Source organism: Chryseobacterium soli (assembly GCF_000737705.1).
GTDB lineage: Bacteria > Bacteroidota > Bacteroidia > Flavobacteriales > Weeksellaceae > Chryseobacterium > Chryseobacterium soli.
On record NZ_JPRH01000004.1, the window covers coordinates 519,042 to 576,712 of the forward strand.

59 protein-coding genes and 1 pseudogene (2 of these 60 cut by a window edge) are annotated in these 57,671 nt (G+C 35.8%); 21 read left to right on the forward strand and 39 right to left on the reverse strand.

Going from position 1 to position 57,671, the window contains the following annotated elements; all coding sequences use genetic code 11:
* Window positions 1-404: the 3' portion of a hypothetical protein gene (locus tag IW15_RS12675; protein ID WP_131368554.1), read on the forward strand. 211 nt of this gene lie to the left of the window's left edge; only the last 404 of its 615 coding nucleotides appear in the window; the start codon falls outside the window, past its left edge; the stop codon is at window positions 402-404.
* A gap of 1,165 nt (window positions 405-1,569) precedes the next feature.
* On the opposite strand, the gene gcvP is transcribed toward IW15_RS12675, so the two are convergent.
* From gcvP to IW15_RS12770, 18 genes are all read right to left on the reverse strand, one after another.
* A complete protein-coding gene (gcvP, locus tag IW15_RS12680; RefSeq protein WP_034711696.1) occupies window positions 1,570-4,428 on the reverse strand; it encodes an aminomethyl-transferring glycine dehydrogenase in 2,859 nt (952 codons plus the stop codon).
* Window positions 4,429-5,462: 1,034 nt separating this feature from the next.
* The gene (locus IW15_RS12685; protein ID WP_034711697.1) at window positions 5,463-6,107 is read right to left on the reverse strand and encodes a J domain-containing protein; all 645 of its coding nucleotides are present in this window, start codon (window positions 6,105-6,107) and stop codon (window positions 5,463-5,465) included.
* A 607-nt stretch (window positions 6,108-6,714) separates the two neighbouring features.
* Window positions 6,715-6,972: a hypothetical protein gene (locus IW15_RS12695; RefSeq protein ID WP_034711700.1), complete on the reverse strand. Its 258-nt coding sequence runs from the start codon at window positions 6,970-6,972 to the stop codon at window positions 6,715-6,717.
* A gap of 92 nt (window positions 6,973-7,064) precedes the next feature.
* A complete protein-coding gene (locus tag IW15_RS12700) occupies window positions 7,065-7,412 on the reverse strand; it encodes a hypothetical protein (RefSeq protein ID WP_034711702.1) in 348 nt (115 codons plus the stop codon).
* 13 nt (window positions 7,413-7,425) lie between these two features.
* Window positions 7,426-7,980 (reverse strand): RNA polymerase sigma factor, encoded by a 555-nt coding sequence (locus IW15_RS12705; protein WP_228384362.1) that lies wholly within the window; start codon window positions 7,978-7,980, stop codon window positions 7,426-7,428.
* Between the two features lie 389 nt (window positions 7,981-8,369).
* Window positions 8,370-8,828 carry a DoxX family protein gene (locus IW15_RS12710; protein WP_034711706.1) on the reverse strand — a complete coding sequence of 153 codons (459 nt, stop codon included), beginning with the start codon at window positions 8,826-8,828 and terminating at the stop codon, window positions 8,370-8,372.
* A 104-nt stretch (window positions 8,829-8,932) separates the two neighbouring features.
* A complete protein-coding gene (locus IW15_RS12715; RefSeq protein WP_034711707.1) occupies window positions 8,933-9,379 on the reverse strand; it encodes an SRPBCC family protein in 447 nt (148 codons plus the stop codon).
* A gap of 88 nt (window positions 9,380-9,467) precedes the next feature.
* Window positions 9,468-9,896: an SRPBCC family protein gene (locus IW15_RS12720; protein ID WP_034711709.1), complete on the reverse strand. Its 429-nt coding sequence runs from the start codon at window positions 9,894-9,896 to the stop codon at window positions 9,468-9,470.
* A 269-nt stretch (window positions 9,897-10,165) separates the two neighbouring features.
* Entirely contained in the window at window positions 10,166-10,999 is an 834-nt protein-coding gene (locus IW15_RS12725; protein ID WP_034711710.1) for an SDR family oxidoreductase, read from the reverse strand.
* A gap of 48 nt (window positions 11,000-11,047) precedes the next feature.
* Window positions 11,048-11,905 carry a VOC family protein gene (locus tag IW15_RS12730; protein ID WP_034711712.1) on the reverse strand — a complete coding sequence of 286 codons (858 nt, stop codon included), beginning with the start codon at window positions 11,903-11,905 and terminating at the stop codon, window positions 11,048-11,050.
* A gap of 44 nt (window positions 11,906-11,949) precedes the next feature.
* On the reverse strand, window positions 11,950-12,201 hold the full coding sequence (locus IW15_RS12735; RefSeq protein ID WP_228384363.1) for a helix-hairpin-helix domain-containing protein: 252 nt from the start codon (window positions 12,199-12,201) through the stop codon (window positions 11,950-11,952).
* Between the two features lie 35 nt (window positions 12,202-12,236).
* On the reverse strand, window positions 12,237-12,650 hold the full coding sequence (locus tag IW15_RS12740) for an SRPBCC family protein (protein WP_034711715.1): 414 nt from the start codon (window positions 12,648-12,650) through the stop codon (window positions 12,237-12,239).
* 79 nt (window positions 12,651-12,729) lie between these two features.
* Window positions 12,730-13,161 (reverse strand): VOC family protein, encoded by a 432-nt coding sequence (locus IW15_RS12745; protein WP_034711716.1) that lies wholly within the window; start codon window positions 13,159-13,161, stop codon window positions 12,730-12,732.
* A gap of 102 nt (window positions 13,162-13,263) precedes the next feature.
* Window positions 13,264-14,040 (reverse strand): alpha/beta fold hydrolase, encoded by a 777-nt coding sequence (locus IW15_RS12750; RefSeq protein WP_034711717.1) that lies wholly within the window; start codon window positions 14,038-14,040, stop codon window positions 13,264-13,266.
* Between the two features lie 3 nt (window positions 14,041-14,043).
* Window positions 14,044-14,568 (reverse strand): hypothetical protein, encoded by a 525-nt coding sequence (locus IW15_RS12755; RefSeq protein ID WP_034711718.1) that lies wholly within the window; start codon window positions 14,566-14,568, stop codon window positions 14,044-14,046.
* Window positions 14,569-14,692: 124 nt separating this feature from the next.
* Entirely contained in the window at window positions 14,693-15,154 is a 462-nt protein-coding gene (locus tag IW15_RS12760) for a hypothetical protein (RefSeq protein WP_034711719.1), read from the reverse strand.
* A 4-nt stretch (window positions 15,155-15,158) separates the two neighbouring features.
* Window positions 15,159-15,566, reverse strand: a complete 408-nt coding sequence (locus IW15_RS12765; protein ID WP_034711720.1) for a VOC family protein — start codon at window positions 15,564-15,566, stop codon at window positions 15,159-15,161.
* A gap of 76 nt (window positions 15,567-15,642) precedes the next feature.
* Window positions 15,643-16,233: a Crp/Fnr family transcriptional regulator gene (locus tag IW15_RS12770; protein WP_034711721.1), complete on the reverse strand. Its 591-nt coding sequence runs from the start codon at window positions 16,231-16,233 to the stop codon at window positions 15,643-15,645.
* 397 nt (window positions 16,234-16,630) lie between these two features.
* Here IW15_RS12770 and IW15_RS12775 point away from each other — a divergent pair, with 397 nt between their 5' ends.
* Both IW15_RS12775 and mdlD read left to right on the forward strand, forming a co-directional pair.
* A complete protein-coding gene (locus tag IW15_RS12775) occupies window positions 16,631-17,311 on the forward strand; it encodes a type 1 glutamine amidotransferase domain-containing protein (RefSeq protein WP_034711723.1) in 681 nt (226 codons plus the stop codon).
* Window positions 17,312-17,320: 9 nt separating this feature from the next.
* A complete protein-coding gene (mdlD, locus tag IW15_RS12780; protein WP_034711724.1) occupies window positions 17,321-18,640 on the forward strand; it encodes an NAD(P)-dependent benzaldehyde dehydrogenase MdlD in 1,320 nt (439 codons plus the stop codon).
* Window positions 18,641-18,969: 329 nt separating this feature from the next.
* Here mdlD and IW15_RS12785 read toward each other — a convergent pair whose 3' ends face one another.
* The 4 genes from IW15_RS12785 to tpx (IW15_RS12800) all read right to left on the reverse strand — a co-directional run bounded on the left by IW15_RS12785 (window position 18,970) and on the right by tpx (IW15_RS12800) (window position 21,619).
* Complete coding sequence (locus IW15_RS12785; protein WP_034711726.1) at window positions 18,970-20,181, reverse strand: DUF763 domain-containing protein; 1,212 nt, start codon at window positions 20,179-20,181, stop codon at window positions 18,970-18,972.
* Window positions 20,182-20,273: 92 nt separating this feature from the next.
* Window positions 20,274-20,678 (reverse strand): glyoxalase superfamily protein, encoded by a 405-nt coding sequence (locus IW15_RS12790; protein WP_034711727.1) that lies wholly within the window; start codon window positions 20,676-20,678, stop codon window positions 20,274-20,276.
* 14 nt (window positions 20,679-20,692) lie between these two features.
* Complete coding sequence (locus tag IW15_RS12795; RefSeq protein WP_034711728.1) at window positions 20,693-21,037, reverse strand: VOC family protein; 345 nt, start codon at window positions 21,035-21,037, stop codon at window positions 20,693-20,695.
* An 84-nt stretch (window positions 21,038-21,121) separates the two neighbouring features.
* A complete protein-coding gene (gene tpx, locus IW15_RS12800) occupies window positions 21,122-21,619 on the reverse strand; it encodes a thiol peroxidase (RefSeq protein ID WP_034711730.1) in 498 nt (165 codons plus the stop codon).
* A gap of 382 nt (window positions 21,620-22,001) precedes the next feature.
* Between tpx (IW15_RS12800) and IW15_RS12805 the strand changes: the two genes are divergently transcribed.
* Window positions 22,002-24,221, forward strand: coding sequence for an NADP-dependent isocitrate dehydrogenase (locus IW15_RS12805; protein ID WP_034711731.1), 2,220 nt, complete (start codon window positions 22,002-22,004; stop codon window positions 24,219-24,221).
* A gap of 157 nt (window positions 24,222-24,378) precedes the next feature.
* On the opposite strand, the gene IW15_RS12810 is transcribed toward IW15_RS12805, so the two are convergent.
* The 4 genes from IW15_RS12810 to IW15_RS12825 all read right to left on the reverse strand — a co-directional run bounded on the left by IW15_RS12810 (window position 24,379) and on the right by IW15_RS12825 (window position 28,129).
* Window positions 24,379-25,371 carry an MBL fold metallo-hydrolase gene (locus tag IW15_RS12810; RefSeq protein ID WP_034711733.1) on the reverse strand — a complete coding sequence of 331 codons (993 nt, stop codon included), beginning with the start codon at window positions 25,369-25,371 and terminating at the stop codon, window positions 24,379-24,381.
* Between the two features lie 172 nt (window positions 25,372-25,543).
* On the reverse strand, window positions 25,544-26,545 hold the full coding sequence (locus IW15_RS12815) for an aldo/keto reductase (protein ID WP_034711735.1): 1,002 nt from the start codon (window positions 26,543-26,545) through the stop codon (window positions 25,544-25,546).
* An 88-nt stretch (window positions 26,546-26,633) separates the two neighbouring features.
* Entirely contained in the window at window positions 26,634-27,545 is a 912-nt protein-coding gene (locus tag IW15_RS12820) for a helix-turn-helix domain-containing protein (protein WP_034711738.1), read from the reverse strand.
* Between the two features lie 122 nt (window positions 27,546-27,667).
* Complete coding sequence (locus IW15_RS12825; protein ID WP_051882002.1) at window positions 27,668-28,129, reverse strand: hypothetical protein; 462 nt, start codon at window positions 28,127-28,129, stop codon at window positions 27,668-27,670.
* A 286-nt stretch (window positions 28,130-28,415) separates the two neighbouring features.
* Between IW15_RS12825 and IW15_RS12830 the strand changes: the two genes are divergently transcribed.
* Window positions 28,416-28,703: a GNAT family N-acetyltransferase gene (locus IW15_RS12830; protein ID WP_034711741.1), complete on the forward strand. Its 288-nt coding sequence runs from the start codon at window positions 28,416-28,418 to the stop codon at window positions 28,701-28,703.
* A gap of 1 nt (window position 28,704) precedes the next feature.
* Here the strand turns inward: IW15_RS12830 and IW15_RS12835 are convergent, their stop codons facing one another.
* On the reverse strand, window positions 28,705-29,802 hold the full coding sequence (locus IW15_RS12835) for an MBL fold metallo-hydrolase (RefSeq protein ID WP_034711743.1): 1,098 nt from the start codon (window positions 29,800-29,802) through the stop codon (window positions 28,705-28,707).
* Between the two features lie 171 nt (window positions 29,803-29,973).
* Here IW15_RS12835 and IW15_RS12840 point away from each other — a divergent pair, with 171 nt between their 5' ends.
* Both IW15_RS12840 and IW15_RS12845 read left to right on the forward strand, forming a co-directional pair.
* On the forward strand, window positions 29,974-31,512 hold the full coding sequence (locus IW15_RS12840; protein ID WP_034711745.1) for a S41 family peptidase: 1,539 nt from the start codon (window positions 29,974-29,976) through the stop codon (window positions 31,510-31,512).
* A 14-nt stretch (window positions 31,513-31,526) separates the two neighbouring features.
* Window positions 31,527-32,090 (forward strand): YdcF family protein, encoded by a 564-nt coding sequence (locus IW15_RS12845; RefSeq protein WP_034711747.1) that lies wholly within the window; start codon window positions 31,527-31,529, stop codon window positions 32,088-32,090.
* A 115-nt stretch (window positions 32,091-32,205) separates the two neighbouring features.
* Here the strand turns inward: IW15_RS12845 and IW15_RS12850 are convergent, their stop codons facing one another.
* A complete protein-coding gene (locus tag IW15_RS12850; protein ID WP_034711749.1) occupies window positions 32,206-33,834 on the reverse strand; it encodes an NADP-dependent glyceraldehyde-3-phosphate dehydrogenase in 1,629 nt (542 codons plus the stop codon).
* A 518-nt stretch (window positions 33,835-34,352) separates the two neighbouring features.
* Between IW15_RS12850 and IW15_RS12855 the strand changes: the two genes are divergently transcribed.
* The 3 genes from IW15_RS12855 to IW15_RS12865 all read left to right on the forward strand — a co-directional run bounded on the left by IW15_RS12855 (window position 34,353) and on the right by IW15_RS12865 (window position 36,711).
* The gene (locus IW15_RS12855) at window positions 34,353-35,237 is read left to right on the forward strand and encodes a peroxiredoxin family protein (RefSeq protein WP_051882003.1); all 885 of its coding nucleotides are present in this window, start codon (window positions 34,353-34,355) and stop codon (window positions 35,235-35,237) included.
* Between the two features lie 213 nt (window positions 35,238-35,450).
* The gene (gene tpx, locus IW15_RS12860) at window positions 35,451-36,020 is read left to right on the forward strand and encodes a thiol peroxidase (RefSeq protein WP_084681426.1); all 570 of its coding nucleotides are present in this window, start codon (window positions 35,451-35,453) and stop codon (window positions 36,018-36,020) included.
* 325 nt (window positions 36,021-36,345) lie between these two features.
* Window positions 36,346-36,711 carry a helix-turn-helix domain-containing protein gene (locus tag IW15_RS12865; protein WP_034711751.1) on the forward strand — a complete coding sequence of 122 codons (366 nt, stop codon included), beginning with the start codon at window positions 36,346-36,348 and terminating at the stop codon, window positions 36,709-36,711.
* 687 nt (window positions 36,712-37,398) lie between these two features.
* Here the strand turns inward: IW15_RS12865 and IW15_RS12870 are convergent.
* Window positions 37,399-38,100, reverse strand: a complete 702-nt coding sequence (locus tag IW15_RS12870; RefSeq protein ID WP_034711753.1) for a DUF6261 family protein — start codon at window positions 38,098-38,100, stop codon at window positions 37,399-37,401.
* A gap of 338 nt (window positions 38,101-38,438) precedes the next feature.
* On the opposite strand from IW15_RS12870, the gene IW15_RS12875 reads away from it, so the two are divergent.
* The 4 genes and pseudogenes from IW15_RS12875 (at window position 38,439) to IW15_RS12890 (ending at window position 42,481) form a co-directional block, all read left to right on the forward strand.
* Entirely contained in the window at window positions 38,439-40,232 is a 1,794-nt protein-coding gene (locus IW15_RS12875; protein WP_034711755.1) for a hypothetical protein, read from the forward strand.
* A 177-nt stretch (window positions 40,233-40,409) separates the two neighbouring features.
* A pseudogene (locus IW15_RS23160) lies at window positions 40,410-41,236 on the forward strand (GLPGLI family protein).
* 105 nt (window positions 41,237-41,341) lie between these two features.
* Window positions 41,342-41,650 carry a hypothetical protein gene (locus IW15_RS12885; protein WP_034711757.1) on the forward strand — a complete coding sequence of 103 codons (309 nt, stop codon included), beginning with the start codon at window positions 41,342-41,344 and terminating at the stop codon, window positions 41,648-41,650.
* A 51-nt stretch (window positions 41,651-41,701) separates the two neighbouring features.
* Window positions 41,702-42,481, forward strand: coding sequence for a GLPGLI family protein (locus tag IW15_RS12890; RefSeq protein WP_034711758.1), 780 nt, complete (start codon window positions 41,702-41,704; stop codon window positions 42,479-42,481).
* A 46-nt stretch (window positions 42,482-42,527) separates the two neighbouring features.
* On the opposite strand, the gene IW15_RS22805 is transcribed toward IW15_RS12890, so the two are convergent.
* The 8 genes from IW15_RS22805 to IW15_RS12925 form a co-directional block, all read right to left on the reverse strand.
* The gene (locus IW15_RS22805; protein ID WP_165585193.1) at window positions 42,528-42,689 is read right to left on the reverse strand and encodes a hypothetical protein; all 162 of its coding nucleotides are present in this window, start codon (window positions 42,687-42,689) and stop codon (window positions 42,528-42,530) included.
* A gap of 15 nt (window positions 42,690-42,704) precedes the next feature.
* Window positions 42,705-43,184 (reverse strand): DUF3997 domain-containing protein, encoded by a 480-nt coding sequence (locus IW15_RS12895; RefSeq protein WP_131368555.1) that lies wholly within the window; start codon window positions 43,182-43,184, stop codon window positions 42,705-42,707.
* 11 nt (window positions 43,185-43,195) lie between these two features.
* Window positions 43,196-45,181, reverse strand: coding sequence for a urocanate hydratase (locus tag IW15_RS12900; protein ID WP_034711762.1), 1,986 nt, complete (start codon window positions 45,179-45,181; stop codon window positions 43,196-43,198).
* A 253-nt stretch (window positions 45,182-45,434) separates the two neighbouring features.
* The gene (locus IW15_RS12905) at window positions 45,435-45,851 is read right to left on the reverse strand and encodes an endonuclease domain-containing protein (RefSeq protein ID WP_051882009.1); all 417 of its coding nucleotides are present in this window, start codon (window positions 45,849-45,851) and stop codon (window positions 45,435-45,437) included.
* Window positions 45,852-45,920: 69 nt separating this feature from the next.
* Window positions 45,921-46,358, reverse strand: a complete 438-nt coding sequence (locus tag IW15_RS12910) for an endonuclease domain-containing protein (RefSeq protein WP_051882011.1) — start codon at window positions 46,356-46,358, stop codon at window positions 45,921-45,923.
* Window positions 46,359-46,500: 142 nt separating this feature from the next.
* The gene (locus IW15_RS12915; protein ID WP_034711763.1) at window positions 46,501-46,794 is read right to left on the reverse strand and encodes a hypothetical protein; all 294 of its coding nucleotides are present in this window, start codon (window positions 46,792-46,794) and stop codon (window positions 46,501-46,503) included.
* 87 nt (window positions 46,795-46,881) lie between these two features.
* Window positions 46,882-49,026 carry an outer membrane beta-barrel family protein gene (locus tag IW15_RS12920; RefSeq protein ID WP_034711764.1) on the reverse strand — a complete coding sequence of 715 codons (2,145 nt, stop codon included), beginning with the start codon at window positions 49,024-49,026 and terminating at the stop codon, window positions 46,882-46,884.
* 92 nt (window positions 49,027-49,118) lie between these two features.
* Window positions 49,119-49,451: a DUF6249 domain-containing protein gene (locus IW15_RS12925; protein ID WP_131368556.1), complete on the reverse strand. Its 333-nt coding sequence runs from the start codon at window positions 49,449-49,451 to the stop codon at window positions 49,119-49,121.
* Between the two features lie 107 nt (window positions 49,452-49,558).
* Between IW15_RS12925 and IW15_RS12930 the strand changes: the two genes are divergently transcribed.
* Together IW15_RS12930 and IW15_RS12935 are read left to right on the forward strand one after the other, a co-directional pair.
* Window positions 49,559-50,104, forward strand: a complete 546-nt coding sequence (locus IW15_RS12930) for an RNA polymerase sigma factor (RefSeq protein WP_034711766.1) — start codon at window positions 49,559-49,561, stop codon at window positions 50,102-50,104.
* Window positions 50,091-50,486, forward strand: a complete 396-nt coding sequence (locus IW15_RS12935) for a hypothetical protein (RefSeq protein WP_034711767.1) — start codon at window positions 50,091-50,093, stop codon at window positions 50,484-50,486. Before IW15_RS12930 ends, IW15_RS12935 begins: the two co-directional genes overlap by 14 nt.
* A 47-nt stretch (window positions 50,487-50,533) precedes the next feature.
* Here IW15_RS12935 and IW15_RS12940 read toward each other — a convergent pair whose 3' ends face one another.
* Window positions 50,534-51,508, reverse strand: a complete 975-nt coding sequence (locus IW15_RS12940; protein WP_034711768.1) for a 2-hydroxyacid dehydrogenase — start codon at window positions 51,506-51,508, stop codon at window positions 50,534-50,536.
* A 528-nt stretch (window positions 51,509-52,036) separates the two neighbouring features.
* A complete protein-coding gene (locus IW15_RS12945) occupies window positions 52,037-52,690 on the reverse strand; it encodes a protein-L-isoaspartate(D-aspartate) O-methyltransferase (protein ID WP_034711769.1) in 654 nt (217 codons plus the stop codon).
* Window positions 52,691-52,848: 158 nt separating this feature from the next.
* Here IW15_RS12945 and IW15_RS12950 point away from each other — a divergent pair, with 158 nt between their 5' ends.
* From IW15_RS12950 to IW15_RS12970, 5 genes are all read left to right on the forward strand, one after another.
* A complete protein-coding gene (locus IW15_RS12950) occupies window positions 52,849-53,814 on the forward strand; it encodes a Gfo/Idh/MocA family protein (RefSeq protein WP_034711770.1) in 966 nt (321 codons plus the stop codon).
* Window positions 53,814-54,293, forward strand: a complete 480-nt coding sequence (locus IW15_RS12955; RefSeq protein WP_034711771.1) for a hypothetical protein — start codon at window positions 53,814-53,816, stop codon at window positions 54,291-54,293. Before IW15_RS12950 ends, IW15_RS12955 begins: the two co-directional genes overlap by 1 nt.
* Window positions 54,294-54,744: 451 nt before the next feature.
* A complete protein-coding gene (locus IW15_RS12960; RefSeq protein ID WP_034711772.1) occupies window positions 54,745-56,475 on the forward strand; it encodes a cellulase family glycosylhydrolase in 1,731 nt (576 codons plus the stop codon).
* Between the two features lie 176 nt (window positions 56,476-56,651).
* The gene (gene bla-A / locus IW15_RS12965) at window positions 56,652-57,530 is read left to right on the forward strand and encodes a CGA/CIA family class A beta-lactamase (protein WP_034711972.1); all 879 of its coding nucleotides are present in this window, start codon (window positions 56,652-56,654) and stop codon (window positions 57,528-57,530) included.
* A 101-nt stretch (window positions 57,531-57,631) separates the two neighbouring features.
* On the forward strand, window positions 57,632-57,671 hold the start of the coding sequence (locus tag IW15_RS12970; protein WP_034711974.1) for a hypothetical protein. 371 nt of this gene lie beyond the right edge of the window; 40 of the gene's 411 nt are visible here — the first part of the coding sequence; the start codon lies at window positions 57,632-57,634; its stop codon lies off the right edge, out of view.

Consider the following 57,671-nt stretch of genomic DNA (forward strand, 5'->3'; position numbering starts at 1 on the left):
TATTTTTCCTGACATTTTACAATTTCAACAAAATTCCAAAATTAATAATTGAAAAAATTGACTGGACGATTTCCTATAATAAACGTAAGCAAATAATAAAAGAAGTTTTAACTAAAAAATTGGGATCCAACACGAAAATGAATAATGGTATTTGTAAACTTTCATTTAATTTTCCAATTATTTCAAACGGAGGAAATGACATTTGGATTTATAAAAATAAAACAGAAAATACAAAAACTATTAAGTTTTGGATTTCCCGTGGATTTTTTGAATCACCACAGACTTATTTTATATTCACAAATGACAATGAAATAAAAAAACAATACGAAAAGCAAATAAAACTAGAACCTGAATATAATTGGAAATTAGAAGAAAATTGGTACCGAATAATGGAGAGAGATTAATCAACTGCTAATAAATTAGCCCCTTGATATTGCAGAAAGCACTATAATTGATATAGAAGTTTTGAATTTTGAAAGTATAATTATTGCTCTCCGCCAACAAAATAAATTAATTTCTAAAAATTACATTATTCCAATCATTTCCTATTCATCACATATAGAATTCTCATAAAAATAGACAATTCGGTATATTTTTTGCTCGTAAAACAGTAAAAACCAAACAATTATATTTATGAATAAAAAATTACTTTTGAGCTGTCTGTTTATGGCAGTAGTTTTCTTGTCCTCATGTGATAAACATCGCAATGCATCACAGGTAAAGGACAGTGAAGTATCTATTAAAACTGTTTCTATGGTTACTTTTGTTACTATGGGTATAGCACTTGTCGTAGCTTATAGCTACCGAAGAAGATAGCAGGATAAAAGAATAAAAAAACCTCTGTTTAGAATTTAAACGGAGGTTTTTTTATGATATACATAATGTTAACATTATAAGTATCAATCATTATTTTGTTTAGAGCAAAATCATCTATTTCTTTTTTTAAATTGAGTATAGCCTCCAGCAATAACTATTACAAGGAGTAAAATATAAAAGGGATTGTTATTCATCATTTTTTTATTAATATGTATGTAAAGATAGAGAAACTGAGAGAAACTATTGAAACGGAAGAACAATCCGTAAAGCAGCGACTTCAATTTTTAATGATTTGAAATAACAGAAAAGAATACTAACAGCTTTTCATAATTGAATAAAATGTTCTCAATCATCCCAATACTCTAATAAACCTACATGAATTTATATAGATTCTACGAATTAACTACACATCACCTCCGGCTTCCTATTTCATAATTAATTAAAAATCAACACATCCGGCACTTTTTTTGTTTATCCTCCACCAAACAAACAATACATACTTGATGAAAAAATTATCACTCTGTTACGCATTTGCAGTAACAGTATTTCTGCTTTCATGCAGTCAAAAAACCAATATTTCAACTGAGAGCGACAGTAAATCAACACTATTGACAGTTGTTATGATAACATGCCTGATCATGGCAGGTACATTTCTGTCATCATCTATTTTACGAAGAATAAATAAGAAAAAATAAAATGAAAATCCCCCATTTAGAGATTCTAAACGGGGGATTTTTATGATATAATATTGTATTACATATAAGCTTCAATTGGCTCACAAGTACACACTAAATTTCTGTCTCCATAAGCCTCATCTACTCTTGCAACCGTTGCAAAGAATTTATGGTCTCTTACCCACTCTAGTGGATAAGCAGCCTTCTCTCTGCCGTAAGGTTTATCCCAGTTATCAGAGATGACAAGCTGTTCAGTATGAGGAGCATTTTTCAATACGTTGTTGGTCGCATCTGCTTCGCCATTGGCAATCTCATCGATTTCACTTTTGATAGAGATTAAAGCTTCTGCAAAACGGTCGATCTCAGCCTTACTTTCAGATTCAGTAGGCTCGATCATTAACGTTCCTGCTACCGGGAAAGAAACGGTTGGAGCATGGAATCCATAATCCATCAATCTCTTGGCAACATCAGCTACTTCAATTCCTAATGACTTGAACTGACGGAAGTCTACGATACACTCGTGAGCTACTTTTCCGTTTTTGTTTGAATATAAGATCGGGAAATGCTCTGCTAAGATTTCTTTTAGATAATTAGCATTTAAGATCGCATGTTCAGTTGCTTTTTTCAAGCCTGAAGTTCCCAGCATTTTAATATAAGCGTAAGAAATATTCAAGATCAATCCTGAACCGTAAGGAGCAGCAGAAATCCCGTCAATAGCTTCTTTAGTTCCTACCTGGATATTTGCATTCGTAGGAAGGAATGGTACCAAGTGTTTGGCAACACAGATCGGGCCAACTCCAGGACCTCCACCTCCGTGAGGAATAGCGAAAGTTTTGTGAAGGTTTAAGTGACAAACGTCTGCTCCAATATTTCCAGGACTTGTGTATCCTACCTGAGCATTCATATTCGCTCCATCCATATACACCTGTCCACCGTGCTTGTGGATCAAGTCTGTAATTTCTATAATGTTGGCATCAAAGAATCCGTAAGTAGACGGATACGTGATCATTACACAAGATAAATTCTCTGAATGCTGTTCTGTTTTAGCTTTTAAATCTTCAAAGTCAATTTCTCCGCTTTCAAGATTTTTAACTACCACGATTTTCATACCAGCCATTGCTGCAGAAGCCGGGTTGGTTCCGTGTGCAGACTGTGGAATCAATACGATATTTCTGTGACCTTCTCCTCTTGAGATATGGTATTCTCTGATCACCATTAATCCTGCATATTCTCCCTGAGCTCCGGAGTTCGGTTGAAGAGAAGTTCCTGCAAAACCAGTAATCTCTGCCAAATCTTTCTCCAGTTCTTTAATCATTTCCTGGTATCCTCCAGCCTGGTCAACCGGTACAAATGGGTGAACACTTCCCCAATCAGCCCAAGAAAGCGGCAACATTTGAGTAGCAGCATTCAGCTTCATGGTACAAGAACCTAGAGAAATCATCGAGTGGGTTAATGATAAATCTTTTCTTTCCAAACGTTTGATGTAACGCATCAATTCCGTTTCTGTATGGTATTTGTTGAATACTTCTTCAGTAAGAATTTCGTCTTTTCTTAAATTCTCCTCAGGAATGCTGTATCCTTCTTTTATTTCTAATTTGAATGTTTGCTTGTCTTTAAACTGAGCAAAAGAAGCCATTAGAACATTTAATTTATCTAATGTTGTACTCTCGTTGATAGCAATACTTACCACTCCTTCTGTGAAGTAGTTCAGATTCAATCGGTGATCAAGCATCATTCTTGATAATCTTCCTTTCTCATCTTCGTTCATCAAGATTTTTACCGTATCGAAGATCGGTTCTTCAACAGCTTCATATCCTAATGCTTTAAGACCGTTTTTCAAAGCGTTTGCTTTAAAGTGAATCTGGTCAGCAATATAATTCAATCCTTTAGGACCGTGGTATACAGCATACATTCCAGCCATTACTGCTAAAAGAACCTGAGCCGTACAAATATTTGAAGTTGCTCTTTCTCTTTTAATGTGCTGTTCTCTGGTCTGTAAAGCCATTCTCAATGCACGTTTTCCGTACATATCCTGAGAAACTCCGATAATTCTTCCCGGAATATCTCTTTTATAATCATCCTTACAAGAGAAAAATGCTGCGTGAGGACCTCCATATCCTAATGGAATTCCAAAACGCTGTGAAGTTCCAACCGCACAGTCAGCACCCATAGATGCCGGTGATTTCAATTTCACCAATGCCATTGGGTCACAAGCAACCACTACCTGAAGGTCTAATTTCTTATATCCAACAATATCTTCCGTATAATCCAGAACGATTCCGTTCTTACCTGGATATTGTAATAAAACTCCGTAATAGGTTTCGTCAAGCTGGTGGGTTTTATGGTCACCTACTACAATTTCGATGGCCAGTCCTTCTGCTTTAGTTTTCAGTACAGAAACGGTTTGAGGTAATACAAGATCCGAAACAAAGAATTTGTTCGCATTTGCTTTTTTCTGATCTTTCGTTCTATTGTTGAAGAACATATGCATTGCTTCGGCAGCCGCTGTAGATTCATCCAATAATGAAGCATTTGCCAATGTAAAGCCTGTCAGATCACATACAACAGTCTGAAAATTAAGAAGAGCTTCCAATCTTCCCTGTGCAATTTCCGCCTGATAAGGAGTATACGCTGTATACCAACTCGGATTTTCGAAAATATTTCTCTGAATAGCCGATGGTAAAAGAGTATTATGATATCCAAAACCGATATAGCTTGTATAATCAGTGTTTTTTGATGCCAATTCTTTTGAATGAGTTAGCATTTCATACTCTGAAAGCGGTTCTGAGATTTCAAGATCTTTTTCTAAACGGATAGAAGAAGGAATGGTTTGAGAAATTAACTCTTCGATACTTGAAACGCCCACTCTTTCCAACATGGCCTGTTTATCGGCTTCATTAAGGGAAATGTGACGGCTCACAAACTGTTCTGTATTCATTTTTTATATTAGATTTTGTTTGTAAAAAAGATTTGTAAAATTACAATTTCTCAAAGAATTATGCAATAGCTCAGAATTGACAATAAATTAACAAAAGCTTAATATCAATTCGAAAAACACATGTTTTTAAAACTTTCATCAACAAAAGAATAAATCTTCATTTTATCAGCAGCATTTTTATCGTTTAAAAGTTCATCCTGTTTTGATGTGTTTAATTTCCGGAATTCAGATCTAATTCTTTTTCATCCCAATGCAAACGATTGATCAATCCATACATTTTTTGAATACTCTGATGTTTGAATTTCAATTTATTTAAACCACTGAAATTCAAATTAAAAAGAAATATTTTCTATTGATCTTTTTTTCGCCAAATTAATATTCCGTACAATATATTATCGATCCTAGAAAAACTTACGGAGTAAATACTTTGCTTATTTATCTTTATAAAAACAGATATTTATCCTTAGTCTACCCAACTGTTTAAGTAAAAAACCGTGTAGTTCAGTAAGCTTTTTATAGTGAGTTTAAATAAGCTTGTGAATCTTACGATTGTAATTTCCCAACGATTTTGCCTGTATTTCAAATTGAAGATATTTTAATGAAAAATTCATATTAATCCGAAAAATGTATCGAGTAAAAACCTACCTGATAAAAAAAACCATCACTAATACGTACCTTTATATTTAGGATCCCTCTTAGATATTCATGAAAGTATAAAAACATTCAAAATCCAGTATCTGATATCAATTTTGGAATCACAAAAATGCTAAAATGGGAATTTTCGATTCACTTATACAGCTATAAACCAGCTGATAGAGAAAAAAGTATGATTTATGAAAATTTATTAATTATATTTATTCTAAATTAATATATTTGCAGCATGAATATGATTGTCCCTTTTAAAGTACCGCCTTTAACTCCTGTATATTCTTTTAGTAATGAAGAAATGTACTGCGAAAAAAAATCCTGCTGCAAGAAATTCAAAAAAGGAAAAAGATGTAAAAAATGTCCCGGAAGAAAGAAATTGGCTTAGTTTACAAGCTTTTTATAATAAAATAGATGGCTGCTGCCAGGATGATAACTCCCCAAATGAGTGCCACAATTTTAGGCTGGCCCATTCTGTTCATTCTAGTCCGTGGCTGTGGTTTAAAAAATTCTTCTACACTGCTTTTGAATTTTTCAGTGTCATTTTCAAACACTTCAGTAATGGTGATTCCCTGAACCACTGTTTTGTGCAGTAATGAGTTGGTGACATGAAGCAAAAGCTGAAATTTTCCGTCTTTAAATTCTGTGATTTTAAAGATCCTTTCTCCATAAGCCTTTTCAAGTCCGAAAGGCAGCACTTTCACAACATCAGCATTGCTCGTCTGCCAGTTGATGATAATTTCCTCTCCTTTTTTTGCATGAATTTTATTGGCCGTAAAAGTTTTAATAGCAGGCGGAATATTGTATCTGAAACTTTTCTGATGGCTCTCTAAATTCTGATCATACGTTTTCCTTCTAGCCTTGTCACTCAGCGTTTCATACGCTTCCTGAATTTCACGGAAACGTTCTGCAAAGAAATCATCGTTATCATTTTTGTCCGGATGGTATTTTAAAGAGAGTTTTCTATAGACTTTTTTGATGTCTTCTTCCGAAGCATCGTGAGAAATCCCGAGAAAATAGTAATAATCCTTCATGTATAACGGTACAAAAATAAGAAAATATTTTTCGAAATGCTTTTTATGTGGGGAAAATTGTTGTCGGTTGTGAGTTGTTTGTTGATGGTGTTTAGTGTTCGTTTTGTATTTCTTGATTCTTTGTTAATTATTCTTTTTTTAAACGCAAAGGCGCAAAAATGTTGTCTGCTGGATGTGTTTAGGCGCAAAGGCGCTTCGCTTGATGAAGAATACTGCTCAAGCCATATAAAGCAAACCGTCATTGCGAGGAACGGAGAGACGAAGCAATCTCTTTTTTGTCTTAAACGCAAAAGTCTGAAAGGTTGTGCTTATAGTTGATGAGATGGATTTACCTTTCGTTCGCAATGACGGTAGTAGTAATTACGTTGAGTCTCCTAGCCCCGATAGCAGCGGTTACCCCACAGCAGGCGATGGAAAAAAGGATTGGCGCGAGGAGTATGAGCGGATAGCGGGAGTAAGCTTCTTATAATTTCTCAGATTGTTTTCAGATTGTTTTCAGATTGTTTTCAGATTATTTTTTTTGCATACTTCCGATAAAAAAAATTCAGGCTCGGGAAGCAAAGCTTCCCGAGCCTGAATTAAACAATTTCAATTTAGTTTTTACGAATTATGCTTCGCACGTATTCTCTTTTCTGCAGCATTTTGAAGCAAATTCTTTTTTGAATTTTCCTTTCAGCTCCTGATACTCCTCATCATTCATTTCTCTGATCTTATCTGCAAGTCCGAAAGGAGATCTTTCTTTAATTCCGTATTCGTTAAAAATACCTTTTATAAATCTTTTTCTTTCTGCCATTTTTTTAGCAACCAATGCTACACCTACTACGGCTAATGCTCCAAGAGCACCTTTTAATACTGAATTTTTCATTTTTTTCGAATTTTAAATTTTACTACTTCTTGTTTTTTATATAGACGAATAAGTTTAAATTTTACTTTACTACTTCTTTACAATTTTTAAAATTATTCGTTAGTTCTGTTGTTTCTGTTAAAGAATCCGCCTGAGCATCTGTCTTTCCAGACTTCTTTGAATTTTTCACGCTCTTCGGGAGATAAACTCATCATTTTTTCCCGCATCATTTTTTTCTCTTTAAAATCTCTCATTCCTTTTCCAAAATGGAAGCCTCCAAAAAGAATTTTACTTAAAATCAATATCCCCATGGCCTGCCAATAAGTTATCGATTTCACCCCTAAAATATCGGGAAGCAGACAGTTCCAAAGAGCCATGACGATCCATGTAACTCCCAGTAAGATTAACGGCGGACATAAGAATAAAAAAATCCAGCCTTTTTTGTGTTTATTATGATTCATACCTTTCTTTTTACTAACTATTTAAATCTTCGTATAATTTTCTCAGCCTGTTTCTTAAGTGCTTCACAGCATAGTTTTTTCTGCTGATAATCGTTTTGATATTTTCGCCCTGTTCATCAGCTATTTCCTGAAGCGTCCTGTCATTCAATTCGTTTTCGACGTATACCAGTCTTTGTTTTTCCGGCAATTCATCCAAAGCTTCAAAAAGCTTTTTCCAGATTTCATCCTGAAACATTTTCACTTCTGGGCCTGCACTTTCATCCAGCAAAAGAATATCTTTTATAGAAAAGCTGCCATCTTCGTCCTCATATACAAAATCTTCAAGGTTTTCCGTCTTCTTTTTGCGATACTTGTCCGTAATTTTATTGGCAGTAACTCTATATAACCAGCCGCCAACATTTACAATCTCGGAAAGATTGGTAAGACTGCTGAACTGGTACCACACTTCCTGCAGAATATCTTCCGCATCTTCCGTGTTTTTCACTTTTGGACGAATATAGGACATCAGCTTTCCGCCGTACTTTGAAACGGTTTGCGAGATGATACTTTCTTTCTCCTTCTGTGGCATTGTTATTTTTTCGACAACCTCCATATTGCTATGACGATCGATCTTTTGGTTTTACTTTAATAAATGTAAAGTATTTTTTTACAATAGTCAATTTTTCTTTTGTTTACAGCACATAATAGCACTTTATATTTTTTTAGGAAGCCATTCCTGCTATCCGTTTTTACTCCTCGCGCCAAGCCTTTCCCTTTGCTTGCTGTGGGGTACCGCTTCTATCAGGGCTAGGGAATCGACAGAGTTATAAGAGTCAAGAACTAAGAACTAAGAACTAAAAACCAAACACCAACAACCATACACAATCAACCATAAACCAACACCAGACAACAGACAATAAAAAAAACGGAAAGTAAATACTTCCCGCTCTGTTATTATTGCATTCCGCAATGTATTATTTAGCTTAAATAGATTCCAAAATACCAGGTCCATGCAATTAAAATAATCTGCATCGGAATTCTTTCTTTATAAAGATAGGTCATCCCCGGTCCTGTATAATCTCCTTTGAAAATATTGATGTTTTTCTTTGATGAATTAATATTGGCTACAAAAACCAATATATAAAAAATAATCAGTAGTATAGCGGTTATTTCACGGATTGAAGGAATCATCAACCCAATACCTGCCGCAATTTCTATAAAGCCTGTAGCGTATACCCAAAACATTTTTGCCGGCATAAAATCCGGAATCATCATCGCCATTCCTTTTTGAAATTTAAAATGAGAGAGGCCTGTAAAAATGATGAAGACCGCCATCCCAAGATTTCCGGAAAATAAAAAATTCCAGTTTCCCTGAACAATAGTTGTTCCCAGCAAAGCCAAAAGAAAAGTACCGAACAGAATGGTTAATAATTTCATAGATGTATTATTTTTAGGGTAATTAAATCCTGAGATGATTTGAAGAAAGAGTAAAGTTAATCAAAATCAGACTTCCCGACCCGGAATTTCCAATGGCATCCATACTATCTGGATTCTTCAGCAAGCTTTTTTACCACTTCCAGCCCTTTTGTAAAACCTGTATTCATAAATTCCTGCCAGTTTTTTTCGACCTGTACTTCAGTGTGAAGCTTGGTTTGGCCATCAAAATCAATCAGAATATACTTTTCAAAAGCTCCGCTCCATTGCTTGACTTCCATGCTTTCGGTATCTTCCACTCCATCCTTCACCATTCCTAAGTGTTTAAAAATAATTTGATTCGGTTCATCTATATTATCAATGGTGGAAACCATACCATCTCCTTTTGCATCAACAAAATAGGTTTTCCCATCTACTTTCCAGTCGGATTTCATAACAGTAGATCCCGCCCCGAAAAACTGGGTCCATTCGCTGTATGTTTCCGGTCCCCAAAGAATATCCCATACTTTCTGTGCCGGAGCATTGATTACGATTTCATATGATAATGTTTCCATAATTTTGATTTGATGATTTAATTATTTTTTCAATCACAAAAGCATTCATTTTAAAGTTATGCTTTTATCAAAGAGTTTTCTCTACAATTTAGAGCTGATTTTCTGAAAGATTTTTAATAATTCCCAAGGCTTTTGGAAAGTTTTCCTCGAAAAAATCTTTAAATTCTGCAGGTGTCTGAATTGTACATGTTAAAGTGGTCCCACTTTCGGTTTCCTCTAAAATATAGGTTTCAGTAGCTTCACCCCATTCCTGAGGAGCTTCCACTCCATCATAGATTTCACCAAGATGCAGAAATTTCATTTCTTTTCCCGGTTCGTTTTTCTCAACCCGGCTGTACATTCCGTTGTTTTTGGGGTCAAAAAATTTCACAATACTTCCTTCTTCAAGAGTTCCTTCATAAAAAGAACCTTCCGTAAAAGCGGTTGTCCATTGTCTGTATGTAATATCGCCCCAAAGTACACCCCATATCCTTTCCGGTGCTGCCTCTATTTCAATTTCATAAGATAATGTTTCCATGTTTGTCGTTTATTATTTAAATGAATCCCTTACAGGATAATTATGATGTAAAAATATACTGAACAATAAAGGGCCCAATTAGTGTTTCACCGTTTAATTTTAGGTAATTATATACAATTTTACATTAGCCCTGCCATCTTCTTCTTATTATTATGACTCTGTCATTCTGAATGTAACGTAGTGAAATGAAGAATCTAAGCGATCATGAGATTCTTCCTTCGTCAGAATGACAGTGGTGTAAAATTGTATATGGTCTCCTTATTTTACAATTAACCACCCACAAAATCTCCGCCGTTGATATGAATGATTTCGCCTGTAATGTAAGTGGCATCATCAGAAGCCAGAAAAACATAAGCCGGTGCCACTTCAGAAGGCTGCCCTGCCCGTTTTAACGGAGTGTCTTTTCCAAATGTTGAAAGCGTATCGAACGTTTTCTTTACCAAAGGCGTCCAGATGGGTCCCGGAGCAACTCCATTGACCAGGATTTTCTTTTCTGCAAGGTTAACGGCCAACGACCGAATAAAAGTTGCAATGGCTCCTTTTGTAGCAGAATAATCAAGTAAATGATCACTTCCGCGATAGGCCGTAACAGAAGTCGTACAGATAATTCTTCCGCCTTTATTCATAAGGGCAAGAAAATTCCTTGTAAAAGAAATCATGGAAATGATATTGACATTAAAGGTCTCCTGTATCTGGTGATCCGATATGTTTTCAATATCATTCTTTGGAAACTGAACGCCGGCATTATTAACTAAAATATCCAGGGTTTTCCATTCTTTTTTTATTTTCTGTACACATTTTGTACGGAAAGCAGCTTTTGAAATATCGCCTTTTATCAGAATGCATTTTCCGCCTTCTTTTTCCACGAGCTTCAAGGTTTCTTTAGCATCTTTGTCACTTTCTTTATATACAACAGCAATATCCGCTCCTTCTCTTGCAAAGTGAACGGCTACTGCCTGCCCTATTCCGCTGTCACCTCCGGAAATAAGCGCTTTTTTATTGGCCAGTTTTTGGCTTCCCCGATAGTTTTCACGAATAATCTCGGGAAATAAACCATCTTTGGGTACTTTTGATTTAGATTGTGACTTGTTCTGTGTCTTCATAGGCAAATCTATTTTCTAAACAAACATCAAACAGCAAGCCGAAATGTATTAAGCGTTATAAGCTTCTTCTAAATCTTTAATGATAATTTTCTGCATTTTCATCATTGCCTGAACAACTTGCTGAGATTTTTCCTGATCAGCATCATTCATCAGTTGAATCAGTTTTTTAGGAACAATCTGCCAGCTGAATCCGTATTTATCTTTTAACCAGCCGCACATACTTTCTCTTCCACCGCCAGAAATCAAGGTATTCCATAAATGATCGGTTTCTTCCTGATCATCCGTCATGATCACCATTGAAATTCCTTCATTAAAATCAAAGGCGTGGTCATAGGAATTATCCATACAAAATAAGCTATATCCGTCGATCACAAAATGAGCATGCTGAACATTTTCAAGAACTTCATTAGGTTCACCCCCATCTTTATAATGTAAAATATTTCCTATTTTAGAATTCGGGAAGGTTTGAGTATAAAACTCCATGGCTTCCTTGGCTTTTCCATTATTCTGATGAATAAACATGAGTGTCGGCACTAATTTCTGTTCATCAGCTTTTTCTCCTAAAAACAGCTGCCATGTCGTACCAAACCGGTCTTTTACCCAACCGTATTTTTTGCTCCAAGGATAAGAATCCAGGGCCATTAAAGCCATTCCACCTTCTAATAACTGATCCCAATATTGCTGAACCTCATCTTCTGTATCACAAATGACCATAAAAGAAACGGAAGCATTTTTTTCAAAGTGTGGTCCACCGTTCAAAAGCATCAGTTTTTGGCCAAAAAGATCAATATTCACCACTACCGGTGTGTCGGCAGTAATGGTTCCGCCAAATATTTTACAGTACAATGCAGCAGCTTCGCCTGCATCTCCATCATGCCAGAGACATGGAAAAATATCGTTATTCATAATTTTTAAAATTTAAGGGGTGAATTTTTTTCAAATAACCGGTGTTATTTTATTTTTTCATTCTTTTTAAAGGAAAGATGATTTTCTTTCATGTGGTTTTTCAGCTTTTCCATAGCATTCTTTCCGAAGCCATGAAACTGCATGATTTCTTCTTCAGAATAATCTGATAATTTTTCCAAAGAATCAATTTTTTCTGTTTCTAAAGCCCTTCTTGCAGGAGATGCAATGATTCCTTGCAAAAAATTTCCTCTAACAACATGATCAACAGCATACATGGAGCTTAAACATTTTGCCATTATGATTAAATTTATCATGACTGTTGCAGAGTTTTTTAGTGGTTTTCAACGTATTTATGGAAATTGTTGAGAATAGCATACCAGCCTTCCCGCTGCATTTCCACGGAATTTTGTTTTTCAGGATCGAAAATTTCGGTTACTTTCGTCGTGTTTTCGTCAATGGCGTTAAAAATAACGTCTACTTTTCTCCCGTCTTCAAGATGGTATTGTATTTTCTCGTGGGGAATGACTTCATCATAAATTCCTTCAAAATCAAATCCAAAACTGCCATCTTTCGCCTCCATTCGGGTTTTGAATTTTCCGCCTACCCTCAAATCGTTTTCAGAACTTGGGCACTGCCAGCTTTCATGGGCAAAATTCCATTTAGTGATATGTTTCGGCTCGTTGAAATAATTCCAAACCTTTTCCACAGGGGCTAAAATCGTAATGTCTATTGTAATTGGATCCATCGTTCTTTTATTTTAATTGTTCAGTGAAAGGGTAACCAAAAACAGTTACCCTTCTATAATAATTTAGATAAATATAAGATTATTTTGTATATTCTTCATTATAGTTCACCATCCAATGAACCCCGTATTTATCCTGAAAGCTTCCAAAGTAATCTCCCCAAAACTGGTCTTCAATCGGCATTTCTACGTTTCCGCCTTCAGAAAGTCCTTTAAAAAGCCTGTCTGCTTCTTCTTTGGATTCAGGGAAAATAGATACGTAGTTGTTATTTCCAACGGTTAGGCTTTGCCCGAATTCCGGGACAATGTCAGACGCCATTAATAGGTCTCCGCCGATGGGAAGGGCAATGTGCATTACTCTGTTTTTTGCTTCTTCAGATAAATTTTCGGTACCGGGAGCATTTCCCATTTTATGTATTTCACCATGGAATTCACCGCCGAAAACAGATTTGTAAAAAGTGAATGCTTCTTCTGCTGTACCATCAAAATTGAGGTACGGATTTAATTTAGCCATGCTATTTGTTTTTAAAAGTTTGTATTAATTGTAGTTATAGCGCACAATGCGTAAAGTCTTTGCGACAACTCTTATTATAAGCTGGAAGAATCCAGAGATTTTTTACTTGTTTAAAAATTTCTCTATCTCGGAAACCGTCAGGTCTATTAAATTACTGTCAACATTTCCTTCGAAATCCGCCATCATATAGGAGCCATGGGTAGCCGGCAGAATCATGAGTTGAGCATCGGAAATCAGGCACCACATCTCAACAGTATGTTCAGGTTTCATCACATCTTTATCTCCTGAGATCAATAATGTGGGTACTTCTATCGACGTTAAAATTGTATTATCCCAATCTTCAAAATTCTGCATCCTTTTGCAGTCTTTATCAAAGAGGTTTTCGAGTTTTGAAAAGTCCGGATTTTGGTTTAAAAAATTGATTTTAAGTGGTTCAGGCATTGATTCGAATGTAGCGTTTTGCATACTTTCAAAAAATCCGTCTATCATTCCGTTTTTTTTATAAAATGAAGAAGCTATAATCAGTTTCTCCACCTTCGCGGGATAAAGATGCGCAACCTGCATCACGGTATTCCCACCATTGCTGAATCCCCAAAATGAGGCTTTGTCAATTTCCAGTTCTTTCAAAAGGGCAGCAATATCATGGGCATCCTGTTCAAAAGTCTCCGGGATATCGCGATGTTCTGTCATTCCATGATTCTGGAGATCAATTCCAATGAGCTGAAATTTGTCTTGTAACCGTTCTATGGCTTCTTTAAAATCAAACAGCATCGAAGAACCGCCACCATGAATTAATACCAACGGCCTTCCGGAACCATAGATTTCATAATACATCTGAATACCATTAACCTTTTTGTATCCTTTTTCCAGAGGATTCATGATTTAATAGTTAAGGTTTTTATCAAAATCATATTTCATCCCTTCGTACCCGAGAATTCTACGCATCAGCCCGATTTGTCCGCACAGATAATCTTCACGACCAATACACATTCCAACGAAGTTTAAGATATTTTCTGGGAAAAAATCTATATTCATTCCCATGGGAAAGGCTTTTTCCAGCTCTTCATCGGTAGCAGCAAGCAACTTCTGATAAACAAGAGGTGAAATTTTATGAAATTCATCTTTAAGCTGCTGCAGAGAAGGATATGTAAAACTTTCATCCAGGGCTTTCCCCTGAAAGAAAAAATCTTTATACTCAAATTCTTCGTTCAGCCCAAGTACATTTCCGAGTGCATAGCGCATGTCGAGAAAATTGCCGGCCATCCATATGATATGATTGGTTCTGCCTTCAATTCTTTTGAGTGCATTTTCTTCAGAAATTCCATCGAGGACCAACAGAAAACTTTGGCTGTGTCCTCGAAAAGCAGGAATAATAATGTCTAATTTTTTTGAAGTTGGTGTGTCCATTTTTTTGATTTGGTTGATTAAATTTCTCGCTGATTGTGCAGATTAAGCAGATTTTTTTTGAGCTTAATCCCAATTAATGAATTTACATTTTACAGATTGTACAATCTTTGAAAGTAATTCTCCTTTATTTTATCGCTCCAGATTTCCCGAGAATTCTTCTTAGATAACCGAATTGACCACTGTGGTAAATTTCGTGAAGAGATAATCCTGATACATCATTAATTATTGCAGCATCAATGTTTTCAAGACTGTTCAGTTTTGCTTCAAACTTATCCTGGGATTTTTTCAGATAAGACTTTAAATCTTCGAAACTTATAAACTCATCTTTTCTGTTCAAAGGAATTTCTCCCCTGTTGTAGCATGAAAATTGATCATTATCCCAAACAGATTCTTCACCTAAAACATTCAAAAAAGCATTTCTTATATAAATTAAATGTCCTAAAATCCAATTCATACAATTAGCATCACCATTGGGAAAAATCATTGATTCTTCGTTTGAAATATCATTAATATTCATCGAAATTACTTTGTAATTACTCGATATCAGATATTTTATAATGGTAATATCATTTGATTGTGCTTCCATTTGATTATCCTTGAGGAAGTTGAGAAAGATCTGCAAACGTTACATTCCAGCCATGTCCGTTGATGTCCCAAAAAGAATTTTGATACATCCATCCATAGTCCTGTGGTTCTTCGTGCTGATGAGCTCCGTTTTCAACCGCAGCATGTACCACCTGGTCAACTTCTTCACGGCTGTTGAGTCCTATGGCTACCAAAACCTGAGTGGTATCCCCTTTGGGAACAGGTCTTTCAGAAAAAGTCTGAAAATACTCTTCTGTCAAAAACATGACATAAATATTGTCATTCATCACTACACAAACTGCTTTTTCATCTGAAAATTGTTCGTTGATGGTAAATCCCAGTTTTGTCCAGAATTCTTTTGTTTTCTGAATGTCTTTCACGGGAAGATTCACATAGATTTGATTGATTTTCATTTTGTAATTTTTAATGTTAAACTTTTAACCAAAATTACCAAGTCGTTACGGATATCTACTTGTCATAAGACAAGATTTAATTTTTCTTTGGATGGGAAACCAATTCTTTGCGGATTCTGCTTAAAGAAGTATCTGTAACGCCTAAGTAGGAGGCAATCTGTTTTAAAGGGGCAAACTGTACAACCTGAGCTTTTTGTTCTAAAAGATTGAGATAGCGTTTGGTGGCAGAAAGGGTGAACATTTCTACAGATCGCTGCTTATAGGTAAAAAGTTCTTTGGACATCCATGATCTTCCCCATTCCCGAAGATTGGGAATTTTATGAAATAAGTCCTGAAAAGTATCATAGTCTAACCGATAGCACTCACAATCGGTAATACAAACGATATTTTCCTGAGAGGGGATTCTCTGGAAAAGTGATAAAACCTCAATAATAATTTCATTGTCTGCAAAGAAATGGGTGGTTACTTCATTTCCGTTAAAATCATTGACAAAAGATCTGGCCAGCCCTTTTTCCAGAATGTAATATTCATTGGCCGTTTTTCCTTCTTCAAGAATATACTCTCCTTTTTGAAAGGTTACCTTTTCATGTGCCTGGAATATTTCATCAAGCTCATCATGCATAAAAAACGGAAAATCATAACATATATCTAAGGCTTTACTATTCATCAGGTGAGTATTTTATACGGTTTTAAAATTATCATTTTTATTGGAATTAGTGAGAGAAATCACAAATAAATTCATAAAGCATTGCTGGCATGGGCAGACAGCACAGAGGATGATATTCCCAACACTCTTTTTCACCTTATCATACATTCTGCAATTCCCCAATTTCTTTCATCCATTTTAAAATAAAAAATAATTGTCCCTTTATATCATTGAATAATAGTCTGATGAATCTTAATTTCTGTTATGTTTAGGTACCTGAAAGCATTTTACCTGAGCCTTCTATAATAGTCATAAAACATTTCAATCAAATAACTGACTTATATAAAGAGAAGTGCACTGTATTTGCTTATCCTTAATGTCAAAAAAATATAACCGTTAAACAAACAACATATATACTATGAATATATTATTCGTCATTACTTCCCACGACCAACTGGGAAACACGGGACGTAAAACAGGCTTCTGGGTAGAAGAATTTGCAGCTCCTTATTATACTTTTAAAGATAATGGGTATTCCATTACCATCGCCACACCAAAAGGAGGCCAGGCTCCCATAGACCCAAGTAGTGAAGCAGAATCTGCTCAGACAGAAGCTACTGAACGCTATTATAAAGATCAGGAAACCCAAAATCTTATTGCCCACACTCATCCATTATCAGAAATGAAAGCATCTGATTTTGATGCTGTTTTTTATCCTGGAGGTCATGGCCCGCTTTGGGATCTGGCCAATGATAAAGATTCGGCAAAACTTATTTTGGACTTTTACAACAGCAGGAAACCTGTAGGAGCCGTTTGTCATGCTCCAGGAGTATTTAAGAATGTAACATTTGAAAATGGAGATCCTTTCGTTAAAGGAAAAAATGTAACCGGTTTTTCAAATTCCGAAGAAGAAGCTGTACAGCTTACTGAAGTTGTTCCTTTTCTGGTAGAAGATGAATTACAAAAACTGGGTGGTCATTATACCAAAGGTGCTGACTGGGGAGTACACGTTGTGGAAGACGGCCTGTTGATTACCGGTCAGAATCCAGCCTCTTCAGAAGCAGTAGCAGAAAAAATAATGTCCCTTTTAAAAAAATAAATCCTAAGAATGAATACTGAACAAACCCAACATATTACCAATCTTTTTCAAAGTCAAAAGAAGTTTTTTGTGTCCCGTCAAACACAATCTATTGATTTTAGAATCAAACAGCTGGAACGTTTTAAAAAGGTTTTATCTGAACATACGGATGAAATTTGTGATGCATTATATACTGATCTGGGAAAAAGCAGGCAGGAAGCAGAATACGCTGAGATAAAATTAGTAGTTGATGAATTAGACTACTGTATTGCAAATCTTGAAGCGTGGGCAAAACCTGTTGAAATGCCAACGGTTACCCATTCTTCCGGGAATGAAATGCTGAGCAGAATTATCCATCAGCCGTATGGTGTTGTATACATTGTAGGTCCTTTTAATTATCCGGTACAATTGACATTCAGTCCTTTAGTAGGCGCTTTAATGGCCGGGAATACTGCAATCATTAAACCATCGGAAAATACTCCGCATGTAGCCAGTGTTATTGAAAAGATTGTAAAAGAAGCTTTCACTCCTGAGTATGTCTCCGTAGTTCAGGGTGCCATTGAAGAAAACACATTGCTGCTAAGCCTGGACTTTGACTATATTTTCTTTACGGGAAGTCCTAATGTCGGAAAAATCGTTATGAAAGCAGCTGCTGAAAAGCTCATTCCGCTAACGCTTGAGCTGGGTGGAAAATCACCAACGATTGTTCATAAAGATGCAGATCTTAATAAAACAGTTGAAAGAATTGCCAGAGGTAAATGGATGAACTGCGGGCAGACCTGTGTAGCTCCGGATTATATTTATGTCCATGAATCTATAAAAGATGAGCTTATTCAAAGACTTAAAGCCCATTTAGATAAAACGTATCCGGATACTTCGTTAGGGAAAATCGGTAAAATTGTTTCTCAACAACAGGTTAAAAATCTTGCAGGCTATTTAACCGCAGCGCAGGATAAAGTAGTCTATGGAGGAAATTATGATCTTGAAACCCGTCATTTTGAAGCCATCATCATGGATCATGTAACCTGGGATGATGCTGTAATGCAGCAGGAAATCTTTGGTCCTATCCTACCGTTTTTAACGTATACTGATATTGAAACCGTTTTGGATGAAATTAATTCCAGACCAAAACCATTGGCATTATATGTATTTTCAGAAGACAGCAATTTTGCAGCCGATGTGTTGAACAGAACTACAAGCGGAGATGCTGAGATCAACAGTACCCTTATTCATGTTGGAGTACATTTTCTGCCGTTTGGTGGGGTTGGAACCTCCGGAATGGGGAAATACCATGGGAAGTACAGCTTTGAGACCTTTAGCCATGCACGGTCTGTGTTGGAGTTGAAATAATAATATTAGCCTTGTGAATCTTTATTTGCAAGGCTTTTTATTTGGAACTTATTCTCAAATGGAAAGATTTAACTTAAAAAGTAAAGTGGTTTATATTTTATAACCACAGGTTTCACAAATTTGCACAGATGAGTATGTTAAACTCTCGCGGATTATGCTAATTAATCAGATTTTTTACTTAGGTGAACTTATTATGCGCAATCATTTAAACTTAAAAAACTAAAGTGCTTTAAAACTTTTGTGACTTTTGTAGTTTACATTTTCTATAACCACAGATTTCTCAGATTTACACAGATGATCATGGTAAATTCTTGCAGGTGATATGATATTTAAAACAAAGACAGCTGAATGTCGTTCGGTTTTTTAGGTTTTACGGCATCTCCGAAAACGGTTTTTCCACCAAATTTCCATGAATTCTGTCTTTCTTCTTCTATCACTTGTTGGATATCGAAATCCGGAGTGAAATCTTTTTCTGTTTCAGCAACAATCTGATGGAGTTTGTTCAAAGTTTTCAATTTGTCAGAATTTCCCAATTTCGATTTTTCAATACCTGTTCTGAGAATCTGAATACTTTCATCATATACATTGGTCGGAACCGGAAACGGGTGTCCGTCTTTTCCACCATGGGCAAAAGAAAACCGTGCAGGATCATTAAATCTTGACGGTGCTCCGTGTATCACTTCACTTACCAACGCCAACGACTGCATGGTTCTGGGTCCTACTCCTTCCAATAACAACAGGTCCTCAAAGTTTTGAGGCTGCTGCTCGCGGGTAACATAAAGCAAAGCTCCCAATCTTTTCAGATCAACATCTGAAGCCCGGACATCATGATGCGCCGGCAGAATCAGTCTTGAAAAATCATTCATGATTTCTGCAGAATCGGTGTGAGAAATATCCAGAATACCTTTACGGTTGTCAGAGGCCTGCGCATCGGTAAGATTAAGGATTCGTCCTCTGGAAATCCCGTTGATTCCTGTATGAGGCTCTTCAATAAATGATTTTATATTTCCTGAGTGCCAATGGTAACGTCTTGCCGTACCGTCTGATTCGTGCATTCCCTGCTGAACAACACTCCAGTTCCCGTTATCAGCCAGAATAAAATTATGCAGGTACAATTGATATCCGTCCTGAATGGCTGTATTATCCACTTTTGCTGAAAGTTTACTGGCTTTTACGAGTTCTGTTCCATTTAACCCTGTTTTATCAGCAATCTGAATCAGTTCTGACGGAGTTTCTCTTGAGAATTTGCCCTTTCCACCACAGATATAAATTCCAAGCGATTGTGAATTGGGATTGATTGAGCGTTTCAAGGCGCCCATCACAGAGGTTGTGATTCCAGAGGAATGCCAATCCATCCCCATTACAGCACCGAAACACTGAAACCAAAATGGATCTGCCAACCGCCTTAGAACCTCATCTTTCCCGTAATCCATTAAGATCACTTCGATCATGGAAAGTCCGAGAATAGACATACGTTCGTACAGCCATGGCGGTACTTTGCCATAGTGAAGGGGTAAATCTGCTGTTCCTGATCGTTTCATTATTGACTGTAAATTTAGCTTTAATACGGTAAAGTTTTGATGACCTTACTCAATGAAGTTTGAAATACTAAAGTAACGGGAATACCATTCCTTTATTCCGGAGAATACAATTTCAAATCCTGATGTTTGACGGTATCAAATTTTTCATTGAAAATAACTTTATTTCCGAAGGGATCATGTACGGTAAAGGATATGGCATCATAAAATGTTTTTTCAAGTCCGGGACGGTTGTATTTGTAGTTTTTATCAATCAGTTGCTGATGATAATCCGCTACGCCTTCACCCAATATAAACACACTGCTTCCAGGAGTTGAATCCCCGTGATGTTCGCTTAAATGAAAAATGATATTGCCTTTTTTCACTTCCATATAAACGGGAGTATGGTCTTCGAAACGGTGTTCCCACATGATTTCAAAACCTAACCAATCGATATAGAATTCAATTGTTTTTTGGTAATCAAAAATTCTGAGAACCGGGATAATCTGTTCAGCTTTCATTGGATTTTACATTTTTAATGAGAAAGGATATTTACTATTTTTCCAAATGGGTCACGGACAAAGAATCTCCGGACTCCCCAGTCTTCATCAGTAATGTCATATGTTATTTCAAAACCGGAGGCCTTCATTTGTTCGTACACCTGATTCACTTCATCAACCTCAATGGAAAGATCCGGAACTTCGGTGTCATTACCACCCTGAACCGCAAAGCTGATCTGAACCTTTGCAGTTTCATCATTTCCAAATGTCCTGATCCATCCGTGATCCATCAGGAGTTCAAGTCCAAGTATCCGGTGATAAAATTCATCAGCTTTTGACAGGTCATCTGTCTGTATATTGGCTACAATTCTTTTTACCATTTCAAAAAAATTAGAAATTCTTACTGCTGAAAAAGCCCTGCAAAATGAAACTTCCACAGGGCTTTATGAAATTTTATGGTTTATTTATTTCAATGCTTCAATGGCTGCAATGTAATTAGGTTCATCTGCAATTTCAGAAACCTGCTCTGTGTATACCACTTTGTTGTCTGCATCCGTTACAATTACTGCACGGCTCAATAACCCCTGCAATGGAGAATCGGTAATAGTTACCTGATAATCGTCTCCGAAACTGCTTCTGAAATCTGAAAGAGTTTCTACGTTATTAAGGCCTTCTGCTGCACAAAATCTACCTAATGCAAATGGTAAATCTTTAGAAACGTTGATTACTACGGCATTATCTAATTTAGAAGCTTCTTCATTGAATTTTCTTGTAGAAGCCGCACACGTTGGAGTATCAATACTTGGAAAAATATTGAACACTTTTTTCTTTCCATCAAAATTTGAAAGCGTTTTTACATTCAATCCTGAATCTACCAGTGCAAAATCGTTAATCGTTGTTCCCACAGATGGTAATGTTCCTATTGTATGTACTTCGTTTCCTTTTAATGTAATATTTGACATAATATATCTTTTTAAGTTTTTCAAATTTACTCAAATTAGATATTTTTTCTATTGAAGTAAAGGTTAAATAATTCTTAAAGTGAAATAAAACATCTGCTTCCTACCATCATACGGTAATCTGAGGAAATCATATGAAAAAACCTGAATGACGGACTTTTTGATATTGATGGTGCCAATATTACTTTTCCCAACCTTACGAGCACTCCGAAAAATCATAAAATTGAATTCACTATAAATTTTGACGGTACCGGAGCGTATGCAATCACACATATATAAATTTAAAGAGGCCTATACCTCTTTTTTTTATGGAAATACCTTTATAAAACAATCATATTTAGTAAATTTGTGAGACTTTAAAAATCAAATAATAAATAACAGTATAATGTCAGACAAATCAAAAATTTATTACACACTTACGGATGAAGCGCCAATGCTGGCAACACACTCATTTTTACCTATCGTAAAGGCATTTACAAAATCAGCAAATATTGAGATCGCAGTTCCGGATATTTCTTTGGCAGGAAGAATTTTAGCCAACTTTCCTGAATTCTTAAAAGATGATCAAAAAATTGATGATGCATTAGCTCAATTGGGCCAGCTTGCTACACAACCTGACGCCAACATTATTAAATTACCCAATATTTCAGCTTCTGCTCCTCAATTGGATGCAGCTATCGCTGAATTACAATCTAAAGGTTTCGCCGTTCCAAATTATCCTGCAGAGCCTAAGAATGACGAAGAGAAAGCGATTAAAGCTAAATATGCTAAAGTATTAGGAAGCGCTGTAAATCCTGTGTTAAGAGAAGGAAATTCTGACAGACGTGCTCCAAAAGCAGTTAAAAACTACGCAAAAGCAAATCCACACAGAATGGGTGACTGGGCTTCTGACAGCAAAACAGATGTTGCCCACATGAATAACGGAGATTTCTATGGTACTGAAACTTCCACAACTCTTGAGAACGCTACGAAATACAAAATTGTTTTCAAAGGAAACGACGGTGCTGAAACTTTATTAAAAGATTTCGCAGGTCTTCAGGCTGGAGAAGTTATTGACTCTTCTGTAATGAACCTGAATACTTTAAGAACTTTCGTACAGGAAGCTATCGAAGAAGCTAAAAGCAAAAACGTACTTCTTTCTGCACACTTAAAAGCTACGATGATGAAGATCTCTGATCCTATTATTTTCGGAGCTATTGTAGAAACGTTCTTTAAAGATGTATTTACTAAATATGCTGAGACATTTAAGTCTTTAGATGTTAATCCTAACAACGGTCTTGCCGATCTTTTTGATAAAATCAAAGGAAATGCTCAGGAAGCTGACATTAAAGCAGACATTGAAACGGCTTTAGCAAACGGACCAAGAGTAGCTATGGTAAATTCTGACAAAGGAATTACCAACTTCCACGTTCCTTCTGATATTATTGTTGATGCATCTATGGCTGCTTTAGTAAGAGGTGGAGGTAAAATGTGGAACAAAGAAGGGAAAGAGGAAGATACGGTTTGTATCATTCCAGACCGTTCTTATGCAGGTTTCTATCAGTCTGTAATCGATGATATGAAAGCTCACGGTAAACTGGACCCTACAACTATGGGATCTGTTCCTAACGTTGGTTTAATGGCTCAAAAAGCTGAAGAATATGGATCTCACGATAAAACATTCCAGGCTGCTGCAGACGGAACGATTGAAGTTCAGGATGAAGCCGGAAACGTTCTTCTTTCTCAAAAGGTAGAAAAAAGCGATATCTTCAGAATGTGTCAGACTAAAGATGCTCCTATTCAGGACTGGGTAAAATTAGCAGTGAACAGATCAAGATTATCTGATACTCCGGCTATTTTCTGGTTAGACAAAGGAAGAGCTCACGACAGAGAGATCATCAAAAAAGTTGAAAAATATCTTAAAGATTACGATACTGCAGGATTAGACATCAAAATTCTTGATGTAAAAGATGCAATGACTGAAACGTTGAAAAGAGCAAGAGAAGGAAAAGATACTATTTCTGTTTCAGGAAATGTATTGAGAGATTACTTAACTGACCTGTTCCCAATTTTAGAGCTTGGAACTTCTGCAAAAATGCTTTCTATCGTTCCATTGATGAACGGAGGTGGTTTATTCGAAACAGGAGCTGGTGGTTCTGCTCCAAAACATGTTGAGCAGTTCCTGGAAGAAGGATACTTAAGATGGGATTCATTAGGAGAATTCTTAGCATTACAGGCATCTTTAGAGCATTTGGCACAAACTCAGGGGAATACAAAAGCTCAGGTGTTAGCAGATGCATTAGACGAGGCAAACGCTAAATTCCTTGCTACAGACAAATCTCCGGCAAGAAAAGTTGGACAAATTGATAACAGAGGTTCTCACTTCTATTTAGCAATGTACTGGGCTGAAGCGCTGGCAAACCAAACTGTTGATGCTGAATTAGCAGCTCAATTTGCTCCGGTTGCAGAAGCAATGCAGGAAAATGAAGAAGTTATTAATTCTGAATTAATTGGTGCTCAAGGTAAGCCTCAAAACATTGATGGTTACTACAAAACTGATACATACAAAACGTATGAAGCAATGAGACCAAGCACAGTTTTAAATGAAATTGTTGACGGAATCTAATTGTCAACATTCACATATATAAAAAAGCACCTTTTCAGGTGCTTTTTTGTTTTTACTATAAATTTAGGCTAAAGCCATTGGAATTTATAAAAGCAGAACGGACTAAAGTCCGTTTCTATTGAATATTCTTGATGGATTCCGTAATGGTTTATTCTGATTAATTCGTGAAACTTTCTGCGATCCATTCAAACTCATTATTCTTGGTTTTTGTAAAACCGAGTCCCGGCCATGGCAAATGGTATGATAAAGCTCTTGTTTTTGTCTCTGCTAATTGTTTAAGCAGTTTTTTACGGGATGCTATAGCAATGTCTAAATCGGTATCTCCAAAATAGCCCCATTCCGGGTGAGGAAATAAGATCACATCAGAATGTATCAAATCTGCAATATACAACAGCTTTTCTGTGCCAGATGCAATAGCAACCGTTGTCAATCCCGGAGTATGGCCCGGCGCTAACTGAAAACTGAAATTTTCATACAGCGTTTTATCCAGTTCATAAAACTTTAGTTTCGGCTTTATGAGTTTTAATACTTTCTGAATGGAAGGAATAATCTGTTGAATCACTTCCGGATATTTACTCAGTTCGCTATTTTTAAAATCTTTAGCACTAGCCTGCATCCAAAAATCATATTCAATTCTTGAAATAAAAAGATTGGCATTGGGGAAAACCAATTTATCCTGCTTATCTACAACTCCGCCAATATGATCAGGATGCGCATGGGAAATAAATACATCTGTAATTTCTGCCGGAGAAAAACCTGCTTTTTTCAAGCTTTTCAGTACAAATCCGGTTCTTTCATCAGCAAAAATACCCATTCCTGTATCCATAAGAATCAGGCGGTTCTTTGTTTTGACAAGGAGTACATTCATTGCCATGTCAATATACTCCTCGGAACGGAAGCTATCTTTGAGAAGTGCCTTCAGTTCAGAAAGATTTCCTCGCGGAGCAAAAGATTTCAAATTTTTCTCATGGATATAACCATCAGTAAGGATAAACAACTCTAAGTCGCCTAATTGAACCTTTTTATATCCTGAAAGATCATCTTCAGAAGAGGATGAAAGTTCTTTGGTTTCAGCAAAAGTATTTGAAAATGGAATGATACTGAACGCTCCTGCGAGCAATCCGGTTTTTAAAAGTTCTCTTCTATTCATAATGTATGTGTTTTTTTATTTTTATGATCATTACAATAAGCAGATCCTACATTTACAACATGTATTGGTTGGAAATCTAAGGATGTATAAAAATGGCTATTTCAACTATAATATCAGTATAAAATCCAGATTCCCAATATCAGTTATCGGGAATCTAAATTTTATTGTTTTTTTAATTATTAACCAATTTCATAGAGCCTTCGCTGTATCTTTCTCCAATATTAGGGTATTTTTTCAGGATAGCATCAATGGTTTGTAAATCGTCCTGAGAAAGATCAATATTCACTGCTGCAATATTTTCTTCCAAATACTTAATACGTTTGGTTCCCGGAATCGGAATAATATCATCTCCCTGGTTCAATACCCAGGCAAGTGCCAGTTGTGTCCCTTTTACTCCTTTAGAAGCTGCAAAGTCATTAAATTCCTTAGCCAGATTTCTGTTGTTTTCCAAACTTTCATTCTGATAACGCGGCAGCGATTTTCTGAAATCATCATCACCAAATTTCTCAGTTTCATTGATATTAGCAAAAAGTCCTCTTGCTAACGGTGAATAAGGCACCAACGTAATTCCAAGCTCTCTGATCGTCGGCAAAATCTCTTTTTCAACATCTTTGGTCAGGATAGAATATTCGGACTGTAATGCGGCAATAGGATGAATTGCATTAGCTTTTCTGATAGATTCAGGCGATGCTTCCGATAAACCAAGATATTTAACTTTCCCTGCTTTTACCAGCTCAGCCATTGCTCCTACCGTTTCCTCAACAGGAATATTCGGGTCTACTCTATGCGCATAATAAAGATCTATGGTGTCAATCTTCAATCTTTGAAGACTAAGATCTACAGCCTGCTTGATCCATTCCGGTGAGCCGTCAAAATAAGTTCCCGGAGCTGAACTGTGACTTGCTTTACCATCCATGAATCTAAATCCAAATTTAGTTGCAATGAAAATCTTGTCACGGTTAGGTACCAAAACTTTAGAAATCAGTTTTTCATTTTCTCCATTGGCATACATATCTGCTGTATCCCAAAAATTGACTCCCAGATCAAGAGCTTTGTGTAATGTATTGATGTTTTCCTGTTCATCTGCAGGGCCATAAGCAAAGCTCATTCCCATACATCCCAATCCAATAGCTGATAACTGCTCTCCTGTGTTTCCTAATTTTTTAAATTTCATGATAGTCTGTGATTTTAAATTTACAGGACAAAATTAGGACAAGAGTTTTCTATTGTTGATATAGAATTCAAACTAAGAATTATAAAATTCAAACAAGACTGGCTCTTAATGCATTTGGAGTAGATCCGGTTTGCTTTTTAAAATAATTGGTAAAATAGGCAGGCTCTTCAAATCCTAATCCATAAGCGATTTCAGAGATATTCCAATCGGTGTGTATCAGCAGGGCATTTGCTTCCTGTATAATTCTTGAGGTAATCTGCTGGGTAGTGGTTTTCCCGGTAATCTCTTTTACAGAGCGGTTTAGAGAATTTACATGAACAGAAAGGCTTTCAGCATAATCATTGGGTGTCTTTAATTTTAAGAAAGCTTCAGGACTGTCAATAGGAAACTGTCTTTCAAGCAATTCCATAAACAAAGAGGCTACTTTCTGGGAAGCATTCTGATAAGGTTCGAAACTTTCTGCAGGATTCATTTTCATCGTTTCATGGATCAAAAGATGAAGATAGGCACGAAGCATATCGTATTTATGCATATAATCCGACTGAATTTCAGCCATCATTTTAATGAAAATTTCTGAAACAGATTGTTGCTGGAGTTCATCAACAAAAAAGATCGGAGTTCCTCCTATTTTAAACAGTTGAGAATCCTGAATATGCCCTAAACGGTTACCATTCTGCAGAAACTGATCGGTAAAGAGGCAAAACCATCCGGTCTGGTCTTCGTCTTCTCCTTCCCACGAATAGGGAATTACAGGATTGGAAAACAACAATGCAGGCCTGTCTACGTATATCCATTTATCTGCATAATGAAGTTTTCCTTTACCTATGATTAAAGAGATCTTATAATAATCTCTCCTGCTGTAAGGCGTAACCAACGCACAATCATCTCTGGAAAAAACATTAAAATGTCCTAATCCCCCATGAGCATTAGCAAGACCGGTAGGAGAAACAGGGACCTGAGTCCTTGTATAAAATTGCTGTAAAGATTCTGTGGATTCCATAGGTCAAAATTATAAAATTCAAACAGAAATTTATTAAAAAATCCAAATAATTTGATCCCATAAAAAATGACCGATCTTTCGACCGGCCACTAATAAATAATTGAATGTAGAGTGAATAGTGATTAATGTCTGTGCCCATTGCCATTGCCATTACCATTGTCGTGGTCATTTTCATTGTCATGATCATACTTATGAGATTTAGCCTTTTTTTCCATATGCTTATATCTCTTATCATTATTTTTATTTCTGTTGTATATGGCAGTAGGATTTTGTCCTTTGTAGTATTTTGTTTTGAACTTTGTGTATTTTTCCCGCCCCATAATTCTTTCGATTTCAGAATATCGGTCATCCCTCCATCTGTCCGGGTTGTGTACATACACTTTATTCCATGAATTGTAATCGTTATATCTGTCATTTAGACTATACAACTGTTTGGTTTGTGTTGCTGAAAGAAGTAAATCTGCTGCAACCGTTTGCCAGTTGACATCTGAAATACTTCTTCTATAATCATTATAATAATCTGACTGCGCATAGCTCAAACTAAATGTTCCAACCAATAATGCTGTTATGAATAATTTTTTCATCTTATTTAAATTTAATCTGCTGGTAAGATTTCAATTAAAATGCCAAATTCACAACACACATTCATAATCTTTGTTAAAAAAATCACAAGAGCTGGAAAACACCAGAAATTTTTAAAAATATTACAAGAAAAACAATGATTATGGCAAGTGATTAATACTAAAAATAAAATCTTTATTAAAAATATTTAAAATGTATTTCATTATCATTTTTAATTTGTAATTTTAAGAAAATGAATTCATAAAAGAGTTTTCATTGTCATTTTAAATCAATCAAATCTCAATACTTATGGAAAATTTAAAAATTGAAATATCTCCATACCAGGACGAACTGCAACTTTTAATTGATGATAAAAAAGCAGGCTATATGTCCATAAAAATTGATGGAAGATTATTGATCGTCTATTATACCAAATTAGACGAAGAGCGCGAGGGTAAAGGCTATGCTAAAATGCTTCTGGACGAATTGGTTAATTACGCTGAAGAAAAAGATCTGCTGGTAGATCCTGAATGTGATTTTGTAAGACAGCAGTTTGAGAACCACCCGGCGAGATATAAAGATATCTGGCACGCCTAACTTAATCCTCCCACCACACTTTGAACTGGTTGTCCGTTTTATTCAGGTCAACCATTTCACCGATGAGCGGGGTAAGCACATGCAGGCCTTTTTCTTTACCCAGGCCTGCCACTTTTTTCAAGGGCTCATTCCACGGATGAAGCGCCAGTGCAAATTTTGAAGAATGAACAGGAATAATATTCTTGGCTTTGATATCAATACAAGCCTGAATCACATCTTCCGGTAATGCATGGATATACTTCCAGGCTTCATTATATTGCCCGTTTTCAATTACAGCATAATCAAAAGGTCCATATTTTTCACCAATTATTTTAAAGTGGGAATCATAGCCACTGTCGCCGCCTAAAAAGATTTTCTTTGTGGGTGTTTCCAGCACATAAGAAGTCCAAAGCGTTACGTTACGTTTCACTTTTCTTCCGGAAAAATGTCTTGCAGGGGTAAATGTAATCTTCAGATTATTCTTTAACAATGCTTCGCCACCCCATTCTTCCTCAATAAGCTGGTTTTCGGCATAGCCCCATCTTTCGAAGTGTGCACCGACTCCCAAAGGTAAAATAACCATTCCTACCCTATTTTTTATTGCTTTTACAGTCGGATAATCAAGGTGATCATAATGATCATGCGTGATAATAAGGTAATCGATGTTGGGAATATCTTCAGGTTTAAAAATATCTGCTCCTTTAAAAGCTTTATTGAAATATTTAAAAGGCGAACCATACAGACTCAGTACAGGATCTATAAGTAAAGAAACTCCGTCTGTCTGAATATAATAAGAAGAGTGGCCCAACCAGATGAACACATCTTCGTCTTTTGAAATGTTTTTTAAATCGGTATGAATGGCAGGAATGCTTTTCAAAGGCTTCAGCAAAGGATCTTTTTTGGCGAAAAAGAAATCGTACATTACTTTAGTGACTCCATATCCTTCGGTAATTGAGGGTGTATAGCTGGTATTCTGAAACTGACTGTTCTTATATAATTTTGACTGTTTCATCCTTTCGAGCCTTTTTCCTTTTGGTTCTGCCCCAAAAACCTGTTGGCTGGTGATGATAAAATAAGCGGCGATCAATACAACAACAATTGTAATAATTGAGTAAATCATTTGTAGTAAATAAGCATCAAATATATTTACTTTTGTCTTTATTTAAAAATTCCATCAGCAACTATTATTTTTTTAACTAAATTTATAAGGCATTCAGAATAATTTATAATTAATAATTTAACTGATATAATCAAACTTTCTAATTTAGCAGATTGAAAAAAAACAAACACATTGAAAAATTATTCAATCATACTGCTTTATGTAGTCCTTTCATCATGTGCCTCCACACGGAAGCATAATGAGCAAAGAGCTACAGATGTAGCTCCGGAAAAGCTTAAAGAGGATATAGACTATGCCTATACCAAGCTCCAGGAAATGCATCCGCAGCTTTATTGGTATATTTCAAAACCGGAATTGGATCATAAAATTGACAGTCTGAAGCAAACAATCAACGAACCACTAACTCCCCTGCAGTTTTATTTTAAGTTGCAACCCGTGATTGCAGATATCCGCGAAGGCCATCTGGCATTAAGGATTCCAAGAAAAAAGTTCACCAAGAAAGAAGCCAAAGCCTTAGAACATAAAAAGGCCATGTTCGGCCGGTTTGAATATTATATTGAAGAAAACCGTCTTTATATTATTGAAAATAAAGATTCTATCCAAAACATAAAACCAGGAACTGAAATTGTAGCGATCAATAATGTTCCTGTTTCTGAATACATCAAAAAATACCGCAGGCTGATCAGCAGCGATGGGTACAATACTACCTTTCAGTCTTATTTTTTAAAGGATGTATTTTTCAATTTTTATACTGCTGAAAAAGGGTTTACAGACGACGCAACCATTGAAACACTTTATAACAACGAAAAGCACACGTATACGCTGACCAGGGAAGCCAAATCTAAAAATGATCTGGAAAAGGATAAAGAACTGGAAAAAAGAACCCCGGAGAAAAAAGTAAATGATTATGTGGCATTCAGCAATTCTTATAACCGAAATTTCAAATTTCTGGACAAAGACAGCACGACTGCTTATGTGAAAGTAAAAAGTTTTTCAAAGGATTATTCTGACGAATTCTATAAAGATACTTTTGCTAAAATTAAAGAAGCAAAATCATCATACCTCATCATAGACATCCGTAATAATTACGGAGGTTCTCTGTACGAGATCAATAAGCTCTATTCTTATCTGGCTTCCGAACCTTTTATACTGATAAAGCCTTCACAGGTCACTTCAAGAGTTACTCCATTGAAAACCAATTATTTCAGAACAAGCAGCCCACTGGAATATGCATTAAAAAGCTTTACCTATCCTACTTACTTTTTTGCACAGGCCTTCAGCACTTATAAAAAAGACGGTAAAATCTTTTACAAAATGAAAGCTGATAAGCCTACAAGCCCAAATAAAAATGCGTTCCATGGAAAAGTTTTTGTTCTCATCAACGGCGGCAGTTTTTCGGCTTCTTCGATTATTACGGCAAAATTAAAAAATGATAAGAGAGCAATATTGGTTGGTGAAGAAACCGGAGGCGCAAATGATGGAACTGTAGCAGGGTTTTATTCTTACCAAAAACTTCCCAATTCAAGGATAAAGCTCCCGATCGGGCTCCTTCTTGTACAGCCCAATATCAGTTTTTCAAATGATAAGAGAGGCGTACTTCCTGATGTTACCGTTACCCAAACAATGCAGGATATCATTGATAAAAAAGATCCACAATTAGAATGGGTTCAAAATGAAATTGCAAGAGAAAAAGAAAATACCGTAAAATAAAGGCAGTATCATTAATGTCAAAACCTGTATTTAAATTATTAAAAATTGCATGCTCTCTTCTCCTGTTATGGTTTATAGTGCATTCTCTCTATATTATTATTGACGGCTTGTCTGATAATGGTAAGAAAGCTGACCTTGCCATCATTCTAGGAAACAAAGTAAATGAAAACGGAACATTATCCGAACGGCTCATCAAGCGTTTGGAAAGCGGAGTTTTTCTATACAGGCAACATCGCGTAAAAACGATTCTTGTAAGTGGCGGCCTTGGAAAAGAAGGATTTTATGAAGGAGATAAAATGAAAGAATATCTGATCCATCAAGGTATCTCAGATTCCGTGATTATTGTAGATAATAAAGGGAATACCACACGAGCAACCGTTGACAATACCATCAAATTAAAAGAAAAATATCCCTTTAACAGTGCTATTGTAGTATCACAGTATTTTCATGTTACGCGAAATAAAAAGTTGTTTAAGGATAAAGGTTTTACCAATATAAGCAGCGTAAGTCCTCACTATTTTGAGTGGAGAGATCTCTATTCAATTCTGAGAGAATTTCCGGCTTACTATACGCAATAAGTTTCGGCGGGCTTTCAGCCCGCCGAAACTTATTTTCCAATTCATCCAGAAGACTTTCAATATCTGTAAGAAAGCTATAATAATGAATGTATTGGATTTTTATATTCAATTCAAACTAGAAAATATAGTCTGTACTCAGGAAGTTGGAATCGTGGTCTCTTACAATGGTATTCAACAAAGTTTTATTAGATTCCGTCAGCTTGGCAGCCACCAGAGATCGGATTGAAAATGAACGGAGCGCATCAAAAACAGAAAGCGTTCCTTCTGCGCTGTCTTTTCTTCCCGTAAAAGGAAATACGTCCGGACCACGCTGGGCCTGGCAGTTGATGTTCACACGGCTTACCAGATTCACAAAAGGATCAATTAACTGGGCAACTTCCAGGGCATCTTCACTGAAAATGCTCACCTGCATTCCATGTGAAGCATTGACCTGATAATCGATAGGCTCATCAATATGTTCAAAAGGAACTACAGGAATTACCGGACCGAACTGCTCTTCGTGATAAAGTTTCATCTCACTGTTAACCGGATATACTACCGCCGGAAAAACAAATGAAGCTTCATGATAGCCACCATTTTCATTGAGAACACTTGCTCCATGAGCGATTGCATCATCAATGCATTCTTTAAGATAATCCGGTTTATTCACCTCAGGAAGCGGTGTTATCTTCACGTCTTTTTCCCAGGGCAATCCCGGTTTCAGCGCAGAAACTGCTTTATTCAATTTCTCAGTAAACTCAGCGGCTACTTCCTTCTGTACAAAGATCAGTTTAAGCGCTGTACACCGTTGTCCGTTGAATGAAAGTGCACCAAGAATACATTCACTTACGGCTACATCCAGATTGGCATTTTTAGTTACGATCGCTGCGTTTTTAGCATCTAAACTAAGAATAGCTCTTAAACGATTAACTTTCGGATGCAGTTTTTTCAGTCCGTTAGCCACTTTGCTCGATCCGATGAAAGCCAGTACATTTACTTTTCCGCTTTCCATGATAGGAGTAATGATCTCCGAACCTTTGCCGTACAACGTATTCACCGTTCCTTTTGGAAACGCTTCCTTAAAGGCATTCAATAATGGATAATGTGCTAAAACACCATGTTTGGGAAGCTTAAACAGAATGGTATTTCCCATGATCAGGGCAGGAATCAACGTTGTAAATATTTCATTCAAAGGATAATTGAAAGGTCCCATGCTTAATACCACTCCCAGTGGAGCTCTTCTGATCTGGGCAATTGTTCCTTCAGATTGCTGGAACCGGGACGATTCTCTGTCTAAATCCTTCAGGGCATCGATAGTTTGATTGATATAATCTACCGTACGGTCAAATTCTTTGGTAGAATCCGGCAGCGTTTTTCCGATTTCCCACATCAGCAGCTTGATCACCAGATCTCTCTGCTGAATCATCAGGTATACAAACTTCTGCATGCATTTAATGCGCCCTTCTACAGACATCGTCGGCCATTCGCCTAATCCGTTATCATAGGCGTTAACGCAGGCTTCCAGCACTTCCATCGCTTCTTTCTGGCCAATATTCGGGATGCTTCCCAGCAGCTTCCTTTCCAGGCCGCTTTCTGTGGGAATACAGATGGGTGAATATACATTGGTAACTTCACCTTTCCATTCGATCAGCTCGCCATTCAGCAGGTAGGTTCTCTGATGGATTTCCTGAACTTTATATTCTTCGGGGATTTCGTTTTCGCTTTTAAAAATGTCGTGAAATGACGGGGTATGTACTGAATCCATAAATCTATTTACTTTTTTAATAATTGGGTGTCAATTTTTGTTATACTAAAGGTAGCCGTAAAAATTGATTTTAAAAACAGGTGATTAATAGATTTGCTCTATTGAGTGGTATTTGAATTAAAGTTAATGAATTGATCCAAAATTTTAACCAAACAAGGATTCTGAAATTTGGATGCAAAACAAAAAATCAGTTTTTCCATGTATAAAATACTTAATAAAATAGAGTTCGAAATAGCCTCTCATATTCGGATAGGAAAAAGAAGATTTAAATTCAAAGCTCCTGTTTTTGAAACTGTTTGAAAACATATGTCTGCGAACCGTAGAAACAAGGAAATATATTCATTTACCAGCCCTAAATATCAACAGAATACAAAATAATATTGATTAAAAATTGTAACTTGTCAATAATATCCCAAAACATAAGATTAAAATAAAAAGTTTATTTTCAATATTGTTGAGATACCTCTTTTACCCTGAGAAATTTATTATAATCATCCTGTTTCTTTAAATATATTAAAATGAAAAAATCAATTACAGTACTGTTTTTAACGATACTATTTGGCATTTCAAATGCACAGATAATTGATCAGAAAGAAAAAATTTCACAAATAATTCAAACTACTAAAAATATAAGCTCTGGAAATCCAGCTTCGGAAAAAGAATATGCTAAAAGTACCATCAAATATATTGCAGAAGAAATAGACTGGCAGACATTGTATGGCACGGAACAGTGGCCAGATATTATTTCATCCTGGGTATATTTAAATACCAGTATTGTAATGGATTTCTATGTTTTTAAAAATGATTTTAAAACGATTAGTAATAAAATAACAGATCCTATTCAATATACAGATTTCGTTGGTAAAATGGCCTATTTCCTTACCAAGCAAAACAAAAAGGACTACATCAATTTTTTTGCGCCATTAGTAAGAGCTTCCGGAAAAATAGAAAAGTACGATGGTATTTTAGCTGTTTATATAAAAGGAACTCCCGGTACTTATGCTCCGGATCTTATTATTAAAGAGCAGGATAAAAATACCATTCTTAAAAGCAGAGAGCTGGCAGCTGGAAATTATACCCAAACGCTGCTCATATTTTACGCATCCGATTGCGCACATTGTCAGCTCCTTTTCCAAAATCTGCCAGATCATCTTGAAAACATCAAAGCAAAAGGGGTAAGACTGATTTCTTTATCCGCAGATCGAAATGAAAAGGAATTTAAAGATAAAGCAAAAACCTTCCTATGGAAAGATGTTTTCTGTGATTATGAAGGAATAAAAGGCACAAATTTTCAAAATTATGCCATCATTGGTACTCCCACGATGTTCATAGTAGATCATGACGGAAAAATTATTTTGAGAACCTCCTCTCTTGAAGAGGTTTTAAAACAGATAAATAAATAATCTAACACAGACTTCATCAAAAAAGTAATTATACATAATCTTACAATCTAATTGTCTTAACTTTTAATATAAAGATCATGAAGGGACCTAAGAATAAGATATGTGTATTAAAAAAAATAAAATTGAAATCTTTCTCTTATACACCTCATAAAAGTCAATATAAGTTGAATGTATAGTCAAAAAAAAGAATAATTTTGTTAAAAATAAAAGTTCATGTTTTCAAAAATAATTTTCAGCACAGCACTCTTTTTCTCGGCATTGTCTTTTGCTCAAAATAAAACGGCCAACACTGTTTTAATGGGAGGAAAACCTGTACATACCTACGCAAAACTGCCTTCTGTAAACAAAGCAGCGCCAAAGTTTACCCTTACCGATGTCAGTATGAAAGATCAGACGCTGGATTCTTACAAAGGGAAGTTTATGATTCTTAATATCTTTCCAAGTGTGGATACAGGCGTTTGTTCGGCTTCCGTTCGTCATTTCAATGAAGATGCGGCTAATCTTCCAAACACCGTGGTACTTTGTATTTCTAAAGATTTACCGTTTGCCCAAAAAAGATTTTGCGGTGCCGAAGGCATTAAAAATGTAGTAATGCTTTCAGATTTCCGTTCTGATTTCGGAAAAGTCTATGGTGTAGAACTTACTGATTCCGTGATGAAAGGGCTGTTAAGCAGAGCGGTTGTAGTAATTGATCCTTCAGGAAAAATTGTTTACGAAGAGCAGGTAGCTGATATTTCACAGGAACCTAATTATGACGCAGCGATTAAAGCAGTGAAAAATTAAAGCATTGAATGTTTAAAGTTTAACCACAATAGCTATAAAACAGTCTGCTTCCTTTTAAACCACCCCGTCAAATCTTCGATTTGCCACCCCTCCGAAAGAGGGGAATGTGATTCCACAGATTAAAGTTGATTCAACAGATCTTCCTGCTATTCTTAAAAACTTATGGGATCTGTAGTGAACTTCTATGCATAGCTTATTACGCTTAGGTGTTCAAAAAACTCTGTGCCTTTTGTGGTAACCATAAAAATTTAAACAAGTTCAATATTGAACTTATTCTCATTACTTTTTTTGAGTAATATTTTGCATATTTGTATAAAATACGGTTATGCAAAAAGAAAAACTACGCAGCTTACGAAAAAGAAAAGGCATTACGCAGCAGCAGATCGCAGATATCATTGCCACAGATGTTTCCAACTACAGCAGAAAAGAAAACGGAGATGTAGGCATAAGACAGGAAGAATGGGAAAAGATCGCCCGTTTTCTGGATGTTCCTGTGGAAGAAATATATGAGGAAGAGGAAGCTAAAAACATAAATAATTTTAATAACAATACAATTGATGTAGGCAATGTCAATGGTAATTATTATTGCAACGTGCCGGAATTCCTTCTTGAAGGCCAGAGAGATCTTATAGAGTTTCTGAAAAAGGAAAACCAAAGACTGGCAGAAGAACTGAAAAAGTATAAAAAATAAAACTTCAAGCTATAGTTGGAACATCGCAAAGACGCAAAATATATTCAGAAAAGCGTTGGAAGACGCAAAGATTTTATCTCCGATAAAATTCAATACTGCTCATTCCATAATGACTGTATAGCTAAAAATCTTTGATTTTCTTGCGCCTTGAAAATATCCATACAGCTTAAAAAACCTTGCGCCTTTGCGATTTTCCAACAAAAAAGCTTACAACAATACTTAGGTTGGAATATCGCAAAGACGCAAAATCAATCCAGAAATGCGTTGGAAGACGCAAAGATTTTATCTCCGATAAAATTCAATACTGCTCATTCCATAATGACTGTATAGCTGAAAATCTTTGATTTTCTTGCGCCTTGAAAATATCCATAAAGCTTAAAAAAACTTGCGCCTTTGCGATATTCCAACAAAAAAGCTTACAACAATACTTAGGTTGGAATATCGCAAAGACGCAAAATCAATCCAGAAATGCGTTGGAAGGCGCAAAGATTTTATCTCCGATAAAATTTCATTACTGCTCATTCCATAATGACTACATAGCTGAAAATCTTTGATTTTCTTGCGCCTTGAAAATATCCATACAGCTTAAAAAACCTTGCGCCTTTGCGATTTTCCAACAAAGGAGCTTACAACAATATCTATACAAAAAAACTCAGCGTTGTGCTGAGTTTTTTTTTTTATACTGTTTTAAGATGGCTTTTCAGGTTTTGGGGGTATTACAGTAGAATTTTTCGCGGCCTTCACCAGTTCGTTCACATCATTGTAGAACAGTTCCCAACCCGAAACGCCTTTCATCAGGGTTAGTAACCGGATATAGGATTTCAGATTTTTCTCCAGATCCCGGCGGATAGCCGATGCGCTTTTCAGCTGGCGAAGGTCTGCATTAATCCCTGCCTGCTCAGAAAACAGCGTTTCAAAAGCTTCGTGTTTAGCTTTCATATCCGCCAATGCCGTGTTCAGAGAAAGGGCTGTGATTTTCTGTGCATTTTCGAAACTTTCCAGGGTTTCGATCAGCTTTTTCATTTGGGCAGTCTGGGAAGAATAGCTCATACGGTCGAGATTTAGCCCGAAAGTTTTAAATACCTGATACAGGTCTTCCGCCAGCTGATAATGGGCCACAAAAGAAAGCTTCCGATATCCGTTCAGGAATGCTTTCATGCTGTTGTATGCCGCATCCCTTTCTTCATCCAGCGCGGCAACGTCTTTTCCTTTTCCGCTGTAGATCTGCTTGGTGTACACCTTATCGTATTCGATGTATGAGGCCTGCAAATCTGCAAGCAGCGGATGGTTTGTAATTACAGGATATTTCCCGGACAGGGCATTTGAAATGGTTCTCTGAGCTAAAGTCGCAAGATCTTTAGTACTCAGCTTTGTGAGTGCAATTTCCATACGTTTTTTGTGTTTTTGTTAGTGAGTTGATACTGATTTTCAGCATCAAATATATTAAAAAGTTGTTAGGTTACAAACACTCCTGCGCGTAATCTCCGGAGCACTTCTTTGGTTTCCTGCACATTGCGCGAGATTTGCGGAGCCCTCTGGAGATTACACCCACACCTGTTTTAAAGCTCCGGAGCGCTCCGGTGGTTTGTTTCACTAGTAGGCGTGAGTTGCGGAGGTTGTGGAGATAGTTCCTTAGAGTCTTGGAAGACATCGCAATTACGGAAATCCGTAATTTTTATTAAATCATCTTTTATATATTTGAAATCCAATTATATAATTAAAAACAAATGACTAATCTTGAAAAACTTAATAATATAATTATTAATGAGAATGCTTATTTTTATAAAAACGGAAACAATATATCTATTTCAGACAATCGAATTAAAAATTTATTTAACTTGGTTTCCTCTGCAAAAACAGGATACTATCTTTTAAATGAAAGAAAAAGAAAAATAAGATCAGAAGAAATTTACTATTCTGTTTGTGTATTTAAATATATTACTAAACCAACGTTTATTGATGAACCTATCAGAAATTGGTTTGAAGAAAAACTCGCTTACCTTTTGATTGTTGAAATCGAAGATTTTATAGTTATTAGCAGAAAAAATATAAGCAAAATTCAAGATTTTATTAAACTATTAGATCCACTAGATTATGAAGTTCTTTCAACTTTATTTATAGATGACAACACAAACTTTGAAAAATTTTCTTTAAAAAATTTAAATGTGTCAGATAGAGCTTTAAGAGAAAAAACTGTTGAAGCTATTGATTTAAAAGAAAACTTCTCATCTTTGGGTGCAAATAATTATCTACTAAACTCTTTAAGACTAAGTAATAATAATGAAAAGACTACACTAATTCTAAACTCTTCAAGAATTAATAAGTTTGGTAAAAAAAATAATATTGAAAATTTCTGTAAATGGTCAAAAGAACAAATTAACAAAATAAAAAACCATTCTTCTACATCCACATTTTTATCAATTTTTGCAGAACCTCAAGATTATGAATTGCAAAGAGAATCATTAACTCCAATCTCAATACTATTTAGTTTTAGTAGTATCTATAATGATCTTGAGCAAGGATTGATTTCTAAATTTATCATAGAAAAAAAAAATGAGAATGATGAATATATAATAAAAGAAATTAATTTAATCCATTATTTAAATATGTTTGAAAGACTTTGTAAAGTGGATGAGTTAGACAATAATTCTTATAAGATTTTAAATACTACATCATCAGATTTGGAGTTAAGATTAAATGAAAAATCAATTACTATTCGATCTCTAAAATTTAAAAATATTAAAATCGTATATGCTAATGGAAATATCACATCCATAGTAGATCATATCAATAGTAAAAATGCATTCATTATTAACTTTGATAACATTGATTTAGCATACTCAAATAGAAAATTATTTAGAGATAATAAATTATTAGGAAACATATCGAATTTCTTGAAAATTTTCAAAACAGATCAACAGTTAGGAGATGTTACTTCTGAAAAAGGTAATCCTAATGCAACATCAACAATTTTTGAAGAAAATTCAATTTTCAGATTTGTTGAAGATAAATTCATGGGTAATTATAACTGTTTTATCTGTGATGATTTCGGAAGAGAATGGGCAGATCATATAGGAGTTTCTGATGATAAAATAGTATTTATACATTCAAAATTCAATACTACAAGCGCTTCAGCAAGTGCTTTTCAAGATATTGTAGGACAAGCCCAAAAAAATTTAGGAAATATAACGCCTCAAGATTTTCAATTGAGTACAAAGAAGAACTTATGGATAAACAAATATGCATCTACAAATATTAACAGATTAAGAAAGGGAAATAGTGTTGATGAATTTATACAAACAATTAAGAATGCATCAACCAATCCATACTTAAAAAAAGAAGTTATCTTGGTAATCAATTTTATTTCTAAAAATAGATTAGAAGAATTCTTAAATAAATTAATTACTGGTGAAAGATTTGCAGAAAGAAGTGAAGCTATTCAAATGCTATGGTTAATCTCTTCTTTAATATCTAGTTGTCAAGAATTAAATACAGAAGTTACAATCTATTGCAAACCTTAATTCTATTAGAAAAACTCTAAAACAAAGGCTCAATTAGCCATAAAGGCATACATTTCTGCAGTTAAATTAATAAAATGTTCTACTTTTATTTGATTTACATTTTATATTTACTGCTTATTTTAAAATTATTTCTACACGAATACTGATGAATGCAATTTTATAATAAGAACACATTTTATGTATAAAAAATTATTTCAATCATTAATCTTAGGGTTTAGTGTTTTATCGTATGCTCAATCATATAAACAGGATACTTTGCGTGGTGAGTTTACGTATCAGCTAAAAGCTAAATTCAATACACAAACTGATTATAGGCATGAAGAACCATTTTCATTACAAATAGGAGATCATCGTGCGTTCTTTGCGAGTAGCATATCGCTGAAAGGTGATTCGGTAATGGCAACTTCAGGAACAATGACCCATAATCCCGATGGAAGTATAACGCTTGGCTGGAAAAAAGGAGTAGTGATTCCAAAAACAAGTTTTACCTTTACCATCATCCAATCCAATGAAAATATACAGTACTTTAATACAGCAGGAATGTCACTGCTTACCTATAAAGAACCCATCATAAACAATTGGAAGCTTATAGATGAAACAAAAGTGATCAATACCATTCCTTGTAAAAAAGCGGAAGTAACCTTTAAGCATGGTATTCTACCGACATTCCGTTTCCGTATGGTCCGTATAAATTCAGCGGGTTACCGGGATTAATCATCAAAATTACAGATGATAAAGGTGATTATGATTTTGAACTGGTACAATCTGTCCCAAATTCTAAATTGAAAGGCAAATTAATCACCATAGAGCAAAGAAGGTATACCGAAGCGATAGAAACAACACAGCCTAAACTCAGACAGGCAATAAGAAATGCTGATGCCAATGCAGCTGCCGTCCTTGCAAGTTATGGAACCACCATCATAAAAGGGCAAGAGATGATCCGGCAAAGGCAAAAAGAGCGGGAATTAAATATGAAATATGAAAACCCAATAGAACTGGAGTAAATAAAATTTTCATCTACACAAATGTTAATTATATAAGTTCTGATTAAATTTATATAAGACAATTAATACAAATGTATTTACTTTTAAAAACCAAAAAAATCAATCATGAAAAAAACAATTTTAATCGCTGCATTAGGTATTGCAGGATTATTAAGCGCTAAAAGTGCTGTCGAAATTAAACCAAAAGAATCTGTTACCACTAAAGAAGTAAAAGTTGAAACATCAGAGGAGAAAACGGAAAGCGAAGCTGCTTTTCAACCTATTTGTATCAGCTACGGTATGTTAGTAGTCTGTACAGATGAGGTTATACAAGACACAGCTTGCTATGATCCTAGTATTGGACAAGGTATTGATTACGCAAGAAAATGTATGCGTGATAATGCCAGACTGATGAATGAATTCATGTGTGGCTAAAAACAACAATTTACAGTCTAATCGGCTGTAAATTGTCTAATAAATTTATCTATGAGATTGACACTTTTTTTTCTAATAATTTCAATAAATTTTCTTTTTTCACAAAAAGACAGCTCAAGAATTGAATGTAAATATTTAACCTCTTTCCTTATTGACACCACAGACAGTTATACGAGAAAGCAGGAAATCACCTCTCTTCTTATAGGAGATCATGTTTCTTTGTTCAGGTCGGATGCAAAAGCAAGGTATGACAGCCTGACCAATGCTAACGTTTCAATGGCAGTGCCCAAGAATGGCACCTATACAATTGATTTTTCAAACATTCCCAAGGCATATTTTATTCAGGAAATTTATTATAAAAATCACAACCCTATTGTGTATGACAAAATACTTAACATCGTATTTGCTTTTGAGCCTGAAAATAAAATTGAATGGAAGCTTGTGAATGACACGAAAACCATATCAACATTTACATGCAAAAAAGCTGTGGGAAAATATGGTAAAAAGCAGATTACTGCTTGGTATACAGATGAGATCCCTTTTCAGGAAGGTCCTTATAATTTTAAAGGACTCCCTGGATTAATTGTGGAAGCCTATGACGAAAATGATTTTTTTCATTTTACATTAAAAAGTCTTAAAAATATAAAAAAGCCTATTGAGCCTATTACCTTTAGTATGAAAACTGATTATCCAAAATTTGTCAAAAAAAGACTAGATTTTCAGAAAGATCCGATAGGAGCTTTTTTTGCTTCTACAGGCAGGACAGTCTCAAAAGAACAACAGGAAAGAATTATCAAAATGCACAGAAGTAAAAATAATCACCTAGATTAAACTATAAAAAAATAAAAGCACCTTTTAGGTGCTTTTATTTTTTTATTTAGAAAACCAACACTTTTGATATCATAACTTCTGGAATTGAAAATGATGTAATGTCTGAAGAAAAGAATTTATTAAGCTCTACAATTCTTCCAATCTCTTTTTGATCTTCTAAACCTAAGACAAGTTGTTTGTTGTTAATTTGGGCTGTATATTTTTTCAATATCCTGAAATAAATTTAATATTCATAGACATCAATTAATTTAATATTAACTGGAACTTTAAGAGAATCCAATTTCTTTTTAAAATCATCATTGTCCAAATTTTTTAGTACATAATTTTTATTTGTGTTGAGAATCCAGTAATCTATTACATCTGGATCCGGAATTTCATAACCATCCAAACTATCTTTAGGATTTCGCTTTTTCAAACCCTGTCTTTCGGCTATAATAAATTCACTGTAAGTATTCACTTTAATAACTTTTGAAGGAATTATTGCATCTTCGTCATTCCACCCGTCTTCAGGAGCGACAAAAATCGTATGGGCAGAATTTCTGTATAAATTATAACGACCTGTTAAACCTTTGGTGAAATCATGTATTCCAGGGCCATAACCAAATGGAAATAAAACTCTTGGACTTAGTAAAAGACCTATCATTAATAAAAGTAAAACTATTCCTAAAAAGAATAGGAATAGTTTTGTATTTCTAGTTTTCAATTCAATTTTAATTAAAATAAACTTTCATCCACAAAATTCGGAAGCGTCACTTTCAGATTAGGTTCTATCTCCATAGCCCTTTTAATGGCGAAAACAGCACCTTCGTTTCTGGCCCAGCTTCTTCTGGAGATTCCGTTATTCACGTCCCAGAACAGCATGGATTTTAATCTTCGGTCGGCATCATCAGAACCGTCGAGCAGCATTCCGAAACCACCGTTGATTACTTCTCCCCAGCCTACTCCACCCCCGTTATGGATGGAAACCCAGGTCGCCCCACGGAAACTGTCACCTATCACATTCTGAATCGCCATATCGGCGGTAAATCTTGATCCGTCATAAATATTGGATGTCTCTCTGTACGGAGAATCTGTCCCCGAAACATCATGATGATCTCTTCCCAGTACCACCGGTCCGATTTCTCCGTTTTTAATCGCTTTGTTGAATGCTTCTGCAATCTTCATTCTTCCTTCTGCATCTGCATACAGGATTCTCGCCTGAGAACCTACGACCAGCTTATTTTCCTGCGCTCCTTTGATCCACTGGATATTGTCTTTCATCTGCTGCTGGATTTCTTCGGGAGAGTTTTTCACCATTTCCTCCAATACGGCACATGCAATATCATCCGTTTTTTGCAGATCTTCCGGGTTTCCGCTGGTACATACCCAACGGAAAGGTCCGAAACCGTAATCGAAACACATCGGCCCCATAATATCCTGTACATAACTTGGGAATTTAAATTCTCTTCCCAACGTTGGGTTTTCTGCCATTACATCGGCTCCGGCTCTTGAAGCTTCCAGCAGGAAAGCGTTTCCGTAATCGAAGAAATATGTTCCTTTTTGGGTATGTTTATTAATTGCTGCGGCGTGTCTTCTTAAAGTTTCCTGAACTTTTTCTTTGAATAATTCAGGGTCTTCCGCCATCATGGCATTGGATTCTTCGAAGCTCTGTCCGGTAGGATAATATCCTCCTGCCCATGGATTGTGAAGCGAAGTCTGATCTGAACCGATATCAATTCTTACATTTTCCTGATCAAATTTCTCCCAAACTTCTACAATATTTCCAAGATAAGCCAACGAAACAGTTTCTTTATCTGCCTGCGCTTTTCTTACTCTTTCTACCAGTTCATCGAGGTTTTCATGGATTTCATTCACCCATTTCTGCTCATGACGGATCTTGGTGATCTTCGGATTCACTTCTGCACATACGGTAACACAGCCTGCAATATTTCCTGCTTTTGGCTGCGCACCACTCATTCCTCCCAATCCTGAAGTTACGAAAAGTCCACCCTGAGGTTCTTTATTGATCTTTCTGAATGCATTTAATACCGTGATGGTTGTTCCGTGAACAATTCCCTGCGGACCAATATACATATAGCTTCCCGCCGTCATCTGTCCGTACTGGGAAACCCCCAATGCATTGAATTTCTCCCAGTCATCCGGTTTGGAATAATTGGGAATCACCATTCCATTCGTCACCACGACTCTGGGTGCATCTTTATGAGACGGAAAAAGCCCCATCGGATGCCCTGAATACATGGTTAATGTCTGTTCATCGGTCATTTCAGACAAATATTTCATCGTCAAAAGATACTGCGCCCAGTTCTGGAACACCGCTCCGTTTCCACCGTACGTAATTAATTCATGCGGATGCTGAGCCACGGCATAATCCAGGTTATTCTGGATCATCAGCATAATTGATTTTGCCTGCTCCGATTTTCCGGGATAATCGGCAATCGGTCTCGCCTTCATTTCATAATCGGGACGGAAACGGTACATATAAATTCTTCCATATTTCTCCAATTCCTCCTTAAATTCCGGCAATAATTCCGCATGAAACTGAGGTTCAAAGTAACGCAAAGCATTTTTTAACGCTAATTTTTTCTCTTCTTCGCCTAAAATTTCTTTACGTTTCGGAGCGTGATTGATATTGGTTTCGTATGGTTTGGGCTGAGGCAGCTGTTGAGGAATGCCCTGTTGTATTTGTTCCTGGAAAGTCATTATATATGAGGTTTTCTACGTTTGAATATTAAAATCTATTTCTGGTTTTAAAGATATTCAAATTACAAAATATAGGCAACTAAAAATGTGTGGTACTGAAAGGCAGGGGCGACAAAATTCCCCTCCTATGGAGGGGTGGGTTTCAAAATGCTGAATAATACAATCTTTGGGATCTTTGACAGCTATTGTCGGTCGTGATGAACCACCCCGTCTTCGCCTTTCAGTCGAATCCACCCCTCCGCGGGAGGGGAATTTAGGAACTATAGTTTTCAATAATAAAATTCTCCAAATTTTTCATGACAACTCCTAGATTGTTCTTTACATCAAAATCTGTTATTCTGAATATTTTTAATCCTAAAGATTCTAAATATTGCTGTCTTACTTCGTCATAGACTTCTTTAGTTTCATGACTCCAGCCGTCTATTTCAATGACCAATCCTAATGTTTTCACATAAAAATCCACAATATAATTTCCGATAATTCTTTGCCGGTCGAAATCTATCGCATGAAATGTTTTTGCTCTCACCTGTTTCCAGAAAAGCACTTCAATTAAGATACCTGCTTTACGTTTTTCTTTCAGTAATGGGATTAAATGGGGGTTAAAAGGTAGATTTTCCACAAAGTTTCTGTGGATGGGAATGTCATGAATGTAGGTTATGATGTCTTTCATGCTGTGTTGTTATGAACCACCCCGTCTTCTTCCTTCGGGCGAATCCACCCCTCCAAGGGAGGGGAATTTTTATACCGTTTCAGGATTTGGGGCTGATGTGTAGTGCAGGATAATAAATTGTTCCAGATCATTCATCACGGCAGAAAGATCATGCTTAACCTCAACAGCCGTTTTTTTAAAAACCTTGATGCCTAAAGATTCAAGAAAATCCTGGCGGGTTTGGTCTTCAGACTGTTTCAGATCATTTCCCGGACGGCCGATTTCTATAGCCAAGCCTAGTTTCTTTGCATAAAAATCGATGATATGATCTCCAATAATTACCTGTCTTTCAAAATCAATTTTATGAAATGCTCTTGCCCGGACCTGTATCCAGAATAGCATTTCACTTAAGATTCCCGTCTTCTGTTTATTTTTCAGAAGTGCTTTTATTTTTGGATTATAAGGAAGTTCTTCAACGAAATTGCTGGAGATGGGAACGTCATTGATATAGGTGAGAATCTGATTCATGCTTGTGTTTTACCGGGATAACCGGAGTTTCTTTATGGTTCAGGATTTCTCTAAAAAAGAAAAACTTCCATTCTCTAAGATAGAGAATAAAAGCTTATGTTTCTGTAACAAAAAACCTTACCCGGTGAGTAAGGTTGTATTTTTAAGTAAGGACATCATCATTTTCTTCTTCGTGATCGTCATTATTATCACTGGTGCTCCAATAATTATTTTCTTCATCTTCCGAGCCGACTTCTTCCATATCATTGTCTTCATCGGATCCCGGAACGTCCAGATCCATCTCCATTTCGTTCTCTTCCTCCTGCTCATTGGTGATCGGATTTCCATCACCATCTAAAGGAATATGTTTTTCTTTGTTAAACAGATCTTCATTGGGACTGTAATTCATCTCTTTTAGTTTTCTGTTTTGTTCGTTGGTATTATCTTCTGGTATCATAATAGTGGGGTTTTGGGGTTTAGTGTTACAGGATATAGAACAAAAATAATTCCAAGCTGGTGTATTATTTCAAAAGAATCGAATTTATTAGTTGGCGAGGTCTGTATTCGAGATACTGCGTTTTGTTGTTTTGATCTGATCTTTCAGCTTTCCGAATTTATAGTTGATATTAATTCCAAATGACCGATAATAGTTTCTGATGTAATCGTTCTGATAAAAAGCACCGCCATTGGTCTCGGTAACGGCTTTTCTAAAGGTATTGAATGGATTGTTAATATACGCTGAAAAGGAAAGCTGATCGTCCAGTATACTTTTACTTATATTGAAAGACAATCCTGTATAGGAATTGGTTGTTTTCTGCAATCCTGCAGGCATTCTGCTCATGAATTCTATATTGGTGCCGGCTCTCCAGTGGTCTTCAAACTGATAATTGGCAGACAGATACATATTATACGTAAACATATTATTTTTAATAAAAGCATCATCTACCATTCCGCTGATGAAAAACAGGGCAGCATTTCCATTTAGGCTGAGACTGAATTTCTTGCTCACGGGATAACTCAAATAATAATCCAGTCCCAATCTACCGGCTTTATTGGAGTTTTCATACGTTGTTTTTGTGATATGGGTATCAGGATCATAGGTTGAAACCTTAAGGTCTACTTTATTGGAAAAAGAGTACGAAAGTCCCAGATTAAGATTGATTTTTTTATTGAATGAATATCCGGCCATCAAATCATTATTGATCACTGATTTCAAATAAGGATTTCCACTGATTTGAAAATAGGGATTGGATTGATTGACAAAGGGATTAAGACGAATAATTCCCGGTCTTTTTATCCGCTGGGAAAACCCAAAGCTCACTGTGTGATGGTCTTTCCAGGTTTTACTGATGGAAATATTGGGAATAAGGTTGAAGTAGTTTTGATTGACGCTGGTATTCGTAGACGTGAAATCTACTTTTGTCTGTGTTCTTTCCAGTCTGAGGCCTGTCTGGAAGTTCAGGCTTAACACTGTAAATTGGGTAGAAATATAGGCTCCAAAAATATTCTGGTTATTCATAAATTCATCCGAATTGTTGAGACTTTCAGGAACCGAAGTATAACCACTGTTGTTTTTCCGGAGTATGGCTTTAACTCCTGTTTCTAGAGAAACTTTTTTAATTTTCTTTACGAAATCAACCTGAAAAGTATGTTCGCTGTTATCATTATCATTCGTCTGATCAAGAGTATAGGATGAAGTATTGATCAGGTTTTGAACATCCGTTCTACTCATCATGTGGTAATCGTAGGTATTGAATTTATAGGACAGTGTTAAAAGCTGGGATGTATCATTTTTAAAACCAATCTGATAATTAGCCGCCGCTTCAAAACCATTTCCTCTGCTGTTGGAATTATTGAACGAAAGGTTATTTTCTTCCAGCGCATTTTGCTGGAAAAAATAAGAATCCAGGCCATCTTTTGATCTGCTGTTGGAAAAATTCATTCCCAACTGAACATTCAGAAGCTGTAAACTGTCTATTTCATAGCTGATACTGGTATTAAAGTAGCCTCCATTTCCTTTATTTGAGGTCCTTCCCTTCTGACGAAGATTATCAGAGGAAGTCTGTTGAAAATTTTGATATTCAATTTCAGGCTGGTTGGTCAGAGAACCGCCGCCATAAGCAGAGATACCCAGTTTTTTGTGTTGTACATTCAAAGAAAAACCCATATTCTGCTCCTGCCTGGGAAACCTGGTCCCGAAGTTCACAGAGGCATTATATCCATCATTCATCTTTTTGGTGGTGATGATATTAATAATTCCTGAAACGCCTTCTGCATCGTATTTTGAAGATGGATTGGTGATGATTTCTATGTTCTGGATGCTGCTGGCAGGAATGCTTTTCAATACTTCTTTTGCATTGGTATTCAGAAGCTGGGCTTCTTTACCGTTCATCAGGATTTTAAAATTAGTATTCCCTTTGAAGAGAACATTTTCATTAGGATCAACAGTGATGTAGGGCATCTTTTTCATCATTTCTATGAGACTTTTCGACTGGTTTTCCGGATCTGCCTGTACGTTATACACCAAGCCGTCAATTTTATTTTTAATAAGAGGTTTCTTTACATTGATAACGACCGCTTTTATGTTGGAAACGGAATCTTTTACCGTTCCGGAAGCTGTTTCCTGAGCAGCTGTATTACCTGTTATAAGGGCGCAGGCAAGCCATGAAAGTACATATACTGTTTTCATAATGGTTGGGTTATGGGCATAAGAATCCCGGGACAGTAGTTCTGTCTTTTTAAAAAATCCGGGATTTATATTGATTTATAGGAGTAGGAAAATTATTTCTTCTGATTTTTCATCATGAAATAATAGGTAAGAAAACCGAGTGCGACAAAGACCGTCATCACTCCATAAGGAAGCGGCGTATTTTCATCGTGCGGAAGAAATTCCAGTACGATAAGACCTGCTCCGCCAAACAGTAAAATGATTCCCCATTTCAGCATTTCGGAATTAAATCCGGTAAGGTTGTTGAGGATCACAAACATTTTATCATCAAGATGTTCTTTATTGAGTATCTTTTTTTTCAGATTATAATTCGTGATCACCACGATCATGACGGAGACAGCGATGAGTATGGCGATCATGACGATAAAGGGTGCCAGATTTTTCATTTTGATTTCTATTTAGCCAATAGACAACATTCCATAGGTGAAGGTTACAAAAATTACAATATATTAGAAAGTTGTAACCTAAAGAAAAAAAAATGGTCTAATAGGATATGTTCGATGAAGAAAAAACCATTAACGATGTTCTGAAGGGAAACCTCAGTGCTTTCCAGCATATTGTAAAGCAATATCAGAATTTGGTGTATTCTATCCTGAACAGAATATTGAGCAATGATGAAGATATAGAGGATGTGGGACAGGAAGTTTTTATTAAGGTATTCAATAATCTTAAAAGTTTTAAAAGAGCATCCAAACTTTCTACATGGATTGCCAGGATCACTTATCATGTAGCCCTTAATTATATAAAGAAAAATTCAAGGCATTATTTTGATACGATTGATGAAAATTCGGATTTTCAGTTCGCGTCTGAAACTCCGGAAACAAAGCTTATAGGAAAGGAATTTGATACATACATCAACAGACTGATCAGTGAACTTCCGTTGCAGTACAGAACGGTGATTACGCTGTATCATCTGGATGAGTTCAGTATTCAGGAGATTCAGAATATCACTCAATTTCCTGAAGGAACGATAAAAGGATATTTATTCAGAGCCCGAAAATTATTAAAAGAAAAACTTGAAAAAGATGGATACCCGTAAAGACAAAATACTTCAGCAATTCCCAGGTCATCAGGAGGATAATACGATTATTCCGGAAAAGGATCTGGAAACCTATGAATTCCTCTATGATGCATTGGAAAAGTCTCCGGATGCAGGATTCTCACTGGGATTTTCTCATCAGGTCATCAGAAAAATTGAAGCTAAACAGCAACGTAAAGTTACTGTAAAGCTCTATTCTTTAGCATCAGTTCTGATTGCGATGACATTAGGTTTCTCCGCTGTTTTTTTCAGTGAAGAACAATGTGCAGTGCTATTTTCTATGATCTTGAAATATAAATTTGCAGTTATATTTTTACTTGCGGCTGTCAGTGTAATCCAGATCAGCACCAGAATATTTTCAACAAGAGAATTGGAGAATTAATCTAATGTTCTTCGCTAACTTCAACCCTCAGATCTGAAATCTACTATCTAATTACCATACACATCCGGATTGACACAATGAGGCATTTGTTCACCTTTTGAAAAAGCAATGATGTTTTCAGCGGCAATTCTAGCCATTCCGTCCCGGGCTTCCATGGTAGCTGAACCTATATGCGGCAATACACATACATTGGAAAGTCCTAAAATAGGATCATCTTTCATCATCGGCTCCGGATTGGTGACATCCAGCCCTGCTCCCCAAATTTCTCTTGCCACTAAAGCGTCATACAGATCGGTCTGCTGATGAAAACCGCCTCTTGCCGTATTGATAAAAATAGAATTAGGTTTCATTTTTTCAAAAACCGAGCGGTTGAAAAGATCTTTACGGTCCGGAGTAAAATTAGCATGAATACTTAAAACATCGGATTGTTCTACAAGCTCATCAAACGAAACATATGTTGCATTAAGCTCATTTTCTGCCTCTTCATTTTGATGCCTGTTATTGTAGATAATATTCATATCAAAAGCTTTCTGAGCTTTTTTGGCCATTTCGAAACCGATTCTGCCCAATCCGAAAATACCCAGCGTTTTCCCGTATAATTCCTGTCCTAAGGCATGCAATGGATCAAAATCGCCCCAGTTTCCTTCTTTAACCTTCTGAAAATTGTAGGAAGCTCTTCTTGCCACCGACTGCATCAGAAGAAAAGCAACATCTGAAGTCGCTTTGCTCAATACATCGGGTGTATTTCCAACCGGCACATTTCCCTGGTTGGCAGCCGCAATATCAACATGGTCAAAACCTACAGAATATAGAGCAATTGCCTTTACATTGGAACATTCTTCAAAAAAATCTTTATCAAAAGTATGATGTCCAACGTTGAGAATTGCATCGGTATCTTTACAGTAGCTCAGCCATTCTTCGTGAGACAGGTTTTCATTTTCAGGAATACTAACGTCGAGTCCTGCTTCTTTCAGCAGGTTGATCCCTATTTCAGGAATTCTTTTATTGATGAATACTTTCATTATTTTTATTTTGTGATGCGTAATGTCAACAAAAAAAGCCTTGCTTCCGCAAAAAAGCAAGGCTGCTGAACTTTACTATTAAATTAAAAATTATTTTTTCTCATCCGAATGTATTGGTTATTTCTAAAGTAAAACAGACTTCTACATTATTTTTTCGTTGTGAATTTTTTTCCAACTATTATTTAAATTGTATTATAATTTAAACAACTGTTCTAATATTTAAAAACAATTTTCATTCCGAAATGTTTCTCAAATCTTGATAAAAATTTTATCGTATGTCATAACAGAGATGTTTTTCGGCTAAAGCCGGATGATTTTCAATCTATTATGAACGGGCTAAAGCCCGTTTCTATTGAATGGAAAAGGTGAGATTTATCTAATTATTGTATAAAATTGCACACACTAAGGTTTACTGTGTTCTGATTTTTTCTCGCTAACAAATGTATAGACGCCAAATTCTTCTTTTTTCGAATCCCGAAAGTGATATTTTTATGACAGTGAATAACCTGATGGCAATGAACCAGCTATTTACTGATTGGTTTTTCCTAACATAGGAACAAATTTATAGGCGCCAAATTCTTCTTTTTCGAATTCTGTAGGAGATATTTTTGTAAATCTGAATAAAACCTGCTCGTCTGTAGGTCCCAACGGAATCACCATTTTACCGCCCACTTTTAACTGTTTTAATAATTCAGTGGGCAATATTGAAGCTCCACAGGTAACAATAATCCGGTCAAAAGGTGCAAAAGTGGGAAGCCCTGCAAAGCCGTCTCCAAAGCTCTGAAACTTAGGATACAGATGAAGTTCCCGGAATTTTTTCTTTGAAAAATCAAAAAGGTCTTTTTGCCTTTCCACCGTATACACTAAAGCTTTCATAGCGAGTAATACGGCAGTCTGATATCCACATCCGGTTCCTATTTCAAGTACTTTATCTCCAGGCATTACTTTGAGAAGCTCCGACTGCTCGGCAACGGTTGAGGGATGCGAAATGGTCTGATGTGCCAGAATCGGGAAAGCCCGGTCTTCATAGGCAAAGTCTTCAAAAATACTTTCGATAAAAAGGTGTCTCGGAACCTCATTCATTGCCGAAAGTACATTTTCATCCGAAATTCCAATTCTCTGCCGAAGGTAGTCGACTAAAATCTTTCTTTTTCCTTTGTGTACAAACGAATCTTGCGTCATTAGATGGTAATTATTAGGTATCAGGGTTTAGTTTCTCACAAAAATAAGGATAAGATTTTAGATTTCAGAATCCGGACGTACATTTTGACGATTAAGTCTAAAGTCTTATATCTGAAATATCGCATCTAATTTATATCTTTACAAAAATTAAAAAAGCTATGTTGAAAGCAGGTTTGGTAGGTGCCGGACATTTGGGGAAAATACATTTAAGACTTCTTAATCAATCTGATAAGTATGAGTTTGTAGGCTTCCATGATAAAGATGTAGAAAACGGGAAAAAAATAGAAGCCGAATTCGGATATAAATATTTTGAAAATTTTGATGATCTTCTGGATCAGATTGAGATGCTGGATATTGTAACTCCTACGCTCTATCATTATGATTATGCCTTAAAAGCGATTGCTAAAGGACTTCATTTCTTCATCGAAAAACCCGTTACCCATACGCTTGAACAGGCAGAAGAAATCCTTTATAAATGCCGTGAGAATGGGATAAAAGCCCAGGTAGGCCATGTTGAAAGATACAACCCTGCTTTTATGGCCACCAAAGAATATATCAAAGATCCGATGTTTATTGAAATCCACAGGCTTGCTGAATTTAATCCGCGTGGAACCGATGTTTCTGTAGTGTTGGATTTAATGATTCATGATCTGGATATTTTATTGAGCATGGTGAAATCTAAAGTTAAAATTATTCATGCAAGCGGTGTTTGTGTGGTAAGCAAAACTCCGGATATTGCCAATGCCAGGATAGAATTTGAAAATGGCTGTGTAGCGAATCTTACGACTTCAAGAATTTCTATGAAAGCGATGAGAAAAAGCCGTTTTTTCCAGAAAGATGCTTACATTTCTGTTGATTTCCTGGAGAAAAAAGCAGAGGTGATCAAGATGCAGGATGCCCCTGAAGTGCCTACTCCATTTGATATGATTATTGAAAATGCCGAAGGAGAAAAGAATCAGATTCTGTTTGAATATCCAAATATTCAGCCTAATAATGCTATTTTGGATGAGCTGAACTCTTTTGCAGATGCCATTACAGAAAATAAAAACGTGGAAGTTTCCCTTGAAGATGGAACGGAAGCGCTAAAAGTAGCACTGGAAATTATGAAACTGATCAGCCGGTAATGAAGAAAGCTGAAACCTATCTCCTGCCTATGATATTTTTATATTTATCGTTGGTTTGCTTATATGTGAGCTACTCGTATATTACTAAAGATTATAATTCGACCAAAAGTATTTATCAGCCGTATAAAACCTTTGTTCAGTTATCATCCTTCCATTACAACAATGTAATCATTACCATTTTAAAAGGCCTTGCCGGAGTTATAGGATTTGGTGTTTTTTCATCCAAGGGTAAAAAAATTAATTATTTTACTTCATTATTTTTATTGATGAATCTATTTGAACTCATCATATTGGCTTCTTTACAGTTTTTAGTTTTTAAAGTTTCTTCAAGCTATATTGACAATACAGGAATTATTGCATCAGCTATTTTATGTGTGATTCTCAGCTTTTTTTACTTTAAAAATGCTGAAATAAAAAAAATAACAGGCCCAATCCTGCTGAGTTTATTTTTAACGGTCATTTCTTATTATTTACATTAATTACAAAGGACTTAATTTTTATCATCCTTGTCAAGGTTTGGAACCTTGACAAGGATTGTAAGCTTTTCTTTTCACGAGCGTAATGAAACTTCAAAATTTTCAGATGCAGATGTTTACATAATTTGATACCATCAATGAAGAATATTTTTCTTGGCATTCACATTCTAAAAATTATAGAAAAGTGAGGATAAATTCTCTTGTTCCTCTTTATCTTCTTAGCTTATTCTTACAAAAAATGGTATTATTAAAGATTTACCAATAGAAAGTCATTTTGAAAACAAAAAAAACAATATATTTGAAAAACAATTCAATATACAATTGGAAAAATTCATTTTGCATACACACTGGGTTCTCACTCAGATTAACAATATCTATGTAGATTCCTACATGGAAAATTGTGTAAGCTGCCATTAATACTAAAAATCTCCTGATATTGTAAAAAATCAAAACTATGAAAAGAACCCTTCTATTATCCGCTTTTTTATTGTCTCAATTTGGGACATCGCAATTGCTCAAAACAGACGGTCAAAAAATCATTAATGATAAAGGTGAAAACATCCAGCTAAAGGGCTTAGGCCTGGGAGGATGGATGCTTCAGGAAGGATATATGCTAAAAACGGCAGATTTTGCTGGTCCACAATACAAAATCAAAGAAAAAATCGCAGAATTGATTGGTGAAGACGGGATGAATGACTTTTATAAAGCTTATTTGAAAAATGGTATCACTAAACAGGATATTGATTTTCTGGCAAAAGCAGGGTTCAATTCTATCCGTTTGCCAATGCATTACAATCTTTATACTTTGCCTATCGAAAAAGAACCTGTAAAAGGCCAGAATACGTGGCTGGAAGAAGGTTTTAAAATGACTGATGATGTATTGAAATGGTGCGCTGCCAATAAAATGTACCTGATTCTCGATTTGCATGCACTTCCCGGAGGACAAGGAAATGATGTAAATATTTCTGATAATGATAAATCCAAACCTTCTCTTTGGCAAAGTGAAGAAAATCAGAAAAAAACCATTGCTTTCTGGAAAAAACTGACAGAACGCTATAAAGATGAACCCTGGATTGGTGGATATGACCTGATCAATGAACCCAATATCAATTTCACCGGTAAAAATCCGAATGGTACGGATGAAATGTCAAATGCTCCGCTTTGGAAATTTCAGAAAGATATTACAGCAGCTATTCGTGAAGTGGATAAAAAACACATCATCATCATCGAAGGAAATGGCTGGGGAAATAATTATAATGGCCTGACTCCTATTTGGGATGATAATATGGTTTTCAGTTTTCATAAATACTGGAACAATAATGATGATGCAACTTTGAAGGGAATACTGGATCTCAGAGAAAAGCATAATATGCCGATCTGGCTTGGAGAAACAGGGGAAAATTCTAATGTCTGGTTTACAGAACTTATCCAATTGCTGAACAAGCACAATATCGGATATGCCTTCTGGCCGATGAAAAAAATTGATAACAGAGCCGGAATTGCTAATGTGAAAATCACTCCTGAATATCAAAAATTATTGGATTACTGGAAAAATGGCGGTGAAAAACCTTCAAAAGAATTTGCGACCCAAGCACTCATGAAAATTGCTGACAATTACAAATTCAATAATACTGAAATACAGTATGATGTGATCGATGCGATGTTCAGACAGGTAACAGACGGTTCTACAAAACCATTCAAAGACCATCAGGCTCCTGGAAGAATCTTTGCTTCAGATTATGATCTCGGAAGAATGGGAGCTGCTTATCTGGATAAAGATTATATCAATCTTTGGGTAAGCGATCCCAATAAAAGATCGGAATGGAATGCCGGCCATCAAATGAGAAATGATGCAGTAGATATTTATCCATGCAAGGATGCTGTTACCAATCAATATTATGTAGGCAAAACCGAATCCGGCGAATGGATCCAATATACCATTAGCAGCAAAACGGATAAGGCTTATACTTTTGATATAAGATATGCCAGTAATCATGATGCAACAATCAGAATAGAAAGCGGTTCAGTGAAAGATATAAAAACCGTTTCCCTCCCTTTTACCGGAGGAAATGAAAAATGGCAGACCATTTCCATTAAAGGCATTATCTTTAAAAAAGGAGAAAATAAAATCAGAATCTACTTTGAAAATGATGGGGTAAACCTCAATTATTTTGAAATAAAATAAGGAGGAATCTCTTTAATAGACTAGATTCTTCATTTCACTTCGTTACATTCTGAATGACAGCAGAAATAGCAGATCACACAGTCTGTTGTACCATTGTATTCTTACCTAAAATAATAATTTCCTTAAAATACAAATCCCTTTTAGATGTAAAAGGGATTTTTTTTATCTTTGAAACTATGAAAAAAATAGGGTTTCTTTTATTGTTGGTTTCAGGTGTTGTCTTTTCGCAGACTTCACAGCTGGAACAAAAAATCAGTTCTTTCACTAAAGATAAGAAGGCTACAGTAGGTGTTTCTGTCTTAGGCTTTGAGAATGGGTTTAAATACAATAAAAACGGTGACCGTAAGCTTCCGATGCAAAGCGTTTTCAAATTTCACATCGCCAGTGCTGTCCTCGACTTGGTAGATCATGGAAAACTGAAATTAGATCAAAAAATATTCATTAAAAAATCTGATTTATTAGAAAACACCTGGTCTCCGCTCCGAGATAAATATCCTGCAGGCAATGTTGAAGTTCCTTTAAGTGAAATTATTGATAATACAGTTGCCTTAAGTGATAATAACGGCTGTGACATTCTTCTACAGTTAATTGGCGGCACACAGACTGTCCAAAAATTCATGGATTCTAAAGAAGTAAAGGGCTTCCAGATAAAATATAATGAAGCTGAAATGCATCAGGACTGGAATGCACAATATGAAAATTACAGCACAACAAATTCAGCTGTTCAGGTTTTGAAAAAGCTATACGACGGTAAGCTGCTGTCTAAACAATCTACCGAATTTTTAATGAACATCATTTTGGGCACCAAAACAGGGGTAAATAAAATGATCGAACAGCTTCCTAAAAATACACCGGTTGCCCGCAAAACGGGATCTTCAGGAAAAAACGATCAGGGCCTTACCGGTGCTGAAAATGAAATTGGGATCATCACTTTACCCAATGGAAAACACTATGCATTAGCTGTATTTGTAAGCAACTCCACCGAATCCAATGAGGCAAATTGTAAAATGATATCAGACATTTCAAAAGCGGTCTGGGATTATTTTAACAAGTAATTTTTAAAGCTTACTTTTAGAGTCCGGGAAATACACTTTGTGCTTATACAAAATAGGGTTCTTTGCAGAATGTATTCATCATTAAAAAAAACAATATAAATATGAAAAAAATAGCATTATTATTCAGTCTGTTGTGTTGTA

Excerpts from the sequence above, each read along its gene's own strand:
- gcvP (WP_034711696.1), bottom strand. The coding sequence starts at position 4,428 with ATGAATACAGAACAGTTTGTGAGCCGTCACATTTCCCTTAATGAAGCC.
- IW15_RS12685 (WP_034711697.1), bottom strand. The coding sequence starts at position 6,107 with ATGAAGGATTATTACTATTTTCTCGGGATTTCTCACGATGCTTCGGAA.
- IW15_RS12695 (WP_034711700.1), bottom strand. The coding sequence starts at position 6,972 with ATGAAAAATTCAGTATTAAAAGGTGCTCTTGGAGCATTAGCCGTAGTA.
- IW15_RS12700 (WP_034711702.1), bottom strand. The coding sequence starts at position 7,412 with ATGAATCATAATAAACACAAAAAAGGCTGGATTTTTTTATTCTTATGT.
- IW15_RS12705 (WP_228384362.1), bottom strand. The coding sequence starts at position 7,980 with ATGCCACAGAAGGAGAAAGAAAGTATCATCTCGCAAACCGTTTCAAAG.
- IW15_RS12710 (WP_034711706.1), bottom strand. The coding sequence starts at position 8,828 with ATGAAATTATTAACCATTCTGTTCGGTACTTTTCTTTTGGCTTTGCTG.
- IW15_RS12715 (WP_034711707.1), bottom strand. The coding sequence starts at position 9,379 with ATGGAAACATTATCATATGAAATCGTAATCAATGCTCCGGCACAGAAA.
- IW15_RS12720 (WP_034711709.1), bottom strand. The coding sequence starts at position 9,896 with ATGGAAACATTATCTTATGAAATTGAAATAGAGGCAGCACCGGAAAGG.
- IW15_RS12725 (WP_034711710.1), bottom strand. The coding sequence starts at position 10,999 with ATGAAGACACAGAACAAGTCACAATCTAAATCAAAAGTACCCAAAGAT.
- IW15_RS12730 (WP_034711712.1), bottom strand. The coding sequence starts at position 11,905 with ATGAATAACGATATTTTTCCATGTCTCTGGCATGATGGAGATGCAGGC.
- IW15_RS12735 (WP_228384363.1), bottom strand. The coding sequence starts at position 12,201 with ATGGCAAAATGTTTAAGCTCCATGTATGCTGTTGATCATGTTGTTAGA.
- IW15_RS12740 (WP_034711715.1), bottom strand. The coding sequence starts at position 12,650 with ATGGATCCAATTACAATAGACATTACGATTTTAGCCCCTGTGGAAAAG.
- IW15_RS12745 (WP_034711716.1), bottom strand. The coding sequence starts at position 13,161 with ATGGCTAAATTAAATCCGTACCTCAATTTTGATGGTACAGCAGAAGAA.
- IW15_RS12750 (WP_034711717.1), bottom strand. The coding sequence starts at position 14,040 with ATGAATCCTCTGGAAAAAGGATACAAAAAGGTTAATGGTATTCAGATG.
- IW15_RS12755 (WP_034711718.1), bottom strand. The coding sequence starts at position 14,568 with ATGGACACACCAACTTCAAAAAAATTAGACATTATTATTCCTGCTTTT.
- IW15_RS12760 (WP_034711719.1), bottom strand. The coding sequence starts at position 15,154 with ATGGAAGCACAATCAAATGATATTACCATTATAAAATATCTGATATCG.
- IW15_RS12765 (WP_034711720.1), bottom strand. The coding sequence starts at position 15,566 with ATGAAAATCAATCAAATCTATGTGAATCTTCCCGTGAAAGACATTCAG.
- IW15_RS12770 (WP_034711721.1), bottom strand. The coding sequence starts at position 16,233 with ATGAATAGTAAAGCCTTAGATATATGTTATGATTTTCCGTTTTTTATG.
- IW15_RS12775 (WP_034711723.1), top strand. The coding sequence starts at position 16,631 with ATGAATATATTATTCGTCATTACTTCCCACGACCAACTGGGAAACACG.
- mdlD (WP_034711724.1), top strand. The coding sequence starts at position 17,321 with ATGAATACTGAACAAACCCAACATATTACCAATCTTTTTCAAAGTCAA.
- IW15_RS12785 (WP_034711726.1), bottom strand. The coding sequence starts at position 20,181 with ATGAAACGATCAGGAACAGCAGATTTACCCCTTCACTATGGCAAAGTA.
- IW15_RS12790 (WP_034711727.1), bottom strand. The coding sequence starts at position 20,678 with ATGAAAGCTGAACAGATTATCCCGGTTCTCAGAATTTTTGATTACCAA.
- IW15_RS12795 (WP_034711728.1), bottom strand. The coding sequence starts at position 21,037 with ATGGTAAAAAGAATTGTAGCCAATATACAGACAGATGACCTGTCAAAA.
- tpx (WP_034711730.1), bottom strand. The coding sequence starts at position 21,619 with ATGTCAAATATTACATTAAAAGGAAACGAAGTACATACAATAGGAACA.
- IW15_RS12805 (WP_034711731.1), top strand. The coding sequence starts at position 22,002 with ATGTCAGACAAATCAAAAATTTATTACACACTTACGGATGAAGCGCCA.
- IW15_RS12810 (WP_034711733.1), bottom strand. The coding sequence starts at position 25,371 with ATGAATAGAAGAGAACTTTTAAAAACCGGATTGCTCGCAGGAGCGTTC.
- IW15_RS12815 (WP_034711735.1), bottom strand. The coding sequence starts at position 26,545 with ATGAAATTTAAAAAATTAGGAAACACAGGAGAGCAGTTATCAGCTATT.
- IW15_RS12820 (WP_034711738.1), bottom strand. The coding sequence starts at position 27,545 with ATGGAATCCACAGAATCTTTACAGCAATTTTATACAAGGACTCAGGTC.
- IW15_RS12825 (WP_051882002.1), bottom strand. The coding sequence starts at position 28,129 with ATGAAAAAATTATTCATAACAGCATTATTGGTTGGAACATTTAGTTTG.
- IW15_RS12830 (WP_034711741.1), top strand. The coding sequence starts at position 28,416 with ATGGAAAATTTAAAAATTGAAATATCTCCATACCAGGACGAACTGCAA.
- IW15_RS12835 (WP_034711743.1), bottom strand. The coding sequence starts at position 29,802 with ATGATTTACTCAATTATTACAATTGTTGTTGTATTGATCGCCGCTTAT.
- IW15_RS12845 (WP_034711747.1), top strand. The coding sequence starts at position 31,527 with ATGTCAAAACCTGTATTTAAATTATTAAAAATTGCATGCTCTCTTCTC.
- IW15_RS12850 (WP_034711749.1), bottom strand. The coding sequence starts at position 33,834 with ATGGATTCAGTACATACCCCGTCATTTCACGACATTTTTAAAAGCGAA.
- IW15_RS12855 (WP_051882003.1), top strand. The coding sequence starts at position 34,353 with ATGAAAAAATCAATTACAGTACTGTTTTTAACGATACTATTTGGCATT.
- tpx (WP_084681426.1), top strand. The coding sequence starts at position 35,451 with ATGTTTTCAAAAATAATTTTCAGCACAGCACTCTTTTTCTCGGCATTG.
- IW15_RS12865 (WP_034711751.1), top strand. The coding sequence starts at position 36,346 with ATGCAAAAAGAAAAACTACGCAGCTTACGAAAAAGAAAAGGCATTACG.
- IW15_RS12870 (WP_034711753.1), bottom strand. The coding sequence starts at position 38,100 with ATGGAAATTGCACTCACAAAGCTGAGTACTAAAGATCTTGCGACTTTA.
- IW15_RS12875 (WP_034711755.1), top strand. The coding sequence starts at position 38,439 with ATGACTAATCTTGAAAAACTTAATAATATAATTATTAATGAGAATGCT.
- IW15_RS12885 (WP_034711757.1), top strand. The coding sequence starts at position 41,342 with ATGAAAAAAACAATTTTAATCGCTGCATTAGGTATTGCAGGATTATTA.
- IW15_RS12890 (WP_034711758.1), top strand. The coding sequence starts at position 41,702 with ATGAGATTGACACTTTTTTTTCTAATAATTTCAATAAATTTTCTTTTT.
- IW15_RS12900 (WP_034711762.1), bottom strand. The coding sequence starts at position 45,181 with ATGACTTTCCAGGAACAAATACAACAGGGCATTCCTCAACAGCTGCCT.
- IW15_RS12905 (WP_051882009.1), bottom strand. The coding sequence starts at position 45,851 with ATGAAAGACATCATAACCTACATTCATGACATTCCCATCCACAGAAAC.
- IW15_RS12910 (WP_051882011.1), bottom strand. The coding sequence starts at position 46,358 with ATGAATCAGATTCTCACCTATATCAATGACGTTCCCATCTCCAGCAAT.
- IW15_RS12915 (WP_034711763.1), bottom strand. The coding sequence starts at position 46,794 with ATGATACCAGAAGATAATACCAACGAACAAAACAGAAAACTAAAAGAG.
- IW15_RS12920 (WP_034711764.1), bottom strand. The coding sequence starts at position 49,026 with ATGAAAACAGTATATGTACTTTCATGGCTTGCCTGCGCCCTTATAACA.
- IW15_RS12925 (WP_131368556.1), bottom strand. The coding sequence starts at position 49,451 with ATGAAAAATCTGGCACCCTTTATCGTCATGATCGCCATACTCATCGCT.
- IW15_RS12930 (WP_034711766.1), top strand. The coding sequence starts at position 49,559 with ATGTTCGATGAAGAAAAAACCATTAACGATGTTCTGAAGGGAAACCTC.
- IW15_RS12935 (WP_034711767.1), top strand. The coding sequence starts at position 50,091 with ATGGATACCCGTAAAGACAAAATACTTCAGCAATTCCCAGGTCATCAG.
- IW15_RS12940 (WP_034711768.1), bottom strand. The coding sequence starts at position 51,508 with ATGAAAGTATTCATCAATAAAAGAATTCCTGAAATAGGGATCAACCTG.
- IW15_RS12945 (WP_034711769.1), bottom strand. The coding sequence starts at position 52,690 with ATGACGCAAGATTCGTTTGTACACAAAGGAAAAAGAAAGATTTTAGTC.
- IW15_RS12950 (WP_034711770.1), top strand. The coding sequence starts at position 52,849 with ATGTTGAAAGCAGGTTTGGTAGGTGCCGGACATTTGGGGAAAATACAT.
- IW15_RS12955 (WP_034711771.1), top strand. The coding sequence starts at position 53,814 with ATGAAGAAAGCTGAAACCTATCTCCTGCCTATGATATTTTTATATTTA.
- IW15_RS12960 (WP_034711772.1), top strand. The coding sequence starts at position 54,745 with ATGAAAAGAACCCTTCTATTATCCGCTTTTTTATTGTCTCAATTTGGG.
- bla-A (WP_034711972.1), top strand. The coding sequence starts at position 56,652 with ATGAAAAAAATAGGGTTTCTTTTATTGTTGGTTTCAGGTGTTGTCTTT.